General features: G+C 71.1%; 63 protein-coding genes and 1 tRNA gene (1 of these 64 running past the window's edge). 26 read left to right on the forward strand and 38 right to left on the reverse strand.

The genetic code is table 11. The annotated features are described in order from the left end of the window. Positions 1-6: 6 nt before the first annotated feature. From recR to pyk, 10 genes are all read right to left on the reverse strand, one after another. The gene (recR, locus tag OG2516_RS09095) at positions 7-600 is read right to left on the reverse strand and encodes a recombination mediator RecR (RefSeq protein ID WP_007255361.1); all 594 of its coding nucleotides are present in this window, start codon (positions 598-600) and stop codon (positions 7-9) included. Between the two features lie 13 nt (positions 601-613). Beyond that, positions 614-958 carry a YbaB/EbfC family nucleoid-associated protein gene (locus OG2516_RS09100; RefSeq protein ID WP_007255362.1) on the reverse strand — a complete coding sequence of 115 codons (345 nt, stop codon included), beginning with the start codon at positions 956-958 and terminating at the stop codon, positions 614-616. A 59-nt stretch (positions 959-1,017) separates the two neighbouring features. Next, a complete protein-coding gene (locus OG2516_RS09105; RefSeq protein WP_007255363.1) occupies positions 1,018-2,769 on the reverse strand; it encodes a DNA polymerase III subunit gamma/tau in 1,752 nt (583 codons plus the stop codon). A gap of 125 nt (positions 2,770-2,894) precedes the next feature. Then, the gene (locus tag OG2516_RS09110; RefSeq protein WP_007255364.1) at positions 2,895-3,257 is read right to left on the reverse strand and encodes a YidH family protein; all 363 of its coding nucleotides are present in this window, start codon (positions 3,255-3,257) and stop codon (positions 2,895-2,897) included. Positions 3,258-3,275: 18 nt separating this feature from the next. Beyond that, positions 3,276-4,646, reverse strand: coding sequence for an aminotransferase (locus tag OG2516_RS09115; protein WP_007255365.1), 1,371 nt, complete (start codon positions 4,644-4,646; stop codon positions 3,276-3,278). Between the two features lie 90 nt (positions 4,647-4,736). Then, complete coding sequence (locus OG2516_RS09120) at positions 4,737-5,165, reverse strand: RbsD/FucU family protein (protein ID WP_007255366.1); 429 nt, start codon at positions 5,163-5,165, stop codon at positions 4,737-4,739. A 95-nt stretch (positions 5,166-5,260) separates the two neighbouring features. Then, positions 5,261-5,620 (reverse strand): 50S ribosomal protein L20, encoded by a 360-nt coding sequence (gene rplT, locus OG2516_RS09125; protein WP_007255367.1) that lies wholly within the window; start codon positions 5,618-5,620, stop codon positions 5,261-5,263. 12 nt (positions 5,621-5,632) lie between these two features. After that, positions 5,633-5,833 (reverse strand): 50S ribosomal protein L35, encoded by a 201-nt coding sequence (gene rpmI, locus OG2516_RS09130; RefSeq protein WP_007255368.1) that lies wholly within the window; start codon positions 5,831-5,833, stop codon positions 5,633-5,635. Positions 5,834-5,965: 132 nt separating this feature from the next. Continuing rightward, complete coding sequence (locus OG2516_RS09135) at positions 5,966-6,190, reverse strand: hypothetical protein (protein WP_007255369.1); 225 nt, start codon at positions 6,188-6,190, stop codon at positions 5,966-5,968. A gap of 34 nt (positions 6,191-6,224) precedes the next feature. After that, the gene (gene pyk, locus OG2516_RS09140; RefSeq protein WP_040615044.1) at positions 6,225-7,670 is read right to left on the reverse strand and encodes a pyruvate kinase; all 1,446 of its coding nucleotides are present in this window, start codon (positions 7,668-7,670) and stop codon (positions 6,225-6,227) included. Positions 7,671-7,803: 133 nt separating this feature from the next. On the opposite strand from pyk, the gene OG2516_RS09145 reads away from it, so the two are divergent. Both OG2516_RS09145 and OG2516_RS09150 read left to right on the forward strand, forming a co-directional pair. After that, a complete protein-coding gene (locus OG2516_RS09145; protein ID WP_007255371.1) occupies positions 7,804-8,544 on the forward strand; it encodes an N-formylglutamate amidohydrolase in 741 nt (246 codons plus the stop codon). Positions 8,545-8,644: 100 nt separating this feature from the next. After that, positions 8,645-8,956, forward strand: a complete 312-nt coding sequence (locus OG2516_RS09150) for a DUF1244 domain-containing protein (protein ID WP_007255372.1) — start codon at positions 8,645-8,647, stop codon at positions 8,954-8,956. 3 nt (positions 8,957-8,959) lie between these two features. Here OG2516_RS09150 and OG2516_RS09155 read toward each other — a convergent pair whose 3' ends face one another. Next, positions 8,960-9,817, reverse strand: coding sequence for an SDR family oxidoreductase (locus OG2516_RS09155; RefSeq protein WP_007255373.1), 858 nt, complete (start codon positions 9,815-9,817; stop codon positions 8,960-8,962). A gap of 342 nt (positions 9,818-10,159) precedes the next feature. Here OG2516_RS09155 and OG2516_RS09160 point away from each other — a divergent pair, with 342 nt between their 5' ends. Beyond that, positions 10,160-10,444, forward strand: a complete 285-nt coding sequence (locus OG2516_RS09160) for a hypothetical protein (RefSeq protein ID WP_007255374.1) — start codon at positions 10,160-10,162, stop codon at positions 10,442-10,444. Between the two features lie 202 nt (positions 10,445-10,646). Here the strand turns inward: OG2516_RS09160 and OG2516_RS09165 are convergent, their stop codons facing one another. From OG2516_RS09165 to dgcN, 4 genes are all read right to left on the reverse strand, one after another. Next, a complete protein-coding gene (locus OG2516_RS09165) occupies positions 10,647-11,504 on the reverse strand; it encodes a D-amino-acid transaminase (protein ID WP_007255375.1) in 858 nt (285 codons plus the stop codon). A gap of 69 nt (positions 11,505-11,573) precedes the next feature. Next, entirely contained in the window at positions 11,574-11,972 is a 399-nt protein-coding gene (locus OG2516_RS09170; RefSeq protein ID WP_007255376.1) for a rhodanese-like domain-containing protein, read from the reverse strand. Beyond that, on the reverse strand, positions 11,969-12,919 hold the full coding sequence (dgcA, locus tag OG2516_RS09175; RefSeq protein ID WP_007255377.1) for an N-acetyl-D-Glu racemase DgcA: 951 nt from the start codon (positions 12,917-12,919) through the stop codon (positions 11,969-11,971). The genes OG2516_RS09170 and dgcA overlap by 4 nt, the downstream gene beginning before the upstream one ends. Continuing rightward, positions 12,919-13,920 (reverse strand): N-acetyltransferase DgcN, encoded by a 1,002-nt coding sequence (gene dgcN, locus OG2516_RS09180; RefSeq protein WP_007255378.1) that lies wholly within the window; start codon positions 13,918-13,920, stop codon positions 12,919-12,921. The genes dgcA and dgcN overlap by 1 nt, the downstream gene beginning before the upstream one ends. Positions 13,921-14,160: 240 nt before the next feature. On the opposite strand from dgcN, the gene OG2516_RS09185 reads away from it, so the two are divergent. The 3 genes from OG2516_RS09185 (at position 14,161) to OG2516_RS09195 (ending at position 16,380) form a co-directional block, all read left to right on the forward strand. Further along, the gene (locus OG2516_RS09185) at positions 14,161-14,820 is read left to right on the forward strand and encodes a hypothetical protein (protein WP_007255379.1); all 660 of its coding nucleotides are present in this window, start codon (positions 14,161-14,163) and stop codon (positions 14,818-14,820) included. A gap of 85 nt (positions 14,821-14,905) precedes the next feature. Further along, complete coding sequence (locus OG2516_RS09190) at positions 14,906-15,865, forward strand: acetyl-CoA carboxylase carboxyltransferase subunit alpha (protein WP_007255380.1); 960 nt, start codon at positions 14,906-14,908, stop codon at positions 15,863-15,865. After that, positions 15,862-16,380 (forward strand): hypothetical protein, encoded by a 519-nt coding sequence (locus OG2516_RS09195; protein ID WP_007255381.1) that lies wholly within the window; start codon positions 15,862-15,864, stop codon positions 16,378-16,380. The genes OG2516_RS09190 and OG2516_RS09195 overlap by 4 nt, the downstream gene beginning before the upstream one ends. Positions 16,381-16,387: 7 nt before the next feature. On the opposite strand, the gene OG2516_RS09200 is transcribed toward OG2516_RS09195, so the two are convergent. Genes OG2516_RS09200 through OG2516_RS09215 form a run of 4 tightly spaced genes read right to left on the reverse strand, consistent with a single transcriptional unit; the run spans position 16,388 to position 19,303 of the window. Next, the gene (locus OG2516_RS09200) at positions 16,388-16,993 is read right to left on the reverse strand and encodes an MSMEG_1061 family FMN-dependent PPOX-type flavoprotein (RefSeq protein WP_007255382.1); all 606 of its coding nucleotides are present in this window, start codon (positions 16,991-16,993) and stop codon (positions 16,388-16,390) included. Then, positions 16,990-17,691, reverse strand: a complete 702-nt coding sequence (locus OG2516_RS09205) for a lysophospholipid acyltransferase family protein (protein WP_050769161.1) — start codon at positions 17,689-17,691, stop codon at positions 16,990-16,992. Before OG2516_RS09205 ends, OG2516_RS09200 begins: the two co-directional genes overlap by 4 nt. A 41-nt stretch (positions 17,692-17,732) precedes the next feature. Beyond that, on the reverse strand, positions 17,733-18,617 hold the full coding sequence (locus OG2516_RS09210) for a cell division protein FtsX (RefSeq protein ID WP_040615048.1): 885 nt from the start codon (positions 18,615-18,617) through the stop codon (positions 17,733-17,735). Positions 18,618-18,631: 14 nt separating this feature from the next. Continuing rightward, on the reverse strand, positions 18,632-19,303 hold the full coding sequence (locus tag OG2516_RS09215; protein WP_007255385.1) for a cell division ATP-binding protein FtsE: 672 nt from the start codon (positions 19,301-19,303) through the stop codon (positions 18,632-18,634). Positions 19,304-19,474: 171 nt separating this feature from the next. Here OG2516_RS09215 and OG2516_RS09220 point away from each other — a divergent pair, with 171 nt between their 5' ends. After that, positions 19,475-20,347, forward strand: coding sequence for a zinc-ribbon domain-containing protein (locus tag OG2516_RS09220; protein ID WP_007255386.1), 873 nt, complete (start codon positions 19,475-19,477; stop codon positions 20,345-20,347). 10 nt (positions 20,348-20,357) lie between these two features. Here OG2516_RS09220 and OG2516_RS09225 read toward each other — a convergent pair whose 3' ends face one another. The 4 genes from OG2516_RS09225 to argH form a co-directional block, all read right to left on the reverse strand. Further along, positions 20,358-22,958, reverse strand: a complete 2,601-nt coding sequence (locus tag OG2516_RS09225; RefSeq protein WP_007255387.1) for a TIGR02302 family protein — start codon at positions 22,956-22,958, stop codon at positions 20,358-20,360. Between the two features lie 61 nt (positions 22,959-23,019). Further along, positions 23,020-24,285, reverse strand: coding sequence for a diaminopimelate decarboxylase (gene lysA / locus OG2516_RS09230; RefSeq protein WP_007255388.1), 1,266 nt, complete (start codon positions 24,283-24,285; stop codon positions 23,020-23,022). Positions 24,286-24,337: 52 nt separating this feature from the next. Next, positions 24,338-24,652, reverse strand: a complete 315-nt coding sequence (locus OG2516_RS09235; RefSeq protein ID WP_040615050.1) for a DUF2834 domain-containing protein — start codon at positions 24,650-24,652, stop codon at positions 24,338-24,340. Between the two features lie 106 nt (positions 24,653-24,758). Beyond that, a complete protein-coding gene (gene argH / locus OG2516_RS09240; RefSeq protein ID WP_040615052.1) occupies positions 24,759-26,147 on the reverse strand; it encodes an argininosuccinate lyase in 1,389 nt (462 codons plus the stop codon). 18 nt (positions 26,148-26,165) lie between these two features. Here argH and OG2516_RS09245 point away from each other — a divergent pair, with 18 nt between their 5' ends. After that, positions 26,166-26,741, forward strand: a complete 576-nt coding sequence (locus OG2516_RS09245) for a TlpA disulfide reductase family protein (RefSeq protein ID WP_007255392.1) — start codon at positions 26,166-26,168, stop codon at positions 26,739-26,741. A 67-nt stretch (positions 26,742-26,808) separates the two neighbouring features. On the opposite strand, the gene OG2516_RS09250 is transcribed toward OG2516_RS09245, so the two are convergent. From OG2516_RS09250 to OG2516_RS09270, 5 genes are all read right to left on the reverse strand, one after another. Continuing rightward, positions 26,809-27,366, reverse strand: a complete 558-nt coding sequence (locus OG2516_RS09250) for a F0F1 ATP synthase subunit B (RefSeq protein WP_007255393.1) — start codon at positions 27,364-27,366, stop codon at positions 26,809-26,811. 4 nt (positions 27,367-27,370) lie between these two features. After that, positions 27,371-27,913, reverse strand: a complete 543-nt coding sequence (locus OG2516_RS09255; protein ID WP_040615732.1) for a F0F1 ATP synthase subunit B' — start codon at positions 27,911-27,913, stop codon at positions 27,371-27,373. 233 nt (positions 27,914-28,146) lie between these two features. Next, positions 28,147-28,383, reverse strand: a complete 237-nt coding sequence (locus OG2516_RS09260; RefSeq protein WP_007255395.1) for a F0F1 ATP synthase subunit C — start codon at positions 28,381-28,383, stop codon at positions 28,147-28,149. A gap of 70 nt (positions 28,384-28,453) precedes the next feature. After that, on the reverse strand, positions 28,454-29,209 hold the full coding sequence (locus tag OG2516_RS09265) for a F0F1 ATP synthase subunit A (protein ID WP_007255396.1): 756 nt from the start codon (positions 29,207-29,209) through the stop codon (positions 28,454-28,456). Further along, a complete protein-coding gene (locus OG2516_RS09270; RefSeq protein WP_007255397.1) occupies positions 29,199-29,540 on the reverse strand; it encodes an AtpZ/AtpI family protein in 342 nt (113 codons plus the stop codon). Before OG2516_RS09270 ends, OG2516_RS09265 begins: the two co-directional genes overlap by 11 nt. Positions 29,541-29,735: 195 nt before the next feature. Between OG2516_RS09270 and OG2516_RS09275 the strand changes: the two genes are divergently transcribed. Then, positions 29,736-30,068, forward strand: a complete 333-nt coding sequence (locus OG2516_RS09275; protein WP_007255398.1) for an ArsR/SmtB family transcription factor — start codon at positions 29,736-29,738, stop codon at positions 30,066-30,068. 110 nt (positions 30,069-30,178) lie between these two features. Here the strand turns inward: OG2516_RS09275 and OG2516_RS09280 are convergent, their stop codons facing one another. Continuing rightward, entirely contained in the window at positions 30,179-31,081 is a 903-nt protein-coding gene (locus OG2516_RS09280) for a DMT family transporter (protein ID WP_007255400.1), read from the reverse strand. Beyond that, positions 31,078-31,956 carry a LysR family transcriptional regulator gene (locus OG2516_RS09285; protein ID WP_007255401.1) on the reverse strand — a complete coding sequence of 293 codons (879 nt, stop codon included), beginning with the start codon at positions 31,954-31,956 and terminating at the stop codon, positions 31,078-31,080. The genes OG2516_RS09280 and OG2516_RS09285 overlap by 4 nt, the downstream gene beginning before the upstream one ends. 434 nt (positions 31,957-32,390) lie before the next feature. On the opposite strand from OG2516_RS09285, the gene ffh reads away from it, so the two are divergent. The 11 genes from ffh to OG2516_RS09340 all read left to right on the forward strand — a co-directional run bounded on the left by ffh (position 32,391) and on the right by OG2516_RS09340 (position 39,455). Beyond that, complete coding sequence (gene ffh / locus OG2516_RS09290) at positions 32,391-33,887, forward strand: signal recognition particle protein (protein ID WP_007255402.1); 1,497 nt, start codon at positions 32,391-32,393, stop codon at positions 33,885-33,887. Positions 33,888-34,017: 130 nt separating this feature from the next. Beyond that, positions 34,018-34,584 carry a GNAT family N-acetyltransferase gene (locus OG2516_RS18975; protein ID WP_007255403.1) on the forward strand — a complete coding sequence of 189 codons (567 nt, stop codon included), beginning with the start codon at positions 34,018-34,020 and terminating at the stop codon, positions 34,582-34,584. Further along, positions 34,581-35,171 (forward strand): GNAT family N-acetyltransferase, encoded by a 591-nt coding sequence (locus OG2516_RS09300; protein ID WP_007255404.1) that lies wholly within the window; start codon positions 34,581-34,583, stop codon positions 35,169-35,171. The genes OG2516_RS18975 and OG2516_RS09300 overlap by 4 nt, the downstream gene beginning before the upstream one ends. Beyond that, entirely contained in the window at positions 35,168-35,464 is a 297-nt protein-coding gene (locus OG2516_RS09305) for a chorismate mutase (protein WP_007255405.1), read from the forward strand. Before OG2516_RS09300 ends, OG2516_RS09305 begins: the two co-directional genes overlap by 4 nt. A gap of 45 nt (positions 35,465-35,509) precedes the next feature. After that, positions 35,510-35,902, forward strand: a complete 393-nt coding sequence (gene rpsP / locus OG2516_RS09310) for a 30S ribosomal protein S16 (protein WP_007255406.1) — start codon at positions 35,510-35,512, stop codon at positions 35,900-35,902. A 40-nt stretch (positions 35,903-35,942) separates the two neighbouring features. Beyond that, entirely contained in the window at positions 35,943-36,470 is a 528-nt protein-coding gene (rimM, locus tag OG2516_RS09315; RefSeq protein WP_007255407.1) for a ribosome maturation factor RimM, read from the forward strand. Positions 36,471-36,542: 72 nt separating this feature from the next. Further along, entirely contained in the window at positions 36,543-36,707 is a 165-nt protein-coding gene (locus OG2516_RS19525; RefSeq protein ID WP_007255408.1) for a DUF1328 domain-containing protein, read from the forward strand. A 44-nt stretch (positions 36,708-36,751) separates the two neighbouring features. Continuing rightward, on the forward strand, positions 36,752-37,579 hold the full coding sequence (gene trmD, locus OG2516_RS09325) for a tRNA (guanosine(37)-N1)-methyltransferase TrmD (protein WP_007255409.1): 828 nt from the start codon (positions 36,752-36,754) through the stop codon (positions 37,577-37,579). A 269-nt stretch (positions 37,580-37,848) separates the two neighbouring features. Continuing rightward, complete coding sequence (rplS, locus tag OG2516_RS09330; RefSeq protein ID WP_007255410.1) at positions 37,849-38,241, forward strand: 50S ribosomal protein L19; 393 nt, start codon at positions 37,849-37,851, stop codon at positions 38,239-38,241. 11 nt (positions 38,242-38,252) lie between these two features. Further along, positions 38,253-38,474, forward strand: coding sequence for a 50S ribosomal protein L31 (rpmE, locus tag OG2516_RS09335; RefSeq protein WP_007255411.1), 222 nt, complete (start codon positions 38,253-38,255; stop codon positions 38,472-38,474). Between the two features lie 171 nt (positions 38,475-38,645). Beyond that, positions 38,646-39,455: a division plane positioning ATPase MipZ gene (locus OG2516_RS09340; RefSeq protein ID WP_007255412.1), complete on the forward strand. Its 810-nt coding sequence runs from the start codon at positions 38,646-38,648 to the stop codon at positions 39,453-39,455. Here OG2516_RS09340 and OG2516_RS09345 read toward each other — a convergent pair. Both OG2516_RS09345 and OG2516_RS09350 read right to left on the reverse strand, forming a co-directional pair. Further along, positions 39,452-40,492 carry a hypothetical protein gene (locus tag OG2516_RS09345; RefSeq protein ID WP_007255413.1) on the reverse strand — a complete coding sequence of 347 codons (1,041 nt, stop codon included), beginning with the start codon at positions 40,490-40,492 and terminating at the stop codon, positions 39,452-39,454. The genes OG2516_RS09340 and OG2516_RS09345 overlap by 4 nt on opposite strands. Positions 40,493-40,648: 156 nt before the next feature. Further along, positions 40,649-40,725 (reverse strand) — tRNA-Met (locus OG2516_RS09350). Positions 40,726-40,829: 104 nt separating this feature from the next. On the opposite strand from OG2516_RS09350, the gene OG2516_RS09355 reads away from it, so the two are divergent. Continuing rightward, positions 40,830-42,233, forward strand: coding sequence for an FAD-binding oxidoreductase (locus tag OG2516_RS09355; protein WP_007255414.1), 1,404 nt, complete (start codon positions 40,830-40,832; stop codon positions 42,231-42,233). 68 nt (positions 42,234-42,301) lie between these two features. Beyond that, positions 42,302-43,519 (forward strand): MFS transporter, encoded by a 1,218-nt coding sequence (locus tag OG2516_RS09360; protein WP_007255415.1) that lies wholly within the window; start codon positions 42,302-42,304, stop codon positions 43,517-43,519. Here OG2516_RS09360 and hemC read toward each other — a convergent pair. Further along, complete coding sequence (hemC, locus tag OG2516_RS09365; RefSeq protein ID WP_007255416.1) at positions 43,489-44,430, reverse strand: hydroxymethylbilane synthase; 942 nt, start codon at positions 44,428-44,430, stop codon at positions 43,489-43,491. The genes OG2516_RS09360 and hemC overlap by 31 nt on opposite strands. 125 nt (positions 44,431-44,555) lie before the next feature. On the opposite strand from hemC, the gene hemE reads away from it, so the two are divergent. After that, positions 44,556-45,584: a uroporphyrinogen decarboxylase gene (hemE, locus tag OG2516_RS09370; protein WP_007255417.1), complete on the forward strand. Its 1,029-nt coding sequence runs from the start codon at positions 44,556-44,558 to the stop codon at positions 45,582-45,584. Positions 45,585-45,677: 93 nt separating this feature from the next. Here hemE and hemF read toward each other — a convergent pair whose 3' ends face one another. Continuing rightward, positions 45,678-46,568, reverse strand: a complete 891-nt coding sequence (gene hemF / locus OG2516_RS09375) for an oxygen-dependent coproporphyrinogen oxidase (RefSeq protein WP_007255418.1) — start codon at positions 46,566-46,568, stop codon at positions 45,678-45,680. A 73-nt stretch (positions 46,569-46,641) separates the two neighbouring features. On the opposite strand from hemF, the gene OG2516_RS09380 reads away from it, so the two are divergent. Continuing rightward, the gene (locus OG2516_RS09380) at positions 46,642-47,031 is read left to right on the forward strand and encodes a hypothetical protein (RefSeq protein ID WP_007255419.1); all 390 of its coding nucleotides are present in this window, start codon (positions 46,642-46,644) and stop codon (positions 47,029-47,031) included. On the opposite strand, the gene OG2516_RS09385 is transcribed toward OG2516_RS09380, so the two are convergent. From OG2516_RS09385 to clpS, 3 genes are read right to left on the reverse strand one after another with little or no spacing between them, the layout of a single operon-like run. Next, positions 47,028-47,834 (reverse strand): SDR family NAD(P)-dependent oxidoreductase, encoded by an 807-nt coding sequence (locus OG2516_RS09385; RefSeq protein WP_007255420.1) that lies wholly within the window; start codon positions 47,832-47,834, stop codon positions 47,028-47,030. The two genes, OG2516_RS09380 and OG2516_RS09385, sit on opposite strands and share 4 nt — an antisense overlap. Positions 47,835-47,871: 37 nt before the next feature. Next, positions 47,872-48,840, reverse strand: coding sequence for a class I SAM-dependent methyltransferase (locus tag OG2516_RS09390; RefSeq protein ID WP_007255421.1), 969 nt, complete (start codon positions 48,838-48,840; stop codon positions 47,872-47,874). A gap of 18 nt (positions 48,841-48,858) precedes the next feature. Then, entirely contained in the window at positions 48,859-49,200 is a 342-nt protein-coding gene (gene clpS, locus OG2516_RS09395; protein WP_007255422.1) for an ATP-dependent Clp protease adapter ClpS, read from the reverse strand. Between the two features lie 91 nt (positions 49,201-49,291). Between clpS and OG2516_RS09400 the strand changes: the two genes are divergently transcribed. Together OG2516_RS09400 and OG2516_RS09405 are read left to right on the forward strand one after the other, a co-directional pair. Continuing rightward, on the forward strand, positions 49,292-49,999 hold the full coding sequence (locus OG2516_RS09400) for an HAD family hydrolase (RefSeq protein ID WP_007255423.1): 708 nt from the start codon (positions 49,292-49,294) through the stop codon (positions 49,997-49,999). Positions 50,000-50,222: 223 nt separating this feature from the next. Continuing rightward, positions 50,223-51,623 carry a D-alanyl-D-alanine carboxypeptidase family protein gene (locus OG2516_RS09405; RefSeq protein ID WP_083788500.1) on the forward strand — a complete coding sequence of 467 codons (1,401 nt, stop codon included), beginning with the start codon at positions 50,223-50,225 and terminating at the stop codon, positions 51,621-51,623. Positions 51,624-51,629: 6 nt separating this feature from the next. On the opposite strand, the gene OG2516_RS09410 is transcribed toward OG2516_RS09405, so the two are convergent. After that, positions 51,630-53,204: the 3' portion of an ABC transporter ATP-binding protein gene (locus tag OG2516_RS09410; protein WP_007255425.1), read on the reverse strand. Its footprint extends 27 nt past the window's final position; the window shows 1,575 of its 1,602 coding nt (coding positions 28-1,602); the start codon falls outside the window, past its right edge; its stop codon occupies positions 51,630-51,632.

A 53,204-nucleotide genomic window follows, 5' to 3' on the forward strand; every position in this document is an offset into this window, starting at 1 on the left:
CGCCTCCTACAGGCTCTTGCGGGCGTTCAGCGCCGCGGTGATCGTGCCGTCGTCGAGATAGTCCAGCTCGCCGCCCACGGGCACGCCCTGCGCGAGCGATGTCACCGTCACCCCGTCGAGCGCGTCGGCGATGTAGTGCGCCGTCGTCTGCCCGTCGATGGTCGCGCCGAGGGCGAGGATCACCTCGGTCACGTGCTCGCTCGCGATCCGGTCCTTCAGCTTGGGCAGCCGCAGGTCGTCGGGCCCGACGCCGTCGAGCGCCGACAGCGTGCCGCCGAGCACGTGGTAGCGGCCGCCGAACACCGCCGCCCGCTCCATCGCCCAGAGATCTGCCACGTCCTCGACGACGCAGACCTGCCCCGTCGCGCGCTTGTTGCTGGTGCAGATGTCGCAGACGTCGCCGGTGCCGATGTTGCCGCAATTGAGGCACTCGCGCGCGTTGGCGCCGACGCGCGCCATCGCCTCGGCGAGCGGGGTCAGCAGCACGCCGCGCTTCTTGATCAGGTGCAGCACGGCCCGGCGCGCCGAGCGGGGCCCGAGCCCCGGCAGCTTCGCCATCAGGTCGATCAGCGCCTCGATGTCCTTCGCGCCCTCGGCCATGCCGCCGGACGTCCTAGAACGGCAGCTTCATGCCGGGCGGCAGACCCATGCCCTCGGCCATGCGCTCCATCTCCTTCTGCATCCGCTCCTGCGCGCGCGATTGCGCGTCCTTGATCGCGGCGAGGATGAGATCCTCGACGACCTCCTTCTCGTTCGGGTCGAAGATCGACGGATCGATGTCGAGCGACTTCAGCTCGCCCTTCACCGAGGCCACCGCCTTGACGAGCCCGGCCCCGCTCTCGCCGGTGACCTCCATCTGGTCCATCTGCTCCTGCAGCTCGGCCATCTTCGCCTGCATTTCCTGCGCGGACTTCATCATCTTGGCCATGTCGCCAAGGCCGCCGAGGCCCTTCAGCATATCAGTCGTCCTTCCATAAGGTTGTCCGGAATCTAGGGCCGCACCGGCGGCCCCTCAAGTCAATCGTCCTCGAACGGGTCCCACTCCTCGGAGACCTCGGGCAGCGCGTCGGCCCCCGCCTCCTCGGCCAGCGCCTCGGGGGTGCGCACCTCGGTGATGCGTGCCTTGGGAAACGCCTGCAGCACCGCCTGCACAAGCGGGTGCGCCGCGGCCTCGGCCTTGAGCGCGAGCTCGGCCGCGTCGCGCTCCTCGGCGATGGTCGGGCCGCCGCCGCCGCTGCTGACGCTCACCGCCCAACGCACCCCGGTCCAGGCCTGCAGACGGCTGCCGAGCTTGGCGGCGAGGTCGGGCGGCGCGGTTTCCGTCGGCTCCATCTCGATGCGGCCGGGGCTGTAGGAGACGAGCCGCAGGTTGGTCTCCACCTCCACCAGGAGCTTCACGTCGCGGTGGTGGCGGATCAGCTCGACCACGTGGGCGAAGCTCGGGTAATGCGCGAGCGCCGTCTCCGACTTCACCGCCAGCGCGCCGTGCGCGGTCGGCCCGGCGGGGGCGCTGTGAGTGGGCGCTGGGACACCGGCGGCGGGTGCATGGCTCGCCGCGGCCCCGGGCCGCGCCCCGCCGCCACCGCCGGGGCCCGGTGCGGGCGGCGGCGGCTGGTCGCCGAGGCGGCGGACCAGCTCCTCGGGGGTCGGCAGGTCGGCGACGTGGGTGAGGCGGATCACCGCCATCTCGGCGGCCATCATCGCGTTGGGCGCGCTCGCCACCTCCTCGAGCGTCTTGAGCAGCATCTGCCACATCCGCGACAGCACCCGCATCGGCAGCGCCTCGGCCATCTGCCGGCCCCGGTCGCGCTCCTCGGGGCTGACGGTCGGATCCTCGGCGGCCTCGGGGGTAATCTTGATGACGCTGACCCAGTGGCAGATCTCGGCGAGGTCGCGCAGCACCGCCATCGGGTCGGCGCCGTCGGCATATTGTCCGGCGAGCTCGGTGAGCGCGCCGGCGGCGTCGCCCTTCAGGATCAGGTCGAACAGGTCGAGCACGCGGCTGCGGTCGGCGAGGCCGAGCATCGCCCGCACCTGCTCGGCGGTGGTCTCGCCGGCGCCGTGGCTGATCGCCTGGTCGAGCAGCGAGGTGGCGTCGCGGGCCGAGCCCTCGGCGGCGCGGGTGATCAGCGCCAGCGCGTCGTCGGCGATCGCCGCGCCCTCGGCGTCGGCGATCCGGCGCAGCAGGGCGATCATCACCTCGGGCTCGATCCGGCGCAGGTCGAAGCGCTGGCAACGGCTCAGCACCGTCACCGGAACCTTGCGAATCTCGGTGGTGGCGAAGATGAACTTCACGTGCTCGGGCGGCTCCTCCAGCGTCTTGAGCAGCGCGTTGAACGCGCTGGTCGAGAGCATGTGGACCTCGTCGATGATGTAGATCTTGTAGCGCGCGCTGGCGGCCCGGTAGTGGACGCTGTCGATGATCTCGCGGATGTCGCCGACGCCGGTGCGGCTGGCGGCGTCCATCTCCATCACGTCGACATGCCGGCCTTCCATGATCGCGGTGCAGTGCTCGCAGCGCCCGCAGGGCTCCGTCGTCGGGCCACCCTGCCCGTCGGCGCCGACGCAGTTCATCCCCTTGGCGATGATGCGCGCGGTGGTGGTCTTCCCGGTGCCCCGGATACCGGTCATGATGAACGCCTGCGCGATGCGGTCGGCGGCGAAGGCGTTCTTCAGGGTGCGCACCATCGCGTCCTGTCCGACGAGGTCGGCGAAGGTCTCGGGGCGGTACTTGCGGGCGAGCACCTGGTAGGCGGGGGCGTCGGACATGCCACTCTCCGTTGGACCCGCCCAACCTATGTGGTGCGCCCCCCGACGTCCACCGCGCCCCCTGCCTCTGTCCTGCAAATATCCCGGGGGGAGCGCGAGGGGGCGGCGCCCCCTCGCTGGCGCCGTCAGAGGAGCCAGAGCACCGCGGCGACGCCGACCGAACCGATGGTCAGGACGGCGGCGACGAGGGTCATGCGGTTGCTCGACTGGGTCTTGACGATGTGGCTGTCGATGCGCTGCTGCGCGCGGCGCGATTGCTGGGCGGCGGAGACGAAGATGATGATGGCGACGACGACGAACACCGTCGCCACCGCCTTCGCCACCCAGGTCGGCTCGAACGCCCCGAACACCGCCTTGAGGCCGATGGCGACGGCGAGCCCCGCCATGCCGGTGCGCATCCAGCCGGCGAAGGTGCGCTCGTTGGCGAGGATGGTGCGATCCTCGGCCCAGTCGGTGCGCTCCTGCGCCATCTCCTGCTTGGGGTTCATCGCGAGGCCCCCGCAGCGTCAGCCGAGCACGGCCTTCACCGCCGCGGCGGTCTTGGCGACGATCTCGTCGGCCTCGTCGCGGGTGAGGCAGAAGGGCGGGGCGAAGCCGATGGTCTCGCTGTGCGGCATGGCGCGGCCGATGACGCCGTTCTCCATCAGGTGCGCGACGGCGTTGACCGTGACCTTGCGGGACGGGTCGAACCCTTCCTTGCTCTCCCGGTCCGACACCAGCTCCACCGCGCAGAGCATGCCCTCGCCGCGGATGTCGCCGACGTTGGGGTGCTCGCCCAGCGCGTCGCGCATGCCGGCGCGCAGGTGGGCGCCCACCTCGGCGGCGTTGTCGATCAGGCCGAGCTCGTCGATCAGCTTGAGGTTGGCCACGCCCGCCGCCGCGCCGATCGGGTGGGCGGAATAGGTCCAGCCGTGGCCGATCGCGCCCATCTCGTCGGTGCCCTGCTCGAGCACCTTCCAGACCTTCTCCGACAGCACCGAGCCCGAGAGCGGCGCGTAGGCGGAGGTCAGGCCCTTGGCGATGGTGATGACGTCGGGCTTCATGCCGTAGTGATCGGAGCCGAACATGGTGCCGAGGCGCCCGAAGCCGGTGATCACCTCGTCGGCGACGAGCAGGATGTCGTGGCGGTCGAGCACCTCCTGGATCGCGGCCCAGTAGCCCTCGGGCGGCGGCACGATGCCCCCGGTGCCGAGCACCGGCTCCGCCCAGAAGGCTGCGATGGTGTCGGGGCCCTCGCGCTGGATCATCGCCTCGAGTTCGCTCGCGCACCAGGCGGAGAACGCCTCTTCGCTCATGTCGGCGTTGGGGCGGCGGTAGTAGTAGGGTGCCTCGGTGTGCAGGATCGGCGCCAGCGGCAGGTCGAAGGCCTTGTGGAACAGCGGCAGCCCGGTCAGCGAGCCCGACATCAGCCCCGAGCCGTGGTAGCCGCGCCAGCGCGAGATGATCTTCTTCTTCCCGGGCCGGCCCAGGATGTTGTTCATGTACCAGATCAGCTTGATGTTGGTCTCGTTGGCGTCCGAGCCGCCGAGGCCGAAGAACACCTTCGACATGTTGGCGGGGGCGCGCTCGAGGATCATGTGCGCGAGCGTCACCGAGGCCTCGGTGCCGTGGCCGACGTAGGAGTGGTAGTAGGACAGCTCGCGCGCCTGCTTGGCGATGGCGTCGGCAATCTCGCGGCGGCCGTAGCCGACATTGACGCAGTAGAGCCCGGCGAAGCCGTCGAGCAGGCGGGTGCCGTTGCGATCGACGATGTGGCTGCCCTCGCCGCCGGAGACGATCCGGTGGGCCACGTTGCCCCGCGCGAACTCGGCGAGGTGGGTCGAGGGATGCAGGAAGTGGTCGCGGTCCCACTGCTCGAGGGGGTCGTTCTTCAGCATGGCGCTCTCCTCCGGGTCATGGGCACTCTGAAGGCCACCCCTACCCGATCGCGCCCGCCAGTGACAGGCCGTGCGGCGCCCGCGAGGGCGTCAGCCGATGACGCCCTTCTTGAGGATGATGTTGCCGTAGAGCCGGGTCTCGCCGGTCTGGATCACGGCGAACGCCTCCTTGGCGCGCTCGTAGAAGGCGAACCGCTCGAGCCGGGCGACCTTGGCCGGGTGGTCGGCCGTCGCGTCGATGATGGTCTGGAAGTCGGCGACGATCTCGGGGACGGCGTCGGGGTCGTCAACGACCTCCATCACCAGCGCCGGATCGGGGACGAAGCTGTCGAGCGGCAGCAGGCCGAGCACCGCCTCGAGCGTGTCGGTGGCGGAGATGCCGTCGAGGCGCAGCAGCCGCCGGCCCATGGAGGTGCCGGGGAAGTTGGCGTCGGCAATGACGATGTCGTCGCCGTGGCCCATGGCGGCCAGGGCGTGGAGGAGGTCGGGCGACAGGATCGGGGGAATGTTGCGCAGCATGGCGGCGACCCTATCGCCGCGCTGCCGGGGCGCAAGGGCAGAAACGACGAAGGCCGCCCCGGTGGAGCGGCCTTGCGATCTGGTCTCGGGTCGGCTCAGGCCAGCGCGGCGCGGGCCTTGTCGACGATGCCGTTGAACGCCTCGGGCTCGTTCACGGCGAGGTCGGCCAGCACCTTGCGGTCCACCTCGATGCCGGCGAGGCCGAGACCGTTGATGAACTTGGAGTAGGTGAGCGACTCGTCGTGGGCGCGGACGGCGGCGTTGATCCGCTGGATCCAGAGCGACCGGAAGTTGCGCTTCTTGTTGTGACGGTCACGAGTCGCGTACTGGTTGGCCTTGTCGACGGCCTGGCGCGCGACCTTGAAGGTGTTCTTGCGGCGGCCGTAGTAGCCTTTGGCCTGCTCGAGAACCTTCTTGTGACGACGATGGGTGACGGTTCCGCCTTTGACTCGCATATCTCGGTCTCCTTAGCGCGCGTAGGGCATCATCGGCTTGATGATCTGCTCATCAGCCTTCGACAGCACGGTGGTTCCGCGCGCATCGCGGATGAACTTGTTGGAGCGCTTGATCATGCCGTGGCGCTTGCCCGCCTGGCCGGCCTTGATCCGGCCATTGGCCGTCACCTTGAACCGCTTCTTGCAGCTCGACTTGGTCTTCATCTTGGGCATTTGGGTCTCCCTTGTTTGAGACGTGATCGCGCGACTCGGCATGCCACACCGGCCGGACGCGCGGGATTGGAGCGCGCCGTATAAGGCCGCGCGGGGGCGGTGGCAAGCCCCGAGGTTCGGTGCGGCGCGGCGCTAGTTGATCAGGCGGCCGACGACGCGGAGGAAGGCCTCGGGGATCTCGTCGATCGGGTAGCCGCCGGGGCGCTGGGTGACGGCGTAGGCGATCATGCCGCCGCCGATCATCACCATCAGCGCGGCCCCGCGGGGCGGGCGGCTTTCGGAGAAGGCGCTGAGGATCGCCGGGAGCGAGAAGGCCGCGATCAGCAGCCCGACCACCAAGATCAGATCGAAATCCAAGCGGCTGCCCGCACCTTTCTTCCCTCGCGGAAGGTTAGCCCGGCTCGGCCCGGAAGATCAACCGCTCCTCGCAGGGCGCGACCCGCAGGATGTTGGTCGAGCCGGGCGTGTTGAACGGCACGCCGGCGATGACGATGATGTTGTCGTCCTCCGTCGCGTTGAGCTCGGAGCGGGCGGCGCGGACGGCGTAGACGACGGCCGTCTTGAAGCGGTCGACGTCGCCCGTCATCACCGTCTGCACGCCCCAGCTGAGGCAGAGCGAGCGGGCGGTGGAGGTTTCGGTCGTCATCGTCAGGATCGGCGTCTCGGGCCGTTCACGCGCGGCGAGGAGCGCCGTGGTGCCGCTTTCGGAGAAGCAGCAGATGGCGAGGATGTCGGTCGATTCGGCGATCTCGCGGGCGGCGGCGACGATGCCGTCGGCGACGGTGGTGCGGCTGATCGAGCGCGACGCGATCATGATGTCGCGGTAGTTCGGGTCGGCCTCGACCTCGCGCGCGACGTTGTCCATCGTCGACACCGCCTCGACCGGGTAACTGCCGGCGGCGCTCTCGGCCGACAGCATGATCGCGTCGGAGCCCTCGTAGATCGCCGTCGCCACGTCCGACACCTCGGCGCGGGTGGGCATCGGGCTCTCGATCATGCTCTCGAGCATCTGCGTCGCCACGATGACGGGCTTGGCGGCGGCGCGCGACTTGCGCACCAGCTGCTTCTGGATCGGCGGCACGTTCTGCACCGGCAGCTCCACCCCGAGATCGCCGCGGGCCACCATGATGCCGTCGGAGGCGGCGAGGATCTCGTCGAACGCCTTGACCGCGGCGGGCTTCTCGATCTTCGACAGGATGCGGGCGCGATCCCTGGCGAGGGCGCGGGCCTCCTCCACGTCGGCGCGGCGCTGCACGAAGGACAGGGCCAGCCAGTCGACCCCGAGATCGCAGACGAACTCGAGATCCTTGCGGTCCTTCTCGGACAGGGCGGCGAGCGGGAGCACCACGTCGGGGACGTTGACGCCCTTGCGATTGGAGATGGTGCCGCCGACGATCACCTCGCAATCGGCGAAGTCTCCGCCGCAATCCTTGACCTTGAGGCGGATCTTGCCGTCGTTCACCAGCAGCGTGGCGCCGGGCTCGAGCGCGTCGAAGATCTCCTTGTGCGGCAGGCGCACGCGGGCGGAATCGCCCTCGGCCTCGTCGAGGTCGAGGCGGAACGACTGGCCGGGCTCGAGCTCTTCCTCGCCGTTGGCGAAGGTGCCGACGCGCAGCTTGGGGCCCTGCAGGTCGGCGAGGATGCCGATCGGGCTGTCGAGGTCCTTCTCGACCTGGCGGATGATCTCGTGGCGCGCCCGGATCTCGGCGTGATCGCCGTGGCTCATGTTGAGGCGGAACACGTCGGCCCCGGCCTCGTGCAGCTTGCGGATCATCTCGTAGCTGCTCGACGAGGGCCCGAGAGTGGCGACAATCTTCACATTGCGTTGGCGTTTCAAGGCCGGCCTCCTGTTCACAAGCGCCATCACCGCATCGGTCGATAACGCTAACGCAAAATTCGCCGCCTTATTGCGCAATTCACATCCGCCGACAACTGGCCTAGATCCCCGCCAACTTCGGATGACCCACACCATGACCGACACCGCTTACGAAATCGTCAACGGCGCGGCGGACAGCCCGTGGCTGCTCACCTGCGACCATGCCAGCAACCGCGTGCCCGAGGATGTCGCCGGCGGCGACCTCGGCCTGCCCGCCTCCGAAATGGAGCGCCACATCGCCTACGACGTCGGCGCGGCCGGCGTGACGCGTCACCTCGCCGAGCTGCTCGGCGCGCCCGCGGTGCTCGGCCGCTTCTCGCGGCTGGTGATCGACCCCAACCGCGGCGCGGACGACCCGACGCTGGTGATGAAGCTCTACGACGGCACGATCATCCCGGCCAACCGCCACGCCGACGCCGCCGAGGTCGCCCGCCGCAAGGCGACGCTCTACGATCCCTACCACGCCGCCGTCGCCGACCTCGCCGCGCGGCGCTCCGACACGCTCTACGTCGCCATCCACTCCTTCACCCCCCGCCTCGTCGGCCGCCGCCCGCGGCCATGGCACATCGGCATACTGCATGCCTGGGACAAGCGGCTCTCGGTGCCGGTGCTCGAGCGGCTGGCCGAGGAGCCGGACCTGATCGTCGGCGACAACGAGCCTTACGGCGGCCACCTGCCCGGCGACGCGGTCGACCGGCATGCGCTCCAGCACGGGCGGCCGAACGCGCTGATCGAGGTGCGCCACGACCTGATCGCCGACGCGGCCGGGCAGCGGGCCTGGGCCGAGCGGCTCGCGCCGGTGCTGGAGGACGCCCGCGCGCGCATGGGCGACTGACGGACCGGGGGCCAGCCCCCGGACCCCCGGGATACTTGAAGAACAGAGGGAGGGGGCTGCGCGCTTCCCTCCCGAGGGGGCGCGCGCTAGATTGCGGGGCATGGATGACCAGACCCGCACCGAGATCGAAGCCGCCGCCTTCCGCCGCCTCCGCCAGCACCTGATGGAGGACCGGCCGGACGTGCAGAACATCGACCTGATGAACCTCGCCGGCTTCTGCCGCAACTGCCTGTCGCGCTGGTACCAGGAGGCCGCGACCGCGCGCGGCATCGAGATGGACAAGGCGCAGGGCCGCGAGGCCTTCTACGGGATGCCCTACGAGGACTGGCGCGCCGCCCAGCCGGAGGCGGACGACGCGAAGAAGGCCGCGTTCGACAAGAGCTTCGCCGAGAACATAAGGCCGAAGGAGTAGGCGCTACATCATCGGTATGCCGCCGGTGACGGCGATGGTGGCGGCCGAGATGTAGCTGGCATTGGGCTCGGCGAGCATCACGTAGGCCGGCGCCAGCTCGACCGGCTGCGCCGGACGACCCATCGGGCTCTGCTCGCCGAAGTGCGAAACGGAGTCCTCGGGCAGGGTCGCCGGGATCAGCGGGGTCCAGACCGGGCCGGGGGCGACGCAGTTCACGCGGATGCCCTTGCCGGCCACCATCTGCGCGAGGCCGTTGGTGAAGTTCTGGATCGCCCCCTTCGTCGTGGCGTAGGCGAGCAGGCCCGGGTTGGGCTTGTCGGAATTGATCGAGGCGCTGTTGATGATGGCGCCGCCGTTCTTCATCTCGCCGATGGCGGCCTTCGACAGGTAGAACATCGAGTGGATGTTGGCGCGGAAGGTCTTGTCCCACTCCTCGTCCGGGATCTCCTCGACCGAATCGAAGTGCGCCTGGTGGGCGGCGTTGTTGACGAGGATGTCGAGCCGGCCGAACGCGCCGACGGCCTTCTTCACCACGTCGCGGCAGTGCGCGGCCTCGCCGAGATCGCCGGGCACCAGCACCGCCTTGCGGCCGGCCTCTTCCACGAGCCGCTTCGTCTCCTCGGCGTCGTCGTGCTCGTCGAGGTAGGAGATCAGCACATCGGCGCCCTCGCGGGCGTAGGCGAGCGCGACGGCGCGGCCGATGCCGCTGTCGCCGCCGGTGACGATCGCGGCGAGCCCCTCGAGCCGACCGGAGCCGCGGTAGCTGTCCTCGCCATGGTCGGGGCGGGGGTCCATCTTGTCGGTGCTGCCCGGCATGGGCTGCTTCTGCTTGGGAAACGGGGGGACGGGATAATCCTTCATGGCACGCACTCCTGGCTTGGCTGTCGGAGCCGAAACGCGCGGTGGCGGGATATGTTCAGCGCCCGCGCCGCCCGGCGCGGCCCGTCGCCACATTCTGCCGGAAGCCGGCTTCGATTCGGCGGCAAGATCGGGGCAGGGCGCCAGATTCTGCCGCGAAACCCGGCCGATTGCGGGGGTGCGGGGCGGCAATGGTGCGCGACGGCGGCGCCTGTCGCCGGGCCGGAAACGGGCGCCGCCGCAAGTTTGACAGGTTCCGCCACATTTCCGTACCACATTGCTCGTGGGGACGACGCTGGCGGCGATAAACGCAACACCGGCACCGGATGACAAAGGGACCTGACCATGATGAACATCGCGCTCCGCCCCAACTTCCTCGGGACCCTCGCCGCGCTGGCCGCCCGCGCCACCAGCCGCTCCGACGACGCGCCGACCCTCGTACGCAACTTCGACCCGGCCCGCGAGACGCTGACCCTCACCATCGCCGACGCCAGGGGCGGCGAGGAGATCCTGTTCCACGACGATGCCCGTGGCTGCCGGATCGAGATGCAGGGCCGCACCGTGGCGATCCTCGTCGACGTGCGCGCCGGCGACCTCGACGGCAACTCCATCCGCTTCCTCGCGGCCTGAGCGTCGCGTGACACTTCTTCCCGTCTTCGTGATGGCGAGCCTGTTGATCCTGGCCGCCGCAACGACCATCTCGGCCGCATCGGAGCGAGGCGCCGCCCTTCGGGCGGTACCGGTTCCGGCAAGCCCAAGCACCGGCCGGTGACGCGCATTTCCGGCTCCAGCGGGTGAGGGGCCGCGGCGATCGCGCCGTGGCCCCGTCGCGTCAGATGCCGGCCTTGCGGCTCTCTTCCAGGTAGATCTCGCGCAGACGCTTCGCCACGGGGCCGGGCGCGCCCGCGCCGATGGCGGTGCCGTCGATCTCGACGACCGGGAGCACGAAGGTGGAGGCGGAGGTGATGAACGCCTCGTCGGCCGCCTGCGCCTCCTCGATGGTGAAGGCGCGCTCCTCGACCTTCATCTGCGCCTCGCGGGCGAAGCGCAGCACGGCGGCGCGGGTGATGCCGTGCAGGATCTCGGTGCCGAGCTGGCGGGTGACGATGGTGCCGTCCTTGACGATGTAGGCGTTGTTGGAGGTGCCCTCGGTGACGGCACCGTCCTCGACCATCCAGGCGTCGTCGGCGCCGGCGGCCTTGGCCATCATCTTGCCCATCGAGGGGTAGAGCAGCTGCACCGTCTTGATGTCGCGCCGGCCCCAGCGGGCGTCGGGGATCGAGATCACCTTGATCCCGGCGCGGGCGGCGGGGCTGTCGGCGAGGCCGGGCTTGGACTGGGTGAACAGCACCAGCGTCGGCTCGACCTCCTCGCCGGGGTAGGCGAAATCGCGGTCGGCGGCGGCGCCGCGGGTGACCTGCAGGTAGACCATCCCCTCGTCGATCTCGTTGATCCGCACCAGCTCGCGGTGGATATCGAGCAGCTCGTCCTCCTCGACCGGCATCCGCATCTCCAGCTCGCCGAGCGAGCGGCGCAGCCGGGCGGCGTGGCCGGCGAAGTCGATCAGCTTGCCGCCGAGCACGCTGGTGACCTCGTAGACGCCGTCGGCGAACAGGAAGCCGCGGTCGAAGACCGACACCTTCGCCTCGCCCTCGGGGACGAACTGGCCGTTGACATAGACGGTGCGCATGGGCGGTCTCCTCGCATGTTCCGCCCTGTCCCTTGCCACAGTGCGACCCGGGGTCAAGGGGCGACGGGCTCAGCGGGGGGCGACGGGCTCGGTCGGGCCGCCGGCCTCGCGCCAGGCGGTGAAGCCGCCGCCGACATGGGCGACGCCGGGCAGGCCCATCTGCTGCGCGGTCTGCGCCGCGAGGGCGGAGCGCCAGCCGCTGGCGCAGTAGAACAGGAAGCGGCGCGGCTCGGCGAAGACGGGCTTGTGGTAGGGGCTGTCGGGGTCGATCCAGAATTCGAGCATTCCGCGCGGGCAGTGGAACGCGCCGGGGATGCGCCCCTCGCGCTCGAGCTCGCGGCGGTCGCGCAGGTCGACGAACAGCACCTCGGCATCGCCGTGCAGCGCCGCCGCCTCGGGGGCGGGAACGGTGACGATCTCGCGCTCGGCGGCCTCCAGCAGGGCCTTGTAGCCGCGCGCGAGGGTCATCCCCAGAGCTCCGCCCTGGGTGGCGAGACGACGCAGTCGGCGTAGTCCAGCGGCACCGCGCGATCCTCGGCGAGCAGCAGCGGCGCGTCGAGGTCGACGATCTCGGCCCCCTGCGCCACCAGCACGGCCGGCGCCATCGCGAGCGACGAGCCGACCATGCAGCCGACCATCACCTTGTAGCCCTCGGCCCGCGCCGCGTCGCGCAGGGCAAGCGCCTCGGTGAGGCCGCCGGTCTTGTCGAGCTTGATGTTGACCACGTCGTACTTGCCCTTGAGCCCCGCCAGCGAGGCAACGTCGTGGCAGCTCTCGTCGGCACAGACGGGCAGCGGGCGGGCGATCTCGCCGAGCATGTCGTCGTCGCCGGCGGGCAGCGGCTGCTCGACCAGCTCGACGCCGAGGCGGACGAGGTGGGGGGCGAGTTCGGAATAGACCTCGGCGCTCCAGCCCTCGTTGGCGTCGACGATGATGCGGCTGGCGGGAGCGCCGCGCCGCACCGCCTCGAGGCGGGCCATGTCATCCTCGGTACCGAGCTTGATCTTGAGGAGCGGCTTGGCGGCGTGGCGGCGGGCGCTCTCCTCCATCCGCTCGGGGGTATCGAGCGAGAGGGTGTAGGCCGTCGTCACCGGCCCCGGCGCCGGCAGGCCGCAGAGCTCCCAGACGCGGCGGCCGGCGGCCTTGGCCTCGGCGTCCCAGAGCGCGCAGTCGACGGCGTTGCGCGCCGCGCCCGGGTGCAACGCCTCGGCGAGGCGGGCGCGGTCGATGTCGGCGGGGAGCGCCTCGATCTCGGCGCGCACGCTGTCCAGCGTCTCATCGTAGCGGGCGTAGGGCACGCACTCGCCGCGCCCCTCGCCCGCGTACACGGTAATCACCTTCGCCTCGGTGCGCGAGCCGCGCGAGATGGTGAACGCTTCGGCGAGACGGAAGCTTTCGCTCTCGACGCGCAGCATCAGAGCCGGTCCAGCGCGTCCACGAGCCGCCCGGCGCCCTGCCGGAACGGATCGACGGCGGGCAGGCCCATCCGCTCCTCGATCTCACGCAGGCAGGTGACGGCGGCGTCCTCGTCGAGCCCGGCGGTGTTGACGGAGATGCCGACGACCTCGCAGGCCGGGTTGGCGATGCGCGCCAGCGGCAGGGCGGTGTCGCGCAGGGTCTCGAGGCTCGGCAGGTCGTAGTCGGGCAGGCCGCGCATGTGGGTCCGCGTCGGCTCGTGGCTCAGGATCAGCGCGTCGGGCTGGCCGCCGTGGATCAGCGCCATGGTGACGCCGGAATAGGAGACGTGGAACAGGCTGCCCTGCCCCTCGATGTGGTCCCAGTGCTCGGCCTCGTTGTCGGGCGTCAGCCACTCGACGGCGCCGGCCATGAAGTCGGCCACCACCGCGTCGAGCGGCACGCCCTCGCCGGTGACGAGGATGCCGGTCTGGCCGGTGGCGCGGAACGTGCTCTTCATGCCGCGCTTACGCATCTCGGCGTCCATCGCGAGCGCGGTGTACATCTTGCCGACCGAGCAGTCGGTGCCGACGGCGAGGCAGCGCTTGCCCGAGCGCTTGCGGCCGTCGGCGATCGGGTAGCGCACGGCCGGCAGGCGCACGTCGTGCAGCTCGCGCCCGTGCTCCCGGGCTGCCTCGACGAGCCGGGGCTGGTCGCGCAGCAGCGTGTGCAGGCCCGAGGCGATGTCGTAGCCCTCGGCGAGCGCCTCGACGAGCACGTCGAGCCAAGCGTCGGAGATCACCCCGCCCCGGTTGGCGACTCCGATCACGAGGGTCTGCGCCCCGGCCTGGCGGGCGTCGGCGAGGGTCATGTCGGGGATGCGCAGGTCGGCCTTGCAGCCCGGCAGGCGCAGCTGGCCGACCGCGTTCTCGGGGCGCCAGTCGCGGATGCCCTGCGCGACCTTCGCGGCGAGGGGGTCGGGGGCGTCGCCGAGGAACAGCAGGTAGGGCGTCTTGATCATGGGCGCAGGTCTCTCCGGTGTCAGCGCGGCCGTGCGGCCGCCGGGCGCATCCTTCGCGAACGTCGGCAGACGGTCAAGGAAGCTCCGCGCCATTCGTATGTTCATGCCCATCATGTCAACGGCTCCCGCACCTACGCCTGCAGGAGACCGACGCGCCGCCCTCCGCATCGGTTCCATGCGGCGGCGGCGCGGCGGCGGAATCGTGGTAGCATCGCGCGGGCAAACAGAAGGAGCCTCGTCATGACCCGCCGCCCGATCGCCCTGCTCGCCGCCCTGATCGCCCTGCCCCACGCTGCCCCCGCGCAGGTGGCCTGCACCGACAGGCCGGAGCCGGTACGCGTCGATCCCTGCATCGTGGGCAACTGGATCGGCACCAGCACCGCCGCCGAGGTCTTCTCCGACTTCATCCGCTCGATGGAGACGGCGGGCGTCACGATGTCGCCGTTGCCGGACTTCCCCGAGGTCTACGGCATGAAGATCTACGACGACGGCTTCTACACCACCCTGCCCTTCCACGCGAACGCGGCCGTCATCATCGAGGACCGGCACGGCAGCGCGACGCAGATCATGGACATGAGCGTGCCCACCCAGGCCGGCTACGTCGACGCCGCCGAGGGCATGCTCGAGATGTGCCAGATCCCCGGCGGCGCCCCGATGCTGCGGGTCGAGGTCCAGAGCGACGGCCGCTCGGCGAGCTCGATGATCCCGGTCGACGGCGGCGGCGGCGGCGGCTTCGTGCCGGAGATCAGCTACAGGTGCGGCCCCGACGGGTTCAGCTTCAGCGTCTTCCTGTCCGACCCGATCGGCGCGGTGGACTACTACCTGACGCGCTTCCCCGACGACGCCTTCGACGAGACCTTCGGCGCGATGGCCGACGAGCGCTTCGGCATCGACGAGTAGCCCCGCCCGGCCTCCGGGGTTTGTTGCAAGTGACGCCGGAGGCCGCCATATAGCGGCAGATGCCGAAGCCGTCACCGGAGCCCGCATGACTGTATATCTCGACTTCGAAAAGCCCCTCGCCGAGATCGAGGGCAAGGCGGCCGAACTGCGGGCGATGGCGCGCAACGGCGAGATGGACGTGGAAGACGAGGCCAAGGGCCTCGACAAGAAGGCCGAGGACCTGCTGCGCAGCCTCTACGCCGACCTCACGCCCTGGCGGAAGTGCCAGGTCGCCCGGCACCCGGAGCGGCCGCACTGCAAGGACTACATCGACGCGCTGTTCACCGAGTTCACCCCGCTCGCGGGCGACCGCAACTTCGCCGACGACCACGCGGTGATGGGCGGGCTGGCGCGTTTCGAGGGGCGGCCGGTGATGGTGATCGGGCACGAGAAGGGCCACGACACCAAGAGCCGGATCGAGCGCAACTTCGGCATGGCCCGCCCCGAGGGCTACCGCAAGGCGATCCGCCTGCTCGACCTCGCCGACCGCTTCGACCTGCCCGTCGTGACGCTGGTGGACACGACCGGCGCCTATCCCGGCAAGGGCGCCGAGGAGCGCGGCCAGTCGGAGGCCATCGCGCGCTCGACCCAGAAGTGCCTCGCGATCGGCGTGCCGCTGGTGTCGGTGATCATCGGCGAGGGCGGCTCGGGCGGCGCGGTGGCGTTCGCCGCCGCCGACCGGGTGGCGATGCTGGAGCACTCGATCTACTCGGTGATCTCGCCCGAGGGCTGCGCGTCGATCCTCTGGAAGGACGCCAACAAGATGCGCGAGGCCGCCGAGGCGCTGCGGCTGACGGCGCAGAACCTGCGCGAGCTCGGCGTCTGCGACCGGATCATCCCCGAGCCCGTCGGCGGCGCCCACCGCCACAAGCGGGAGACGCTCGACGCCGTGGCCAAGGCAATCGGCGCCATGCTCGGCGAATTGTCGGGCCAGTCGCCCGAGGCGCTGCGCGAGGCGCGGCGGCGCAAGTACCTCGACATCGGCACCAAGGGCCTCGCCGCGTGAGGCTGCGGGCGGCGCTTCTCGGCCTCCTGGCCGGGCTGCCCGCCCTCGCCGAGCCCGCCGCCGGCGGCCTGCTGGGCCGCAGCGTGACGTTCGGCGCGATGACCTGGAAGGACGGCCAGCGCGACCGGCCGCTGTTCGTCGGCGAGCGCCACGTCGCGGTGGTCGGCCCGGGCGCCGAGTACGGGCTGCGGCCCGAGGGCGGACAGAACGGTTGGGACATCATCCCCGCCATCATCGACATCACCGACGACGGCGTCACCGTCACCTATCCCGCCGACCTCCTGCCCGGCAGGTTCCCTGAGATGGGGTTCAACGGCTACGTGCTCGACTTCCTCGTCGACTGCGTCCTGTTCGCCGACGTGCGGGTCGACGAGGGTTCCACGACGGGCAGCCTGCGGGACGTGGACGCCTTCGTGGAGGAGGCGCGGCTCTACATCGACGTCGGCGGCCAGAAATACGGCCCGGCCACGCGCTTCGAGGTGGAGCTCGAGGTAATGGACTGCCCGCTGGGCTAGCGGCGGCTCACCACATGCGCTCGCGGGCGTCGGCCGGATAGGCCGCGTCGTAGGCCTCGGCGTCGAACGCGGCATCGCGCGCGCGGATCAGCTCGCCCGCCGTGGGCAGCCCGGCGCTTTCGTCGTCTCCCGACCACAGGCGCGAGCGCATCAGCGCCTTGGCGCACTGGAAGTAGACCTCCGCCACCGCGAGCACGATCACGCTGCGCGGGTGCTGGCCGGCCTGCTCGAAGCGGCCCGTCACCGCGATGTCGGCCGTCAGCCTGCCGGTGCCGTTGACGCGGACAACGTTGTCGCTGCCGGGCACCATGAACAGCAGGCTCGCGCGCCCGTCGCGGACGATGTTGCGCAGCGAATCGGCGCGGTTGTTGCCGCGCCAGTCGGGGAGCAGCAGCGTGTGCGGGTCGGCGAGCTGCACCACCGGGCCGTCGTCGCCGCGCGGGCTGGCGTCGGTGCCCTCGGGGCCGACGGTGGACAGGATGCAGAAGCGCGCCGCCTCGATCCAGCGGCGGTACTCGGGGGTGACGCGGTCGACGACCTTGTCGAGCGCCGCCTGCTTGGGCGGCCCGTAGAGCGCGTCGATCTCGGCGGTGTCGGTGATCCAGCCGGTCATTCCTCCGCCTCCCCGCGAATCGGCGCGAAGCCCGCCTCGGCCATCAGCATGTTGGAGCGCTGCTCCACCTCGACGCCGAGCCGCGCCATGAAGTCCTTCGCCGGCAGCCCCGGCGGGATCGGGTCGAGAAACTCGACGACCGCGAGGCCGGGCTTGCGGTAGATGCCCTTGCGTGGCCAGAACACCCCCACGTTGGTCGCCGCCGGGACGCAGGGCTGGCCGGACTGCTCGTAGAGCACGGCGGTCCCTATCTTGTAGGGCGCGTCGACGCCGGGCGCGATGCGGGTGCCCTGCGGGTAGATGATGAGCTGCCCCGGCGCGCGGTTGCCCGCGGCGACGTCGGCGCTCATCTTCCGGATCGCCTCGCCGCGCCGGCCCCGGTCGACGGGGATGCAGCCGATCCGCAGCGCGTAGAGGCCGAGCACCGGCGCGCGCACCAGCTCGCGCTTCATGATGAAGCGCGGGCGGCGCAGGGCGGCGTAGAGCAGGATGATGTCGAGGAAGCTCTGGTGCTTCGCGGCGACCAGCACCTCGCCCTCGGGCGGCGTGCCGCGCACCTCGGTGCGCAGCCCGACCATCCAGCGCGCGGTGAAGCGCACCCAGCGGCAGAAGGTCTTGCAGGCGAGCCGCGCGCCCCGGCGCGAGAGCATCGCCCAGGGCAGGAACAGGATCCCGATCACCGCCATCGCGAGGTACATCTGCCCCACGAACAGCAGCGAGCGGACCCACTGCACCGCGCTCACGACGCCGCCCTCAGCACCCGCAGCGCCGCCGAGCGCGTCGCCGCGAAGGCCACCAGCGCGGCGAGCGGCGGGATCAGCAGCGGCAACAGCCAGCCGGCGCCGCGAAAGCCCAGCCCGGTCAGGAAGCCGCCGGCCGCGTCGGCCTCGGGGAGCAGGAAGATGCCCAGCATCCCCGCCGCCGTCCCGGCCAGCGCGCCGGTCAGCGCGCGCAGGGTGAAGCGGCGCACGAAGGCGCGGGCGATGTAGCTGTCCTGCGCGCCCACGAGGCGCAGCACCCGGATCACCTGCTCGTTGGCGGCCAGCGCGGCCTGCGCGGCGAGGGTGATCATCGCGCCCGTCGAGCCGGCGATCAGCAACAGCGCGAACACCCCCAGCGCACGCAGCCGCCCGGCGGCGTCGACCAGCGGCTCGCGCCAGCGGGTGTGGTCGTCGAGCACCGCGCCGGGCACCTCCGCCTGCAGCCGCGCGCGCAGGCCGGTGGCGTCGTAGCCCTCGCCGGCCTCGACGATCTCGATGAGCTGCGGGATCGGCAGGGTCTCGACCGGCAGGTCGGGCCCGAACCACGGCTCGAGCAGCGCCCGCGTCTCCTCCTCGCTCAGCGCCCGCGCGGCGCTGATCCCGGGGGTCGTCTCGAGCACGCTCAGCGCGGCGCGGGTCTGCGCCTCCTGCTGGCCCTCGGGCGCGGAGATGCGCAGCGTCGAGGTCCGCGCAAGCTCCTCGGCCCAGCGGTCGGCCAGTCGGCCGGTGGCCAGCGACAGCGCCAGCGCGAAAACCGCGAGGAACGCCATCGCGGCGGCGGTGAAGACGGTGAGGCGCGCGGTGAAGCCGGTGGGCGGGACGGCGCGGTCGGCCATCTTGTCGCCCGCGAGCAGGGCCGCCATCCGGGTCAACGCGCTCACAGGTCCGCCCCCGCCGCGACGAGCCGGCGGTCCTTGAGCCGCAGCACCCGTGCCTGGACCTGCGCCTTGGCGGCGCGGATCAGGGTGAGGTCGTGGGTCGCGATCAGCACCGCCTTGCCCATCCGGTTGAGCTCCACCAGCAGCGCCAGCAGCCGCTGCGACATCTCCCAGTCGATGTTGCCCGTGGGCTCGTCGGCGATGATCACCTCGGGCGACATGATGACCGCCCGGGCCAGCGCCGCGCGCTGTCGCTCGCCGCCCGACAGCTCCGGCGGCAGCTGGTCGGCCTGCCGGGTCAGCCCGACCCAGGCCATCAGGTCGTCGATGTCGCTGCCCTCGCTGCTTCGCCCCGACACGGTGAGCGGCAGCGCAATGTTCTCCGCCACCGGCAGGTGGTCGAGGAAGCGGCAATCCTGGTGCACCACCCCGATCCGCCGCCGCGCCAGCGCGACCTTGTCGCGGTCCATCCCCCGCACGTCGTCGCCGAACAGCCGCACGTCGCCGGCGGTGGCGACGAGCTCGCCGTAGCAGAGCTTGAGCAGCGTGGTCTTGCCGGCGCCCGAGGGGCCGGTGAGGAAATGGAACGATCCCGGCTGCAGCGACAGGTCGAGGTCGGAGAAGAGCTCCCCCCCGCCGTAGCTGTAAGCGACGTTCTCCAGCTCGATCACCCGGGGCACCTCATGTTCGGCAATGCGCCCCTTCTGCCCAAAAGGCACATTGGATTCAATGACACGCCGCGCGGCGATGATTCGTCATTGTCTTTGCGAACGCCACGTCGGTTGCTAGACAGGTGCGCAAGAGGCAGGCGACAGGACCTGTTTGGGCAGCGAGGATATCCGATGCGGCTGATCTGCCCCAATTGCGGGGCGCAGTATGAGGTTCCCGACGACGCGATCCCCGAGGCGGGCCGCGACGTCCAGTGTTCCAACTGCGGCCATACCTGGTTCGAGACGCCGGGCGGCTCGCTCGCCGCCGAGGCGGGCTTGGACGCGCCCGACGAGGAGATGGCGCCGGAGCACGAGCCGGAACCGGAGCACGAGCCCGAGCCCGAGCCCGAGCCGGAATACGATCCAGAGCCGGAGTACGAGCGCGAGTTCGAGCCTGAGCCGGAGCCGGACCACGAGCCGGAGCCCGAACCGGAGTTGCAGGACGAGCCCGAGCCTGCCCCGCGCGAGGCGGACGGCGCACGGCGGCGGCGAATCGATCCGGAGGTGGCGTCGGTGCTGCGCGAGGAGCGCGAGCGTAGCGAACAGCTGCGCCGCAAGGGCCCTGAGCCGCTCGAGAGCCAGCCCGACCTCGCCCTCGACGACAGCCCCGACACCGCGCGCCAGACCCGCGTCGACCGCCTGCGGGGCCGCGACGATGCGCCGGCGGGCAGCGAGGGCTCGCGGCGCGAGATGCTGCCCGACGTCGAGGAGATCAACTCGAGCCTGCGCTCCACCGACGAGCGCGACGATCACACGCCGCCGCCGAAGACGCCCCAGCAACAGGAGACGCGCAAGAAGCGGCGCGGCTTCCGCACGGGCTTCCTGCTGGTGGTGACGCTCGCGGTGATCGGCGCGGCGCTCTACATCGCCGCCCCGCGCATCGCCGAGGAGCTGCCCGCCACGGCCGAGCCGCTCGCGGCCTACGTCGCGGCCGTCAACGACGCCCGCACCTGGCTCGATGCCGCGATGCAGGATCTGATAGCGCGGATGAACACCGAGGGCTGAGCCGCCGGGCTCAGAACCGGTCGAGCAGCCGCTTCAGGTAGTCGCGCTCTTCCTGCGGCCGCTGCTGGTCGGAGGAGCGGTCGCGCAGCTCCTGGAGCAGCTCCTCGGCGCGGCGGTAGACGTCCTCGCCCTGCAGCAGGTTCTCGTCGGTGCCGTAGCGACCGGTGTCGCCGAGCTGGCGGCCGAGCGGATCGCGGCGCGACGGCTCGACGCGGCCGGTGGCGTTCTCGCCGCTCTGCTGGCCCTGCCCCGGCTGGCTGTCCTGCTGGTTCTCCGCCAGCGCGTCGCCGAGATCGCGGATGCCCTCGCGCAGCGCGTCCATCGCCTCCGCCTGACGGTCGAGCGCGCCGGGCAGGTCGCCCTCGCGCAGCGCCTCCTCGGCGCCGTCCATCGCCTCGCCGGCCCGGTCGAGGTTGCGCCGTGCCTCCTCGGCGGCGCCGCCGCCGAGATTTGGCAGCTCCGACCGCTGGCGCTCGAGCTCGCGGCGCAGCGCCTGCTGGCGCTCGGCCAGCGACTCCTCGCTGCCCTGCCCGTCCTCGCCGGTCTGGCCCTCCTGCGCGTCGCCGCCCTGGCCCAGGCCCTCGCCCTGCTGCTGGCCCGGCTGCTGCTGCCCCGGCGCCTGCTGGCCGGGCTGGCCGCCCTGGTTCTGGCCCTGTTGCTGGTTGCGCCCGAACTGCTCCTGCAGGTCGCGGAACGCTTCGTCGGACAGGTCCTGCTGGTCGCGCAGCGTCTCCGACAGGTCCTCCATCGACTGCTGCCCCTGCCCCTGCTGGCCCGGCTCGCCCTGGGTGACCTGCATGTTCTCCATCAGCTGGTTGAGCTGCTCCATCAGCTCCGCCGCCTCGGCCATGCGACCCTCTTCCATCAGCTCCTGGATGCGGTCCATCAACGCCTGCAACTCGTCCTGGCTGAACTCGAAGCTGTCGCCGGCCTGCTGGTCAGGCTGATCGGTGCCGTCGCCCTGCTGCTGCTCCCGCGACTGCTCGGCGAGCATCCGGGTGTAGTCGTCCACCGCCTCGCGCAGCTCCTGCATCAGCTCGGCGATCTCCTCTTCCGAGGCCCCGTTGCGCATCGCCTCCTCGAGGCGGCGCTGCGCCCGCTCGAGCCGGGCGCGGGCGTCGGCGAGGGTGCCGTCCTCGAACTGCACCGCGAGATCGTAGAGCGCCTCGGCGATCTCCGCCTGCTCCGCGTCGTCGAGCCCGTAGGGCGCGAGCGCGTCGAGCCGGCGGATGATGTGGCGGAAGCGCAGGTAGGTGGTCTCCGAGCGGAACAGCCCGTCCTCGGGGCGGTGCGCGACCGCCTTCAGCAGGTCGGCCACCCGGCCCGCGTTGGCCTTCGACCAGAGCAGGTCGCGGCGCTGCTCGATCACCGCCTTCGCCACCGGCTCGAAGAAGCGCCGGCCGGGCAGGATCATCTCGACCGGCGCAGCGCTGCCGGTCTGCTCGCGCCCGTCGCTGACCTCGAGCGTCACCGTCACCGGCAGGTTGGCCCAGGGATGTTCGGAGAAGTCGTCGATCAGCGCCTCGTCGAAGGCGCTGCGGTCGCCGCTGAAGGGCATCGGCAGATCGAGCAGCAGCGGCTCGCGCGGGTCGGGCGCGCGGGCGAGGCCGTGGCGGCGGTCGATGGCGTCGAGGTCGAGCGCGACGCGGGCGTGACCGCCGACGACGGCGTAGTCGTCGCGCGCCGCGAACGGCAGCGCCATCTCGCCGAGCGCCTGCACCTCGACCTCGCCCGTGACCTCCACCTCGGGAGCGGCATCGGCGATGACCCGCACCTCCCAGGCCGCCGCGCCGTCGCCCTCGATGGCGATGCCGCCGTCCTGCAGCACGTCGAAGCCCTCGAGCACCGTGCCCGCCGCCGCCTCGGCGACGACCACGGCCTCGTCGTCGGGCGCGCGCCCCGACACGCTCTCCACCACCTCGAGCGCCCCCGGCTCGCCGTAGAGGCGCAGCGTCACGCGGGCGCCCTCGGGCACCGAGAGCGGGCCCGGAGGGATGTCGTTGAGGTAGAGCGCGGGCTTGCCGGTATAGGCGGGCGGCTCGATCCAGCCCTCCCAGACCGGCCCCGTCGCGAGCACCTGACCGCCCGCGCCCGGCGTCATGCCCGCGACCGAGCCGACGCGCAGCAGCGAGCCGAACAGCAGCGCCGCGACGAAGAGGATCAGCGCCATGTAGCGCAGCCCGTAGCGGTCACGCGAGGAAACCCGCAGGTCGGGCTCCACCGCGCGGGCCTGCCGCGAGCGAGCCGCCATCCGCGCCACGTGGGCGCGCCAGACCATCTGCGAGCCGACATCGCCCGCCCCGATCGCCTGGCTGTCGATCAGCGCCGAGATCGGCCGCCCCGGCATCGCCGCGTCGACCCGGGCCAGCGCCTCGGCCCGGCCCGGCCAGCGGAACCGCCGCGCGCCCTGCCACAGCGCCGCCGCCAGCGCCGCGACGGCGAGCAGCACCAGCGCCCAGAACAGCTCGAGCGGCAGCCGCTCGTGCCAGCCCATCATCAGCGGCGCGAGGGCGAGGAACAGGATCGTCCAGACCGGCCAGAAGGCGCGCGTCACCCGCTCCGTCACCATCCCCGCGCGGGTCAGGAACACCGGGCGGCGCAGGTGGCGCATTTGGCTGGTCGGATCGGTCAGAACGCTGCTCCCCGGGCTGCTCGCCCCGAAGATAGGGCGCTCAGAGCCACTCGGGAATGCTATCGCGCGCGATCAGCTCTTCATAGGTCGGCCGCTGGCGAATAACCGCGAAGTGATCGCCGCTGACCAGCACCTCGGGCACCAGCGGGCGCGAGTTGTACTCGCTCGCCATCACCGCCCCGTAGGCCCCCGCCGAGCGGAACGCGACGAGATCGCCCGCCGCCAGCTCGGGCAGCGGCCGGGCGCGCGCGAAGGTGTCGCCGCTCTCGCAGATCGGCCCGACCACGTCGAAGTCGCGCGTCGCCCCGCCCGCCGCGGGCTCGGCGACGGGCACGATGTCGTGCCAGGCGTCGTACATCGCCGGGCGCACGAGGTCGTTCATCGCGCCGTCGAGGATCAGGAAGTCGCGGCCCTCGCCCTCCTTGACGTAGATCACCCGGCTCAGCAGCACGCCCGAATTGCCCGCGATCAGCCGCCCCGGCTCGATCTGCACCTCGACGCCGAGATCGCCCACGGTGCGCTTGATGAGCGCGCCGTAATCGAGCGGCAGCGGCGGCACCTCGTTGGAGCGGGTGTAGGGGATGCCGAGCCCGCCGCCCAGGTCGAGGCGGCGGATGTCGTGGCCGTCGGCGCGCAGGGTGGCGGTGAGGTCGGCGACCTTGCGGTAGGCCTGCTCGAACGGGCCGAGCTCGATGAGCTGCGAGCCGATATGGACGTCGATCCCCACCACCTCGAGCCCGGGCAGCGCCGCCGCCTCCGCGTAGACCTCGCGGGCCTTGCGGATCGGGATGCCGAACTTGTTCTCGCTCTTGCCGGTGGAGATCTTGGCGTGGGTCCTGGCGTCGACGTCCGGGTTCACCCGCACCGTCACCGGCGCGACGACGCCCATGCCCGAGGCCACCTCGGAGAGCGCGCGCATCTCCGGCTCGCTCTCGAGGTTGAACTGCCGGATGCCGCCCTCGAGCGCCAGCCGCATCTCCTCGCGGGTCTTGCCGACGCCGGAGAAGACGATCCGCTCGCCCGGCACCCCGGCGGCACGCGCCCGCGCGTATTCGCCGCCCGATACCACGTCCATCCCCGCGCCCTCGCGGGCGAGCAGGGACAGGATCGCGAGGTTTGACAGCGACTTGACGGAGAAGCAGATCAGGTGGTCCAGCCCCTCGAGCGCCTGCGCGAACAGCCCGTAATGGCGCAGCAGGGTCTTGGCCGAGTAGACGTAGACCGGCGTGCCGACGGCGGCGGCGATGTCGTCGAGCGCGACGTCCTCGGCCATGAGCCGGCCGTCGCGGTAGAGAAAGTGATCCATGGCCCGCTCCTCAGGCGTTCTTCAGTTGGCCGAACCTACGCACACCCGCCGCTCAGACCGGGCGCGTGCGCAGGAACAGGTAGAGCGGCAGGGCGCAGCCCACGCCGACCGCCGCGGTCACCGGCAGCACGACAAGCGCCAGCCAGTTGCGCCGCACCGAGACCTCGGCCACCACCCAGACCGACAGCGCCAGCGCCGCGATCATCAGCTCCCAGCCCATCGCGTAGGCGAACGGATCGGCCCGCCACGCCGCGCCGAGCGCGTCGATCGACCAGCCCTCGGCGCGCAGCCACGGCAGCGAATGGTACAGGGGATGCACCGCGCCCCAGACGGCGAGCGCGAGGTAGACGAGCCGCAGCGGCGACATCACTCGGCCCCGATCCGCCCGACGACCGGGCCGGGCCCGCCCTCGGGCCGCTCGGGCGGGCCGTCTGCGCCGCAGGCGGCGAGCAGCAGGACGAGCAGCAGCGCCCTCACGCCAGCCGCTCCTGCCACGCCGCCACCTGCTCGCGCACGCGCGTGGGGGCGGTGCCGCCGTAGCTGGTGCGCGAGGCGACGGAATTGTCGACGCCGAGGACCGAGAAGACCTCGTCGGTGATCTCGCCGTGCTCGGCCTGCATCTCGGCGAGGCTCAGGTCGGGCAGGTCGCAGCCCTTGGCCTCGGCCTTGGCCACAAGCGCCCCGGTCACGTGGTGCGCCTCACGGAACGGCAGGCCGAGCGCGCGCACCAGCCAGTCGGCGAGGTCGGTCGCGGTGGAGAAGCCCGAGGCGGCGGCGGCGCGCAATGCGTCGCCGTTGGCTTCCATGTCGCCGACCATCCCGGCCATCGCGGCGAGCGACAGCATCCAGTTGTCGGCGGCGTCGAAGACCTGCTCCTTGTCCTCCTGCATGTCCTTGGAATAGGCCAGCGGCAGCCCCTTCATCACCGTCATCAGCGCCACCTGCGCCCCGAAGATGCGCCCGATCTTGGCGCGCAGCAGCTCGGCGGCGTCGGGGTTCTTCTTCTGCGGCATGATCGACGAGCCGGTGGTCCAGCGGTCCGACAGGCGCACGAAGCGGAACTGCGCCGACGACCAGATCACCAGCTCCTCGGCGAGCCGGCTCAGGTGCATCGCGCTGATCGAGGCGACGGACAGGAACTCGAGCGCGAAGTCGCGGTCGGAGACGGCGTCGAGCGAGTTGGCGCAGGGCCGCGCGAAGCCGAGCGCCTCGGCGGTCATCTCGCGGTCGATCCCGAAGGAGGTTCCGGCCAGCGCGGCGGCGCCGAGGGGGCATTCGTTCATCCGCGCCCGCGCGTCGCGCAGGCGGGAGAGGTCGCGCGAGAACATCTCGACGTAGGCGAGCATGTGGTGGCCCCAGGTCACCGGCTGCGCCGTCTGCAGGTGGGTGAAGCCCGGCATCACCCAGTCCGCCCCCGCCTCGGCCTGCGACAGCAGCGCCTTCATCAGCGCCTCGAGCGCGGCCCCGGCGGCGTCGTACTGGTCGCGCACCCAGAGGCGGAAGTCGGTCGCCACCTGGTCGTTGCGCGAGCGCGCGGTGTGCAGCCGCTTGGCCGGCTCGCCGACGAGCTCGGTCAGCCGCGCCTCCACGTTCATGTGGATGTCCTCGAGCGCGGTCGAGAACCGAAACGTCCCGTCCTCGATCTCTGACAAGACGGTGAGCAGCCCTTCCTTGATCGCCTCGGCATCTTTATCCGTCAGGATGCCCGTGGCGGCGAGCATCGCCGCGTGGGCTCTCGAGCCGGCGATATCCTGCGCCGCGAGCCGTTGGTCGAACCCGATCGAGGCGTTGATCGCCTCCATGATCGCGTCCGGGCCTTCGGCGAAGCGGCCGCCCCACATCCGGTTCGAGCTGTCAGACATGATGAGGAGACCCCGCCGATGAGGTTGAAAACAGCGCTGCTTTATATCGCCCTCGCCGGGGTTGCAAACACGGGCTGGGCCGACACCGCCGCGCTCGAGGCGCTGCGCGAGGGCGACATGAAGAAGCTCGCCTTCCACGGCGAGCCCATCGCCGCGCCGGACGACGTCACCTTCGAGGCCAACGGCGGCGGCGACGGGCAGCTTGCGGACTACGAGGGCAAGGTGCTGCTGCTCAACTTCTGGGCCACCTGGTGCCTGCCCTGCCGCGAGGAGATGCCCGAGCTGGCGGCGCTGCAGGAGGAGTTCGGCGGCGAGGACTTCGAGGTCGTCACCGTCGCCACGGGCCGCAACCCGCCCGACGCGATGGCGCGCTTCTTCGACGAGATCGGCGTCGACAACCTCCCCCTCCACCGCGACCCGCGGCAGGGCTTCGCGCGTTCGATGGGCGTGCTGGGCCTGCCGGTGACGGTGCTGATCGACGCCGAGGGCCGCGAGATCGGCCGCCTGCAGGGCGGCGCCGACTGGGGCTCCGACAGCGCCCGCGCCATCGTCGAGGCGCTGCTGGAAGACAGGGAGACGGCGGCGGCAGAGTAACCACCCCTCGGACGCGAAGAGGCCCGCCGAAGACGGCGGGCCTTATCTACTTTCGGTCCGCTGAGGCTCAGTGCAGCTTGGCCGCGGCCTCGGAGATGCCCTCGTCGATCAGCCGGTTGGCGTCGGCGGCGCTCATCTGCTTGGCGATGACCTCGCGCGCTGCGGCGACGGCCACGGTGACCGCCTGGTTGCGCACGTCGCGGACGGCGGCGTCCTGGGCGCTGGCGATCTGCTCCTCGGCGGCGGCGAGTCGGCGGGCGACGGAGGTCTGGATGTCCGTCTTGGCCTGCTCGGCGGCGCTGTTGGCCTCGGCGCGGGCGTTCTCGACGATGCGGTCGGCCTGCGCCTGCACGTCCTTCTGCTTGCGCTCGTACGAGGCGAGCAGGCTCTGGGCCTCCTCGCGCAGCGCCTTCGCCTCGTCGATTTCCTTGCGGATCGAGTCGGCGCGCTCGTCGAGCATCTTCGTCAGCATTCCCGGCACCTTGAAGTAGACCAGGACGCCGAGGAACAGGAGGAAGGCCAGCAGCACGACGAAATCGGTGTTGGCGAGCGAGAAGAACACGTCGCCGGCGGCGAGCGCGGGGCTGGCGGCGAGCGCGAAGGCGGCGGTCAGAAGGTATTTCATCACGTTACCCTTTCACCCGCTGGTCGACGGCCGCGGCGATGGCCGCGTCATCGGCGGTGGCGCCGAAGGCGGCGACGATGGCCTTGGCGGTGTCGGTGGCGACGTCGCGGACGCTGTCCATGGCGCCGGCGCGGATCTCGGCGATGGCCGCCTCGCTCTCGGCGGTCTTGGCGCCGATCTGCTCGTCGGCCCGGGCGAGCTCGGCGTCGAGGTCGGCCTGGATCGAGGCGCGGGTCTCGTCGGCGATGCGGTTGGCCTCGGCACGGGCGTCGGCGAGCGCCTTGTCGTAGGCGGCCTCGGCCTCCTGCGCGCGCAGCTTCAGCTCTTCGGCGCTGGCGAGGTCGTTGGTGACCGTGCCCTGGCGCTCGGCCAGCACGGCGCCGATGCGGGGCATCGCGATGCGGCTGACCACGAAGTAGATCGCGAACAGCGTGACGAGCAGCCAGAAGATCTGGTTGGGGAAGGTGGAGAAGTCGAGCTGCGGCATCCCCGCCGCCTCGGCTCCGCCATGGGCGTCGATGGCGTCGTACCCGACTTCGGCCGTCACCGGACCGTCGCCGTGGGCACCGGCCTCGACACCGAGATCGGCGGCGACCTCGCCGGTCGGCTCGATTTCCGCGTTGTTGCCCTCGACCTGAACCGGGATCGGCTGCAGGACCTGGGGCTCGATGCCCGCGCGGGCAGTAGTCTCTAGCGCCATGTCGTCCCCCTGGAACCTAAAGAGCCCGGGCGGACGCGCATGGCGCCCGGCCCGGTCGTAAGGATCGTCTCAGAGGTCGCTCAGACGGCGAACATCAGCAGCAGCGCGACGAGGAACGAGAAGATCCCGAGCGCTTCCGCGAAGGCGATGCCGATGAAGAGCGTGGCGGTCTGGCTGGCCGCCGCGGAGGGGTTGCGCAGGGCGCCGGCGAGGAAGTTGCCGGCGACGTGGCCGACGCCGATGGCGGCCGCGCCCGAACCGATGCCCGCGAGGCCGGCACCGATGAACTGACCCATGTTTGCGATATCGCCTTCCATGACATTGTCTCCTTACGATGGAAGTTTGCGTAGGGTGCGCCGTCGCGGCGCACCGTTACTCGGGATGGTGTTAGTGAGAGGGGTGCAGCGCGTCCTTGAGGTAGACGCACGTCAGGATCGTGAACACGTAGGCCTGGATGAAGGCCACCAGCACCTCGAGCCCGTAGATCGCGGCGATCGCGATGACGGAGAGCGGCGCGACGGTGGCGATCGCGGCGAAGCCGGCGAACACCTTGATCACCGCGTGGCCGGCCATGATGTTGCCGCCCAGACGAATGGAGTGGCTGACCGGGCGCACGAAGTACGAGATCAGCTCGATGATCGCGAGCACCGGGCGCAGCGCCAGCGGCGCCGAGCTGACCCAGAACAGGCCGAGGAACTTGGTGCCGTTGAGCACGAAGCCGAGGATCGTCACCGTCAGGAACACCGACAGCGCGAGCACGGCGGTGACCGCGATGTGCGAGGTGGTGGCGAAGCTCGTCGGGATCAGGCCGAGGAAGTTGGCGAACACGATGAACAGGAACAGGGTGAAGATGTAGGGGAAGTACTTGAGCCCTTCGCGGCCCGAGACGTCCTCGACCATCTTGTAGACGAAGCCGTAGGCGAGCTCGGCGACCGACTGCATCCGGCTCGGCACGATGGCACGGCCGCGGGTGCCGAGCGCGAACAGGCCGGCCACGCACAGGATCGTCAGCGCCATCCAGAAGGTGACGTTGGTGATCGTGTACCAGTGGATCTCGCCGTCGCCGAACAGCGGCTTCACGATGAACTGGTCCAGCGGGTGAAAGACCAGCCCGCCCTCTTCGGCTTCGGTTTCAACTGCCACGTGTCGCGTCCCCGTCTTCGCCGGCCTCGTCGGCCTGCTGCTGTCGTTGCACCTCCTGGGCCGACCGCATCATCGTCTTGATGCCGGCCGCGAGGCCCAGGAATATGAACAGCACCATCAACCACGGCTTCGTCCCCAGCAGGGAATCAAGCCCGTATCCGATGCCGAAGCCGATCCCCAGACCGGCCACGAGCTCGATCACCATGCGCCAGGCGAGCTGTGCCTGGCTGTGGTGGTCGGCCTCGCGGGGTTTCGGCGCCCGCTCGTCCTTCGCCTTGCGGATGCGCTCCTCGAGCGCTTTCATCCGGTCGGCGTCGGTCTGGTCGGGCAAGCCGATCTCCCTCAGAAGTCGAGAGGGTGAGTAGTGGGCAGGGACGGTTTCGTCAAGCAGCGGGGGCAGGCGGGAATGTTCCGAGGAAACAGCGGCTTATCCGGCGGCGACGCTTTCGGGACGCGATGCCGCACCGGCGATGATGTTCAACCGCGTGGTTGACTTTGCCGCCCGCGCACCGCTCAAGCTCGCCTCATGTCCAGCCAACTCGACATCGTCTTCTCGGCCCTCGCCGATCCGACCCGCAGGGCGATCCTCGCGATGCTGCTCGAGGACGACATGGCCGTCACCGATGTGGCCGAGCCGTTCGCGATGTCGCTCGCGGCGGTCTCGAAGCATCTTCGGGTGCTCACCGCGGCCGGGCTGATCCAGCAGGAACGCCGCGGCCGGGTGACGTGGTGCAAGCTCCAGCCCGAGTCGCTGCGCGACGCGAGTGTCTGGATGCAGTCGTTCGGACAGTTCGAAGCCGGCGACTTCGACGCCTTCGAACGGTTCCTCGCCGCCGAACTGGGCGACGAGGCGACCTAGCCGGTCAGAGTACGAAGCCGATGATGACGAGCACGACGACGACGAGGCCTACGATATAGATGATGCGGTTCACTGGAACTGTCCTCCTACAGGTGTGACAGGCCAACCGGTCAGACCCGCACCGGTTCCGCCCGCTCTTCGTCGCGCAGCAGCAACAGCAGCGCCACCGCCGACAGCACCACCCCCAGCGCCACCACCGGGCGCGGCACCGCCCCGCCGAGCGCGACCTCCCAGGCGATGACCGACGAGGGGGTGAGGTAGGTATAGGCCATGACCTTCGCCGACGGCAGCCGCAGCGTCGCCACCTGGAGCAGCACGAAGGTCGTCGCCGAGGCGAACACCGCCAGGTAGACCAGCGTGATCCAGACCAGCGGCGACAGCGCCGCCCAGTCGATCAGCACCAGCTCGCTCCAGCCCCACACCGTGAGCACGCCGCAGCCCGCCAGCATCATGCCGAAGGTGAAGACGATGGCCGGCTCGCCCCGGTTCAGCTTGCGCACCATCGGCGTGTAGGCGGCGTGCGCGGCGACGCCGACGAAGTAGATCGCCTCGCCCCGCCCCACGTCGAGCGCCAGCAGCGCCGACAGCTCGCCCCGGAAGATCACCCACAGCGCGCCGAGCGCGCCCAGCCCCAGCGCGACGGCCATCCGGGGCGTCAGCCGCTGGCGCAGCAGCAGCCAGCCGAAGCCGGCGGCGAGCAGCGGCGTCAGGGTGAAGACCGCCGCCGCGCTCACCGCGCTCGCCGTCTTGAGCCCCTCGAACATCAGCACGAAGTAGATCGCCAGCAGCCCGCCGAGCACGAGGTAGCGCCACGGCGCCGCCAGCGCGCTGCGCCTGATGCCGGTGGTGGCGAAGGCGAGCGCGCCGATGATCGCCGTCGCGATCAGGAAGCGCACCGCGTTGAGCGCGGCCGGGTCGATCTCGTTGGCGATGCGGGTGCCGAGCGCGAACGAGCCGCCCACCAGCAGCGCGAAGGTCAGCATGGCGAGGTGCCCGACGGCGCCGGGGCTCATGCGAAGGTCCAGCCCTTGGCCCGCTCCTTGAGGAACTTCAGGAACGCCTGCACCTTCGGCGTCCGGTGCAGGTCGACATGGGTGACGATCCAGAGCCGCGACTGCCACTCCTCCATCGCCGGCAGCACCTCGACCATGCGCTCGCGATCGATGTCCCACTCGCACAGGAAGCCGATCCCCGCCCCTGCCGCGATGGCGTCGACGACCGACTGGTTCTCCATCGTGCGGAACACCACCCGCTCGCGCGGCACCTGGGCGAGCAGCCAGCGCATGAAGGGCACCCGGCTGTCGAGCGGGTCGAGGCCGACGAAATCGTGCTGCTTGAGGTCCTCGACGCTCTCGGGCTTGCCGCGCCGGGCGATGTAGTCGCGCGAGGCGACCATGCGGATCGCCTGCGACAGGAACGGCTGCACCACGTTGTCGGGCTGCTCGGGCGCGGCCCCGGCGCGCAGCGCGACATGGGCCTCGCCGTATTCCAGCCGGAACAGCCGGCTCCCGGTGAGGTAGCGCACCTGCAGCCCCTCGTTCTCGCGCTGGAAGTCGACGAGCACCGGCGCGAGCAGCGCCGACAGCGTCGCCAGCGAGGTCACCACCAGCTCGCCCGACACCCCTTCGCCCCGGCCCCGGATGCGGCCAGCGAGCTGGGTAAACTGGTCGTCGGTGGTCTGGGCGACGGTGAGCAGGTCCTGCCCGGCCTCGGTGGCGGTGTAGCCGCGCGCGTGGCGCTGGAACAGCTTCACCCCGAGCCGGCTCTCGAGCGAATCGATGTGACGGATCACCGTGGCATGGTGCACGCCGAGCACCTCCGCCGCGCCGCTGACCGTCCCCTTGCGCGCCACCTGGTAAGCCGTGCGCACCTCGTCCCAGTTATCCATCGCGGCCTCGCTTCTTCGTGCGTCACATCACACAACAAGCAACATCAAGTGACGGCTGTTCACATTTGCAAGGAGGTGCCCGATGGCGCGCCCCGCGTCAACGCCGGCGATACCCGATAACAGCGCCGCGACGGTCGCCTGCTATCGCATATCCCGTGCCCGGCACCCATGTTGGCGTTGTTCCGGACACCCGAGATCGTCCCTCGTCTCTCCTGTCTCCCCAGACCGTGGGTGTCCGGAACCACCCCCACAATTGACAGGACCGCCCCGAGCCGCTAACGGGAACGCCACTCCGGAAGTGACGCAAGCTTCCGGTCCCGGCGCCCGTCGGGATCGCCCCCCGTCAGCGAGCGTTCGCCCACGGGGGCGTTTGCCGTTTGACCTGACGGCCCCCACATCGGGGCCAGCCGCAACAGCCAAAGGGGCCCGCGCCCATGTTCGAGAACCTGTCCGACCGCCTCTCCGGCGTCTTCGACCGCCTCACCAAGCAGGGCGCGCTCTCGGCGGAGGACGTCAAGACGGCGCTGCGCGAGGTCCGTGTCGCGCTGCTCGAGGCGGACGTGTCGCTGCCGGTCGCGCGCGAGTTCATCAAGGCGGTTGAGAAACAGGCGACGGGCGCGGCGGTCACGAAGTCGGTCACGCCCGGCCAGCAGGTCATCAAGATCGTCCACGACGAGCTGATCGGCGTGCTGCAGGGCGAGGGCGACCCGGGCAAGCTCAAGATCGACAACCCGCCGGCGCCGATCCTGATGGTCGGCCTGCAGGGCTCGGGCAAGACCACCACCACCGCCAAGCTCGCCAAGCGGCTCAAGGACCGCGAGGGCAAGCGGGTGCTGATGGCCTCGCTCGACGTCAACCGCCCCGCGGCGATGGAGCAGCTGGCGATCCTCGGCCAGCAGATCGGCGTCGACACCCTGCCCATCGTCAAGGGCGAGGACCCGGTGGCGATCGCCAGGCGGGCCAAGACCCAGGCGAGCCTCGGCGGCTACGACGTCTACATGCTCGACACCGCCGGCCGGCTGCACATCGACCACGAGCTGATCGCCCAGGCCGCCGCGGTGCGCGACGTCGCCAACCCGCGCGAGACGCTGCTGGTGGTCGACGGCCTCACCGGCCAGGACGCGGTCAACGTCGCCGAGGAGTTCGACGACAAGATCGGCGTTTCCGGCGTGGTGCTCACCCGGATGGACGGCGACGGCCGCGGCGGCGCGGCGCTGTCGATGCGCGCGGTGACCGGCAAGCCGATCCGCTTCGTCGGCCTCGGCGAGCGGATGGACGCGATCGAGGAGTTCCACGCCGAGCGCATCGCCGGCCGGATCCTCGGCATGGGCGACATCGTCAGCCTGGTGGAGAAGGCGCAGCAGACCCTCGAGGCCGAGCAGGCCGAGCGGATGATGAAGCGCTTCCAGAAGGGTCAGTTCAACATGAACGACCTGAAGATGCAGCTCGAGCAGATGCAGAAGATGGGCGGCATGGAGGGCATGATGCAGATGATGCCCGGCATGGGGAAGATGCAGAAGCAGATGGCCGAGGCGGGGATGGACGACTCGATCCTGCGCCGCCAGATCGCGCTGATCAACTCGATGACGAAGAAGGAGCGCGCCAACCCCGCCCTGCTCCAGGCCAGCCGCAAGAAGCGCGTCGCCGCCGGTGCCGGGCTCGAGGTCAGCGAGCTCAACAAGCTGATCAAGCAGCACCGGCAGATGTCGGATATGATGAAGAAGATCGGCAAGATGGGCAAAGGCGGCGCGCTCAAGCAGATGATGCGCGGGATGATGGGCAAGGGCGGCCCCTCGGCCGAGGACATGGCCGCCGCCCAGGCCGAGGTCGGCCGCATGGCGCAGATGCCGCCGGGCATGGGCAACCTGCCCGGGCTCGGCGGCGGCGGCGGCCTGCCCCCCGGCCTCTCGGGCTTCGGCAAGAAGAAGTGAGCGCGCGCCCGCACCATACGTTCGGCCGTGCATATTTCTGGCCAGATGAAGCGACACCCGCTCTTCATCTGGCCGGAAATATGCCCGCCGGAGGCGGTCCCGACGGGGCCGTCCGCGCCGTGGTGCGGGCATGAAGCAGGAGAGCATCTCCCTGCCGGGCGGCGTGCTGCCGCTGGGCGAGCTGGTGCTGCCGCTGCCGACGCGGCGGATGCGCTACGTGCGCCCAGGCCCCGAGCACGCGGCCGCGCAGGCGGCGTTCTACGCCTCGCCGCGCGCCGCCGCCCGCGGCTGGACCCCCGAGACCGGCGCCGGTCCGCACGGGCTCGAGGCGATGGCCGCGCAGCGCGCGCGGCGCGGCTTCGGTCCGTTCGTGGCCGAGCTCCACGACAGCGGCGCGCCGGTGGGCATCTTCGGGCCGTGGTGGCCGGAGGGGCAGCCCGAGCCGGAGATCAAGTGGATCGTATGGGACCCCGCCCACGAGGGCGCCGGCCTCGCCTTCGAGGGCGCGGTGGTGACGTTGTCCTTCGCCTACTGGGTCTACGGCTGGCGCACCGCGGTGAGCTACATCGACCCCGCCAACACCCGCTCGATCGCGCTGGCCAAGCGGCTCGGCGCGCTGCGCGACGGCGACTGGACCACGCCCGGCGGCCGCCGGGTCGAGGTCTGGCGGCACCCGGCGCCGGAGGACGTGGAATGACCCGCCCCTGGCTCACCCCGCCCGCCGGCGAAGCCGCCGGGCAGGTCGCGCGCCTCGCCGCCGCCCTGCCGGAGATCATCACCGAGCGGCTGGTGCTGCGCGCGCCGCGCCTTGCCGACTGGCCGCTGCTCGAGCCGATCTGGACCACCGCGCGCGGTGTGCATATCGGCGGGCCGATGTCGCCCGAGGACGCGTGGCTCGACTTCAACCAGATGGTCGCGAGCTGGCTGCTGCGCGGCCACGGCGCCTTCACCATCATCCGCCGCGCGGACGGCGCGGTGCTCGGCGTCGCGACGCTGGATCACGAGTGGGGCGACCCGGAGCCCGAGATCGGCTGGCTGCTCACCGAGGCCGCCGAGGGTCACGGCTACGCCCGCGAGGCCGGGCGCGCCCTGCGCGATCGCGCCGCCGCCCTGCTCGGCCCGGACGGCTTCGTCGCCTACGTGGCGCGCGGCCACACCCGCTCGGTCCGCGTCGCCGAGGCGCTCGGAGGCACGCCCGACGCCGCGCCCCACCCGCTCGATGCGGACGTGCTCGCCTACCGCTTCGGCCCCACCCCCAGCCCCCAGACGGAGACCGCCCGATGACGACGGACCACGAACGCGCCGCCGCGCTGCTCGCCGAGCACCGCGAGAGCATCGACCGGCTCGACGCGATCCTCGTCTACACGCTGGGCGAGCGCTTCAAGCACACCCAGGCCGTGGGCCGGCTCAAGGCCGACCACGACCTGCCGCCGTCCGATCCGGTTCGTGAGGACCAGCAGATCGCGCGGCTCACCGACCTTGCGCGCCGGGCCGATCTCGACCCGGAATTTGCCAAGAAATTCCTCGCCTTCATCATCGAGGAAGTCATCAAGCACCACGAGAAGATCAAGACGTAGGGGGCCCTGCCCCCTGCCGAAGCCATACCAAAGGAGAACACCACCATGGCCATGAAAATCCGTCTCGCCCGCGGCGGCTCCAAGAAGCGCCCGTTCTACTCGATCGTCGCCTCCGATTCGCGCATGCCGCGCGACGGCCGCTTCATCGAGAAGCTCGGCACCTACAGCCCGCTGCTGCCCAAGGACAGCGAGGACCGGGTGAAGATGGACACCGCCCGCGTGCAGCACTGGCTCGATGCGGGCGCCCAGCCCACCGACCGCGTCAGCCGCTTCCTCGAGGCCGCCGGCCTCGTCGCCAAGAAAGAGCGCAACAACCCCAAGAAGGCCGAGCCCGGCAAGGCCGCGCAGGAGCGCGCCTCGGCCCGCGCCGAGAAGGCCAAGGCCGCCGAGGAAGCCGCCAACCCGCCGGCCGAGACGGCCGACGACGCGGCCGAGTAAGGCTGCCGATGGCCCGGGCCATCCACCGGGAGGCCCGGCGATGAGCGGGGACGGCGACTCGCGCGTCGTCGTCGGCTCCATCGCCGGGGCCTTCGGCGTGCGCGGCGAGGTCCGGCTCAAGAGCTATTGCGCCGACCCCGCCGCCATCGCCGACTACACCCCGCTCCACACCGAGGACGGCCGCACCATCGCGCAGGTCGTCATCACCGGCGAGACCAAGGGCGCGCTGATCGCGCGGCTCGACGGCATCGCCACGAAGGAGCAGGCGGACGCCCTGCGCGGCACCGCGCTCCACGCGGCGCGCGACAGGCTGCCCTCGCTGCCCGACGACGAGTTCTACCATGCCGACCTGCTGGGCCTGCCCGTCTACGACGGCGGCGGCACCATGCTGGGCACCGTGAAGGCGGTGCACGATCATGGCGCGGGCGACCTGCTCGAGGTGCACGGACCGGGGCTGAAGTCGACGGTGCTGCTGCCCTTCACCCGCGAGATCGTCCCGACGGTCGACCTCGCCGCGGGGCGCATCGTGGCGGATCCGCCGGAGGGGTTGTTTCCGTCGGAGGCCTGACGGCGCACCGGAACGATCCGGCTGCAGGCGGCGTTCTCCTTTCACTACACGCAATCGTGAAAGGCCCAGATCATGATCGAATGGATCCTCATCCTCCTCGCCGTCGCCGCCGTCGCCTCGCTGCTCGGCTTCGGGCGGCTTTCCGGCGCCGCCCTGACCGGGGCGAAGATCCTGATCTTCGTGGCGCTCATCCTGTTCCTCCTCGTCCTGTTCGGCATCATCGCCATCGCCGCCTAGCGGCGCACATTCCCAAGCGGGCCGGCTTGGGCTAGAGGGCGGGCATGACGCACCCGCCCGAAAAGCCCGCCGCGCCCCCTGCCCGCTCGCATGGGCGCAAGACGATCCGCCCGACGCTGACGCCGCGCGACCTGATGGGCGACAACCCCGCCCTCGCCCGAGCCTGGCGGGCGCAGGTGCTGACGCTGTTCCCCGACGCCTTCCCCGGCCTGCTCGGCGAGAGCCTCACCGGGCGGGCGCTGAAGGACGGGCTGTGGCAGCTCGAGACGGTGGACCTGCGCCGCTTCGGCATCGGGCGGCATCGCAACGTCGACGACACCCCCGCCGGGGGCGGTGCGGGGATGGTGCTGCGCCCGGACGTGCTCGGCGCCGCCATCGAGTCGGCCCGCGCCGGCCTGCGCGGGGAGATGCCGCTGATCTACCTGTCGCCGCGCGGCCGCCGCTTCGATCAGCGGATGGCGCAGTCGCTGGCCGCGTGCGACGGGGTGACGCTGCTCTGCGGGCGGTTCGAGGGCGTCGACGAGCGGGTGATCGAGCATTACGGCATCGAGGAGGTCAGCCTCGGCGACTTCGTCCTCACCGGCGGCGAGATCGCGGCGCAGGCGCTGATCGACGCCGCCGTCCGGCTGCGGCCCGGCGTGCTCGGCAACGAGGCCTCGGCCGAGGAGGAGAGCTTCTCCGACGGCCTCCTCGAGCACCCCCACTACACGCGGCCCGCCGAATGGAACGGCCGCGCCATCCCCGAGGTGCTGCAATCGGGCCACCACGGCCGCATCGCCGCGTGGCGCCGCGCCCAGTCGGAGGCGCTGACCCGCGCCCGCCGCCCCGACCTCTGGGCCGCCTACGAGGCAAGACGCCGCGGCGAGCGCTGAGGGGCCTTGATCGGCGGGCGGTTTTGGTCTACGCGCGCCCGGTGCGGCGCCTCGTGGCCCGCGCATCCCGGCCAGGGCCGGGCGGGACGGTCCCGCGCAGATGCTTCTCTGCGCCGCAGCCCCCGCCAGCAAAGCCCGCACCGGCACAAGAAACGCGACCTGATCTCTTGCGGGCTGGCCGACGGGCCGGGACCCGGGTGAAGACCAAGAGCTCTCCGGACGGCATGAACCTTCACGGGCCAAACCGTGAGCAGCATTAGGAGGGTCTGATGGACCTGATCGCACAACTCGAGGCGGAACAGATCGCCTCGCTCGGGAAGGACATTCCCGACTTCAAGGCCGGCGACACGATCCGCGTCGGCTACAAGGTGACCGAAGGCACCCGCACCCGCGTGCAGAACTACGAAGGCGTCTGCATCAGCCGCAAGAACGGCGAGGGCATCGCCGGCTCGTTCACGGTGCGCAAGATCTCCTTCGGCGAGGGCGTGGAGCGCGTGTTCCCCCTCTATGCCACCAACATTGACAGCATCACCGTCGTGCGCCGCGGCAAGGTCCGTCGCGCCAAGCTGTACTACCTCCGCTCGCGTCGCGGCAAATCGGCCCGGATCGCGGAAGTTTCCAACTACAAGCCCAAGGCCGACAAGGCCGCGGCACAGGCCTGAGGAGCGCGGAGATGAAAAAGGACATTCACCCCGACTACCACGTCATCGACGTCAAGATGACCGACGGGACCGTCGTGCAGATGAAGTCGACCTGGGGCGCCGAAGGCGACCAGCTCTCGCTCGACATCGACCCCTCGGTGCACCCGGCCTGGACCGGCGGCACCTCGCGCCTGATGGACACCGGCGGGCGCGTCAGCAAGTTCAAGAAGAAGTACGAAGGCCTCGGGTTCTAAGACCCCTATCCTCCGACGCACGATCCGACGCCGCCCCCACCGGGGCGGCGTCTTGCGTTCCGGCGGGGCTGTGACGAAAGGGCCGACACGGCGGTTTTTTGCCCGACTGCGCTTTTCCGCCTCTGCTTGGCTAAATACAGTGTGCGCCAACAAGAAGCTGGGGGCCGGGCCGTGTCACATATCATCGTCGTGGGCAACGAGAAGGGCGGCGCCGGGAAGTCGACCGTGTCGATGCATGTCGCCACCGCGCTCGCGCGGCTGGGCGTCAAGGTCGCCACGATGGACCTCGACCTGCGCCAGAAGACGCTCGGCCGCTACATGGCCAACCGCGCCGCCTACCTCGAGAAGGAGGGGCTCGACCTGCCGAGCCCGAAGCACCACGAGCTGCCCGAGATCGACCAGTCGAGCCTCGGCCCCGGCGAGAACGTCAACGATCACCGCCTGTCCATGGCCGTCGCCGAGCTCGAGCCCGACGCCGACTTCATCCTGATCGACTGCCCCGGCTCGCACACCCGTCTGAGCCAGGTGGCGCACTCCCTCGCCGACACCCTGATCACGCCGCTCAACGACAGCTTCGTCGATTTCGACCTGCTCGCCCATGTCGACAGCGAGGGGCAGAACATCACCGGGCCGTCGGTCTATTCCGAGATGGTCTGGAACGCGCGCCAGCTGCGGGCGCAGGCGGGGCTGGAGCCGATCGACTGGGTCGTGGTGCGCAACCGGCTCGGCGCGCAGCAGATGGTGAACAAGCAGAAGATGGAGAAGGCGCTCGACAAGCTGGCGCGGCGGATCGGTTTCCGCGTCGCGCCGGGCTTCAACGAGCGGGTGATCTTCCGCGAGCTGTTCCCGCGCGGCCTGACCCTGCTCGACCTGCGCGACATCGGCGTCAAGAACCTCAACATCTCCAACATCGCCGCCCGCCAGGAGCTGCGCGACCTGATGAAGGCGCTGAACCTGCCGGGCGTCGAGGTGACCTTCTAGGACGTCGCCTCGTCGTCGTCGCGCCGGCGCAGCCCGGCGAGGCGCATCGTCACCAGCAGCACCGAGAGCGCGGCGCAGCCAAGCACCGCGAGCGCGGCGAGATCGCCCGCCAGCGCTTCGGTGAGGCGGGTTTCGCCCCAGGTGGCGAGGGTGCCGAGCCCGGCGCGGACGGTGTCGAGCGCGCGGATGTCCCACGCGGCGATGCCCGGCGTGAGCATCGGCAGCAGGTGCATCCCGGCCCCGGCGGCGACGACGAGCGCGAAGAAGGCGATCAGCGCGCCGCGCACCGGCGAGCGCCGCACCTGCGCCTCGGGCACCGGCACTTCCGCCTCGGCCAGCGGCGGCCGCGCCGCGGCCTGCGCGCGCGCGCCGCTCTGCGCCGCCAGCGCCGCGAGCGCCAGGGCGAGGAACCCGAGGCCGCCCGCGATCCTGGCGCAGAGGCCGAAGATCGTGCTCTCGCCCGACGCCGGCAGGTAGGCGGCGCGGCGGCCCTCGACGAACGGGTAGACCACCCGGCGCAGCATCGCCGCCGGCACCTCGGCGCCCGCCAGCGTTTCGGCCCACGCGCCCACCGCGCCGTAGCGGCCGTTGAGCGTGACCACCGGCCCGATCGGGCCCCGCGCCCGCGCCAGCGCCTCGAACCGCTCGGCGGTGAACCGTTCCGCGCTGAAGCCCGGCCCGGTGAACAGCGCGATGCCGAACGGCGCGTTGAGGTCGGACAGCGTCGCCTCCTCGCCGTAGAGCGGCACCATCAGCGCCGGCGCACCGGCCTCGTCGTCCGGCTCCAGCAGCCGCGCGCCTGCCACGTCGAGCTGCGCCGTCAGCACCACCTCCGACAGCGGCCCGAGATCGTTCGAGGGATGGAACGCGCTCACCGGCACCGCGGCGGGCGGCCCGGCGAGGTAGAGCTCCGCCATCTCGGCGCGCGCATCGTTCGCCTCGGCCTGCAGCCAGGCCCCGACCGCGACCACCCCCAGCGCAACGACGCCGACCAGCCAGGGCGCGATGCGCAGGACGACGGAGACCTTGGAACCCATGTGACACCCACTCGTAGAGACTGGGTGAAGATGCGCGGCAGATTGCGGCAACTCGTTGACCGGTTAACGACGATTTTCGGTGTCGGCAGCGACGTGCCGACGCCACGCGCCGACGGCCCCGCCGGGCCGCTGGTCGCCAGTGTCTCAAGGGGATTTTGGTAGCGTGGGGCGGACTTGAACCGCCGACCCCAGCATTATGAGTGCTGTGCTCTAACCAGCTGAGCTACCACGCCACACCCGGGTCGCACTAGAGAACGTCCGCGGGCGTGTCAACGGCAAATCGAGCCTCTTTTCGTCCCCCGCGCGATGCGCGAAGAAGGCGCGGGAGGAGACGCACATGATCGAACAATTCGCCGCCATCGTCGGCCCCGCCAACGTGCTGACGGGCGACGCCGCGGCACCCTGGGCGCGCGACTGGACGGGCAACTACGAGGGCCTGCCCGCGGCGGTGGTGCGCCCCGCCTCGACGGCGGAGGTGTCGCAGGTGCTGGCGGCGGCGAACGCGGCGGAGGTGCCGGTGGTGCCGGTCTCGGGCAACACCGGGCTCAACGGCGGCGCCTTCGCGCGCGACGCCGTCGTCGTCTCGCTCGACCGGATGCGCGCGATTCGCGAGGTGCGCGCGAGCGAGCGGGTCGCCGTGGTCGAGGCCGGGGTGATCCTGTCGGAGCTGCACGATGCCGCCGAGGCGGAGGGGCTGATCTTCCCGATGACCTTCGGCGCGCGCGGCTCGGCGCGGATCGGCGGCATCCTGTCGACCAACGCCGGCGGCTCCAACGTCCTGCGCTACGGCAACACCCGCCAGCTCGTCCTCGGGATCGAGGCGGTGCTCGCCGACGGCCGGGTGCTCGACCTGATGACGGCGCTGCACAAGGACAATACCGGCCCCGCGCTCGGCCAGCTGATGATCGGCGCCGAGGGGATGCTCGGCGTCATCACCGGCGCCGTCCTCAAGCTCGCGCCGCAGCCCCGCGCCTACGCCACCGCGATGGTCGCCGTGCGCGACCTCGACACCGCGCTGACGCTGCTCAACCGGCTGCAGGACGCCTCGGGCGGCGCGGTGGAAGCGTTCGAGTACATGCCGGCGAACTACATCGCGCGCCACCTGGAGGTGATCGCGGGGGCGCGCCCGCCGTTCGACGCGGCGCACGAGACTAACATCCTCGTCGAGCTCGGCGCCACCGCCGCCCGCGACGCCACGCCCGGCCCCGACGGCACCGTGCCGCTCGCCGCGCTGCTCGAGGAGACCCTCGCCGCCGCCTTCGAGGAAGGGCTCGTCGCCGACGCCGTCGTCGCCCAGACCGAGGCTCAGCGGCGCGAGATGTGGGCGCGGCGCGAGTCGGCAGCCGAGATCACCTTCCACCGCCGCCCCTTCGTCGACACCGACATCGCGGTGCCGCTGCACGCGGTGCAGGCGTTCCTCGACGGCATCCGCGCCCGCCTCGCCGCGCTCGACCCGGACGCCGACGATTTCGTCGTCGCCCATCTCGGCGACGGCAACATCCACTACACCGTCTATCCCGGCCGCGACGACCCGGCGCTGATGCGCGCGATCCGCGAGGCGATCGACGACACCGCCGTCGGCCTCGGCGGCACCTTCAGCGCCGAGCACGGCATCGGCCTGTCCAAGCTCGGCGCGATGGCGCGGCACAAGAACCCGGTCGCGCTCGACGCGCTGCGGGCGATCAAGGCGGCGCTCGACCCGAACGACATCCTCAACAGGGGCAAGACGATCCCGCGCTAGCGGGTGGTGCAGCCTTGCCTCCGGCCGCCGATGGGTGCAGGCCGGCGGCGGGGCGGAGGCGAGTGACCATGTTCAAACCGTTGATCCTGATCTGGCGCGATCCCGCGCTGCGCATGGCCGCGGCGGCGGTGATGCTGGTGGGCTGCCTCGCCGCGACGATGACGCCCTACCAGAGCCTGATCGCGATCCGCCTGTTCGGCCTCTCCGACAGCGCCTACGCCCTCGTCCTCGCCGTCGCGTCGGCGGTCGCCGTCGCCGGGTCGGTCGGCATCGGCATCCTCACCGACCAGACGGCGCAGCGGCGCGCCATCGCGGCCTGGTCGGCGGGGCTCGGCATCTTCGGCGCGCTGCTGGTGCTGGCCCTGCCCGGCAAGGTCAGCTTCGTGCTCGCGCACGCGCTCGTGCTGCCCCTCGCGAGCAGCGTCTTCGGCCAGATCTTCGCCCTCGCCCGCCTCGCCTCGCAGCGCTTCGCGGCGGCCGACCGCGACGGCATCATGGCGGCGGTCCGCGCGCTCTTCGCGCTGCCCTTCATCGTGGTCCTGCCGCTCTGGTCGGTCGCCTTCGACGCCGGCGCGGGGCTGCTGACGATCTACGCCGTCCTCGCCGCGCTCGGGTTGGTGCTGGTGCGGCTGCTGACGGCCCACTGGCCGCGCGCGGGTGCACTCGCGGCGGAGACCCGCTCGGGCCTGTCGCTGAGCGCGTCGCTGGCGGAGATGGGCCGGCCGGCGGTGCTGGTGCGGGTGGCGCTGACGGGGGCGATCGGCTCGGGCGTGTTCATGTACATGGTGATCCTCGGCCTCGCCTTCGACGCCGCGCCCGGCCGCGACATCGGCGACGTGGCGATCTTCGCCGGGCTGATCGCGGGCCTCGAGGTGCCGGTGATGCTCTCGATGGGCCTGCTGCTCGCGCGGATGGGCCGGCTGCAGGCGATCCTGCTCGGCGCGGCCTGCTACGCCGGCTTCCTGTTCGCCTTCCCGGCGCTGCTGCCGACGCCGTGGGTCTGGCTGCTGACGATCCCGGCGGCGGTGGGCGGCGGCATCGTGCTGTCGCTGCCGATCGCCTACGTGCAGGACCTCATGGGCACCCGCGCCGGCGCCGGCGGCGCGCTGCTCGCGGTCCAGAAGGTCGCGTCCGACACGCTCTGCGCGGCGCTGTTCGCGGTGGCGACGTGGGTGGCGGGCTACGGGCTGGCCGCGGTGCTGGCCGGCGTGGCGATGCTGGCGGCGGCCTTCGCGCTGATCCTGCTCGACCGGCCTCAGCTGTCGAAGAACCCCGGCCCCGCCTGAGCCAGCAGCCGCCGCGCCATGTCGGTGCCGAGCGCCGCACCGTCGGCGATCTGGGCCTCGGCCTCGTCGGCGAGGCAGCGGCTGCCGTCATGGGCGAGGATCTCGCCGCGCAGCCGCAGCCGGCCGTCGCCGATCAGCTCGGCCAGTCCCGCGATGGGCGTCTCGCAGGAGCCGTCGAGCGCCGCGAGGAACGCCCGCTCCGCCGCCAGCCGCTCGCCGGTGGCGCGGTCATGGATCGCGGCGAGCATCTCGCCCAGCCCCTCGTCCGACGCCCGCCGCTCGATGCCGATGGCGCCCTGCGCCACGGCCGGGAGCATGTCCTCGGGCGCGATGGGCGCCTGCGGCACGTCGTCGGCCCCGAGCCGGTTGAGCCCGGCGACGGCGAGGAAGGTCGCCACCGCGACGCCGCTCTCGAGCTTCCTCAGCCGGGTCTGCACGTTGCCGCGGAACTCGACGACGTGCAGGTCGGGCCGCCGGTGCAGCAGCTGCGCCTTGCGCCGCAGCGACGACGTCCCGACCGTCGCGCCGTCGGGCAGCGCCTTGATCCCGGCATGGAGCAGCGAGACGAACGCATCGCGCGGGTCTTCGCGCGGCAAATAGCAGTCGAGCACCAGCCCCTCGGGCTGCGCGACCGGCATGTCCTTCATCGAGTGCACCGCGATGTCGATCGCGCCCGACAGCATCGCCTCCTCGATCTCCTTCGTAAACAGCCCCTTGCCGCCGATCTCCTTGAGCGGCCGATCGACGACGCGGTCGCCGGTGGTGCGGATCACGACGACCTCGAAGGCTTCCCCGGGCAGGCCGTGCGCGGCGGCCAGCCTGTCGCGGGTCTCGTGCGCCTGCGCGAGGGCCAGCGGCGAGCCGCGGGTGCCGATCTTGAGCGGGCGGTCTGGAGTGGGCGTATCTGTCATGGCGGCGGTTCTAGTCGGGCGGGCCGGGCAAGCCAATGCTTGACGCTCCGCCGCGCCGGGCCAGCTCCGGTTGACAGGCCGCGGCCGGAGTGGGACCACCCTGCCGGATCAACGGGGAGCCCACCATGCCGAACAAGTTGCTGCTCAGGGCGCTCGCCGGAGAGACGCTGCCGACCCCGCCGATCTGGCTGATGCGCCAGGCCGGGCGCTACCTGCCCGAGTACCGCGCCACCCGCGCGCAGGCCGGCGATTTCCTGTCCCTGTGCTACAACCCCGAGCTCGCCGCCGAGGTGACGCTGCAGCCGATCCGCCGCTTCGGCTTCGATGCCGCGATCCTGTTCGCCGATATCCTGCTCGTGCCGCAGGCGCTGGGGCTCGACCTCTGGTTCGTCACCGGCGAGGGGCCGCGGCTGTCGACGGTCACGGGGCCGGACGACCTCGCCCGCCTGCGCGGCCCCGACGACATCCACGACCGCCTCGCGCCGGTCTACGAGACGGTGCGGCGGCTGACCGAGTCGCTGCCGCGCGAGGTCGCGCTGATCGGCTTCGCCGGCGCGCCCTGGACCGTCGCGACCTACATGATCGCCGGGCGCGGCACCCCCGACCAGGGCCCGGCGCACGCGCTGAAAAGCACCGACCGCGCCACGTTCGACGCGCTGATGGAGCGCATCACGCTGGCGACGATCGAGTACCTCTCGGCGCAGGTCGAGGCCGGGGCGGAGTGCGTGAAGCTGTTCGACAGCTGGGCCGGCTCGCTCGAGGGCGACGACTTCGAGACCTACGCCGTCGCCCCCGCCGCCCGCATCGTCGCCGCGCTCAAGGCGCGCCATCCGGGACTGCCGGTCATCGCCTTCCCGCGCGGCGCCGACAGCCGCTACGTGGGGCTGCACGAGCGCATCGGCGCGGAGTGCATGGCCATCGACAACGGGGTGTCGGCCCGCTGGGCCGCCGAGCATGTCCAGCCCGGCGGCTGCGTGCAGGGCAACCTCGCGCCGACCCACATGGTCACCGGCGGCGCGGCGCTGGTGGAGGAGACGCGCGCCATCGTCGAGGCCTTCTCGCGCGGACCGCACGTCTTCAACCTCGGCCACGGCATCACCCCCGACGCCGACCCCGACAATGTGCACCGGCTGATCGAGGCGGTGCGCGGCTAACGGTTTGTTCAGGCCTGGCGGCTAGGTTGGCGGCGACTCAGCTCGGTGGCTGCCATGGTCCGCCTGTTCCTCCTCGTCTGGCGCCGGTTGCGCTCAGGCCCACTTCGCCAGCGGCGGCAGGCTCATCAGCACGGCGTCCGGGTCGTGCCCGGTGGCGAGGCCGAATTTGGTGCCCCGGTCGTAGACGAGATTGTACTCCGCATAGAGCCCGCGGTGGATCAGCTGCGCCTCGCGGTCGGCGTCGGTAAAGGGCGTGGCCCGCCGCCGCTCCGCCAGCGGCAGGAACGCCGGCAGGAACGCCCGCCCGATATCCTGCACCAGCGCGAAGTCCGCCTCCCAGTCGCCGCTGTTGCGGTCGTCCATGAAGATGCCGCCGACGCCGCGCGCCCGGCCCCGGTGGGGGATGAAGAAATACTCGTCCGCCCAGGCCTTGAGCTCGGGGTAGAGCCCTTCGCCGTGGGGCGCGACGTGTCGCTCGAGCTCGGCATGGAAGTGCTCGGTATCGGCCTCCACCGGCAGCGCCGGGTTGAGGTCCGCGCCGCCGCCGAACCACCAGGCGCCGGGGGTCCAGAACATCCGGGTGTTCATGTGCACGGCGGGCGCATGCGGGTTCTGCATGTGCGCCACGAGGCTGATGCCGCTGGCCCAGAAGCTCGGATCGTCTTCGATCCCCGGCACCCCGCGCGCCGCCATCGCCCCCTGCGCCGCCGCGCCGAGGGTGCCGTGCACGGTGGAGACGTTTACGCCGACCTTCTCGAACACCCGCCCCTCGCGCAGCACGCTCATCAGCCCGCCGCCGGCCTCGCTGCCGTCATCGGCGCGCCGCACCGTCTCGCGCAGCTCGAAGCGGCCGGCGGCGCGCTCGGACAGGGGGCCGTCGGTGTGACTCTGCTCCAACGCTTCGAAGGCGGCGACGATCTCGTCGCGCAGGGTGCGGAACCACGCGGCCGCTCGCGCCTTCTCACTCTGCATCGCGCCGTTCATGCGGGGGCTCTCCCTGTTCCGTCCGGCGCTGCGTTAGCACCTCAACCGGCCCCCGACCACAGGGCGAGACGTCATGACCCACCTGCCCAAGCTCCTCCTGCTGCTCCCCCTCGCGCTCGCCGCCTGCGCCACGCCGCTGCAGCGCTGCGTGAGCAGCGCCAACAGCGAGTTGCGCACCCTCACCGCCCTCGCCAACGAGGCGCGCGGCAACCTCCAGCGTGGCTACGCGGTCGAGGAATACCAGGAGCTGCGCGAAAGCCGGCGGTTCTGCGAGGTGACGAACGCCGAGGGCGAGACGGTCCGCACCTTCTGCCGCCAGACGGAAGTGGTCGACCGCGAGCGCGCGCAGGCGATCGACCTCGATGCCGAGCGTGTCAAGCTGCGCCAGCTCGAGAGCCGCATCGCCCGGGAGCAGGACCGGGCGCGGCAGGCCGAGCAGGTGTGCCTCGCACGTTACCCCTAGTGCGCCGGCGCGGCGGTGACCGGATCGATCAGGGTCCGGCCGCCGTCGACCGTGATGATCTGCCCCGTGACGAACGACGAGGAATCCGACGCCAGGTACTGCACCGCGTCCGAGACTTCCGACGGCGCCGCGATCCGGTTGAGCGGGGTGTTGTCGAGGATTTCCGACCGGTAGTCGCTGTTGTCCTTCAGCGCCCCCTTCAGGCTCGCCGACATCACCGATCCGAACGCCACCGCGTTGACGCGGATGCGCCGCGGCGCGAGGGCGACGGCGAGGCTGCGGGTCATCTGGTCGAGCGCGGCGCTGGAGACGGAGTAGGCGAGCAGCTCCGGGTGCGTGCGCCGGGCGGCGATGGAGCTGAGGTTGATGATCGAGCCGATGGAATGGTCGCCGTCGTCGTCGGCCTGCTTGATCATCCGCTTCGCCGTCGCCTGGCTGAGCCGCAGCGAGGTCAGCAGGTTCTGCTGCAGCAGCGTCTCGACCTGGTCGTTCTCCGGGTCGAGCGGATCGCCCGGGATCATCTGGCGCGAGGCGTTGACGAGGATGTCGACCCGCTCGAACGCGTCGACCGTGAGCGACAGCAGGTTGGCGATCGTCAGCCGCTCGCGCAGGTCGCCCGCGAAGATCCGCGCGGCCTCCTCCTCGGCGGCGCGCTCGCCCATCTCCCGCTCGAGCGCCGCCTCGTCCATGTCGGCGAACACGACGTTGGCGCCCTCGCGCAGGAAGTGCCGCCCGATGGCGAGCCCGCAGCCGTTGGCGGCTCCGGTGACGATGGCGGTCTTGCCGGCGATGGAAAAGGACATGGCTGGCCTCCTTCGGTTCGGCGCTCTCTAGACCATCTCACCGCACGGGGCGAGTGGCATGAAACAGCTTGAAACCACCGTCACCGCCGATTTCCGCCACGTCGCCGAAGTGCTCGCGCAGGGTGGCCTCGTAGGGCAGGTGACGGTTCGCGACCATCCAGAGCGCCCCGCGCGGCCGCAGGATCCGTGCCGCCGCGGCGATGAAGGCGCGCCCGATCCCCGGATCGGCGGCACGTGACGTATGAAACGGCGGGTTGCACAGGACAGTGTCGTAGCTCTCGGAAGGGGACCACCGGGTCGCGTCTTCCCACAGGAAGCTGGCGCGCTCGTCGTCCACATTGCGCCGCGCGCATTCGAGCGACAGCGCCTCCGCCTCGACGAGGTCGATCGCCGTGACACCGTCGCGCGTGAGCGCCTGCGCCGAGAGGTAGCCCCAGCCGGCGCCGAGGTCGCAGACGCGCGCGCCCAGCTTGGGCGGCAGCGCCTCGGCCAGCAGGCGCGAGCCACGGTCCACGGCGCCGTCGGAGAACACGCCGGCGGCGGTCCAGTAGCCGGCCTCGCTCCGCACCGGGCCGGGCGCGGCCCAGCCCGTGAGGTCGCCCGCGTCGGCGTCAAACCAGAACAGCCGCCCATGGGCGCGCGTCACCACCGGGAGGTCGCCGAGCGCCTTGCGGCAGGCCTTGTAGAGGCTGTCGATCCCGTCGTGGCGCTGCCCGTCGACGAGCACCAGCGCCGCGTGCGCCGCCGCCCGCGCCACCAGGTCGCGCGCGAGCGCCTTCGCCCGCGGCACCACGACGAGCGCAGCCGCGGCCCCCCGCGGCCGCTGCACCACCTCGTAGCCGCGCGCCCGCCAGGCGTCGACGTCCGGCTTGAAGCCGTGGACGATGCGCGCGCGCTCCGGCGGCAGCGGCAGCTCGTAGTCGGCCGGCGGACGGTAGACCTCGACGTCGCCGTCAGGCAGCGTCAGCACGCCGTCGAGCGCGGTCTCCAGTCGGGTGTCGGACATGAGCGCGGGCGGGCCCGCCTACTCCTTTTCCATGGTGCATTGCAGCGGGTGCTGGTGGCGCTGCGCGAAATCCATCACCTGCGCGACCTTCGTCTCGGCAATTTCGAAGGAAAACACTCCGACCACCGCGAGGCCCTTCTTGTGAACCGTCAGCATCAGATCGAACGCCTGCGCGTGGGACAGCCCGAAGAACCGCTCGAGCACATGCACGACGAACTCCATCGGCGTGTAATCGTCGTTTAGGATCAACACCTTGTAGAGCGGCGGGCGCTTCGTCTTCGGGCGCGTCTCGACCTTGACGCCGGCGTCGGTACCGCCGTCGTCGTCGTTGTCCGCCATCATGTTGTGGTCCGCCAGCATACAGCCTCGGCTCCCGGGTCGTTGCGCTGCTTCGGCCACGTAATATAAGCGCTGCGGCCCTCATGAAAAGAGCGGGCGACGGGGGACGGCGATGCGACGCAGCCACGACTGGATGATCGGCTTCGATGCCGACGACACGCTCTGGCACAACGAGCGCTTCTTCCGCCTGACCCAGGAGCGCTTCGCCGCCCTGCTCGCCGACCACGTCGACGATGCCGCGCGGACCGGGCTGGACGACCGCCTGCTCGCCGCCGAGCGGCGCAACCTCGGGCGCTACGGCTACGGCATCAAGGGCTTCACCCTGTCGATGATCGAGACGGCCATCGAGGCGACGGAGGGCGCGGTGCCGGCGCGCGTGATCTCCGACATCCTCGACGCCGGCAAGGAGATGCTCGAGCACCCGATCGAGCTGCTCCCCCACGCCCGCGCCGCCGTGGAGGCGCTGGCCGGGCAGGCGGAGATCGTGCTCGTCACCAAGGGCGACCTGCTCGACCAGGAGCGCAAGCTGGCGCAGTCGGGGCTGGGCGAGCTGTTCGACGCGGTGGAGATCGTGTCGGAGAAGACGCCGCAGGTCTACGGGCGCATCTTCGGCCGCCACGGGCGGGCGCACTCGATGATGGTCGGCAACTCGCTGCGCTCCGACGTAATCCCCGCGCTCGAGGCCGGCGGCTGGGGCGTGCATGTGCCGCAGGGGACGGTCTGGCCGATCGAGCACGCGGAGCGGCCGGAGGGGCACCCGCGCTTCCGCGAGATCGCCCACCTGGGCGCGCTGGCCGGGCTGCTGGACACGCTGCCGTAGCGCCCGCCACATTTCCGCCTTCTTTGCCTTCGTTTCGACACATTGGAACATGTGGGGCGGCGCGCGCGACAAGCCGCTAGATCTTCGGCAGCTATGTCAAAAGAGGGTCGCAAGCCGTTGTAACAAAGGTCTTCTGCGAACCACCGGCTCGTGCTACGCTCGATGCAAATCAACAAGGCGACTCCGCGTCAGATGGAGCGCCAGAGGCAGATTGAGACAGGCAATGACGAGCAGACATGGGCACCCCGCCCGAACGGGGCTGATTCTCTTTGTCGTGATGATGCTGGCGGCCCTCGCTCCGCTGGCGAGCCGGGCCGCTCCCTATGCCGCGATGGTCATGGATGCGCGCACCGGGCAGGTGTTTCACGCCGAGAACGCGACGACGCGGCTGCACCCGGCCTCGCTAACCAAGATGATGACGCTCTACATCGCCTTCGAGGCGGTGGAGCGCGGCGAGATCAGCCTCGACACGGTCGTCACCATCCCGCGCCAGGCCGCCGCCGAGCCGCCGTCCGAGCTGGGGCTGGTGACGGGCCAGCAGATCCGCTTCCGCTACCTCATCCGCGCCGCGGCAGTGAAATCGGCCAACGACGCCGCCACCGCCATCGCCTTCGCCATCTCCGGCTCTCAGGAGGCCTTCGCCGCGCGGATGAACCGGACCGCCCGCGCGATGGGGATGAACAGCACCAACTTCATCAACGCCCACGGCCTCACCGCCAACGGGCACATGTCGACCGCCGCCGACATGACCATCCTCGGGCGGCACATGATCTACGACTGGCCGCAATACTATAACCTCTTCTCGCGCCGCACGACCGACGCCGGCCTGCGCGAGGTCTCCAACACCAACCGCCGCTTCCTCGACGCCTACGCCGGCGCCGACGGCATCAAGACCGGCTACACCAACGCCGCCGGCTCCAACCTCGTCGCCTCCGCCCAGCGCGGCTCGGAGCGGATCATCGTCACCGTCTTCGGCGCCCCCTCCAGCGCGGTGCGCAACCAGCGGGTGATGGAGCTGATGGACCTCGGCTTCTCGCGCGCGCCCTCGCAGGTGGCGGTCGCGGCGCTGCAGCGCCCGCCCTACCTCGGCAACCAGGGGCTGCCGATCGGGGGCGGGTCGCGCACGATCCGGGTCAGCGGGGCGGTGCAGGAGAGCATGCGCCCGCAGGTCCGCCCCATCGCCGCACCGCCGCCGGTGGACGCGACGCTGATCGCGGCCGCCGTGGCCGAGGCCGTCGAGGCCCCCTCCCCCGCCGTCGCGGCGGCGCTCGAGGCCGCCGCCGCCGCCGAGGGGCCGCCGATGCGTCCGGAGGAGATCGTCCTCGCGGCCGCGGAAGTTGCCGAAGAGCAGGAGGTGGTGACGCGGATGTCGACCAATTCCGGGCGGCACTGGGGCATCAACGTCGGGCGCTACAACTCGAACTACCAGGCCGAGCGGGTGCTGGTGCGGATCGCGCTCAACGAGATGGCGACGCTCGACGGCGGCCTGCGCCGCGTGGTGCGCAACCCGCGCGGCTTCGACGCCAACTTCATGGGCCTCAGCCGCGAGAACGCCGAACTGGCCTGCCGCCGCCTCCAGGCGCGCGGCACCCAGTGCTTCATGATCCAGCCGGCGGGCAGCTGACCCGGATCAGGCGTCGGCCTTGAGGAAGGCCGCCGCCATCAGCGCGCGGGTATAGTCGGACTTCGGCGCGTCGAAGATCGCGTCGACCGGCCCCGCCTCGACCACGTCGCCCTGCTTCATCACCATCACCTTGTGGCTCAGCGCGCGCACGACCTTCAGGTCGTGGCTGATGAAGATGTAGGCGAGCCGGTACTTCTGCTGCAGCTCGCGCAGGAGCTTCACGATCTGCACCTGCACCGTCATGTCGAGCGCGCTCGTCGGCTCGTCGAGCACCAGCAGCTTGGGCCGCAGGATCATCGCGCGCGCGATGGCGATGCGCTGGCGCTGGCCGCCGGAGAACTCGTGCGGGTAGCGGTCCATCAGCGCCGGATCGAGGCCCACCTCGCCCATGATTTCGGCCACCAGCAGGCGCTTGTCGGCCCCCTTGTCGATTCCGTGGACGCCGAGCCCTTCGGCGATGATCTCCGCCACGGTCATGCGCGGCGAGAGCGAGCCGTACGGGTCCTGGAAGACGATCTGCATGTCGCCCCTCAGCGGCCGCACCTGGCCCTGCGACAGGTTGCCAATCTGGCGGCCGAGGAAGACGATGCGCCCCTCCGAGCGGATCAGCTTCATGATCGCGAGCGCCAGCGTGGTCTTGCCGCTCCCCGATTCGCCGACGATCCCCACCGTCTCGCCCGCGCGGACGGTGAGGGAGGCGTCGTTGACGGCCTTGATGTGGCCGACGGTGCGGCGCAGCAGGCCGCGCTGGATCGGGAACCAGATGCGCAGGTTCTCGGTTTCGGCAATCACCTCGGCATCGCCGGGGACCGGCGCGGGCGTGCCGGTGCTCTCCGCGCTCAGCAGCATCTGCGTGTACGGGTGGCTCGGGCGCTCGAAGATCTCGGCGACAGGGCCGTGCTCGACGATCTCGCCGTCCTTCATCACGCAAACCCGGTCGGCGATCTGGCGCACGATGGCGAGGTCGTGGGTGATGAAGAGCAGGCTCAGCCCCTGCTTGCGCTTCAGCTCCGAGAGCAGCTCGAGGATCTGCGCCTGGATCGTCACGTCGAGCGCGGTGGTCGGCTCGTCGGCGATCAGCAGGTCGGGGTTGTTGGCGAGCGCGATGGCGATCATCACCCGCTGGCGCTGCCCGCCCGAGAGCTGGTGCGGGTAGGCCTTGAGCCGGGTCTCCGGGTCGCGGATGCCGACCTGGGTGAGCAGCTCGATGATCCGTTTCTCGACCGCCGGCCCGCGCAGGCCCTGGTGCAGCTCGATCGACTCGGCGAGCTGCTTGTCGAGGGTGTGGAGCGGGTTGAGCGAGGTCATCGGCTCCTGAAAGATGAAGCTGATGTCGTTGCCGCGCACCTTGCGCAGCCGCGCCTCGGGGGCGCCGACCATCTCCTGCCCCTCGTAGAGGATCGAGCCGGAGACGCGGGCGCTGTCGCCCAGCAGCTGCACCGTCGAGAGCGCGGTGACGGACTTGCCCGAGCCCGATTCGCCCACCAGCGCCACGGTCTCGCCGCGGCCGACGTCGAAGCTGACGCCGCGCACGGCGCGGGTCTCGGCGCCGTCCTGGTTGAAGCGGACGTCGAGCCCGCG

This window comes from Oceanicola granulosus HTCC2516 (genome assembly GCF_000153305.1).
GTDB lineage: Bacteria > Pseudomonadota > Alphaproteobacteria > Rhodobacterales > Rhodobacteraceae > Oceanicola > Oceanicola granulosus.

Bases quoted from the DNA above. Each gene is read 5' to 3' on its own strand.
- recR (WP_007255361.1), bottom strand. From the start codon at position 600: ATGGCCGAGGGCGCGAAGGACATCGAGGCGCTGATCGACCTGATGGCG.
- OG2516_RS09100 (WP_007255362.1), bottom strand. From the start codon at position 958: ATGCTGAAGGGCCTCGGCGGCCTTGGCGACATGGCCAAGATGATGAAG.
- OG2516_RS09105 (WP_007255363.1), bottom strand. From the start codon at position 2,769: ATGTCCGACGCCCCCGCCTACCAGGTGCTCGCCCGCAAGTACCGCCCC.
- OG2516_RS09110 (WP_007255364.1), bottom strand. From the start codon at position 3,257: ATGAACCCCAAGCAGGAGATGGCGCAGGAGCGCACCGACTGGGCCGAG.
- OG2516_RS09115 (WP_007255365.1), bottom strand. From the start codon at position 4,646: ATGCTGAAGAACGACCCCCTCGAGCAGTGGGACCGCGACCACTTCCTG.
- OG2516_RS09120 (WP_007255366.1), bottom strand. From the start codon at position 5,165: ATGCTGCGCAACATTCCCCCGATCCTGTCGCCCGACCTCCTCCACGCC.
- rplT (WP_007255367.1), bottom strand. From the start codon at position 5,620: ATGCGAGTCAAAGGCGGAACCGTCACCCATCGTCGTCACAAGAAGGTT.
- rpmI (WP_007255368.1), bottom strand. From the start codon at position 5,833: ATGCCCAAGATGAAGACCAAGTCGAGCTGCAAGAAGCGGTTCAAGGTG.
- OG2516_RS09145 (WP_007255371.1), top strand. From the start codon at position 7,804: ATGACCGACACCGCTTACGAAATCGTCAACGGCGCGGCGGACAGCCCG.
- OG2516_RS09150 (WP_007255372.1), top strand. From the start codon at position 8,645: ATGGATGACCAGACCCGCACCGAGATCGAAGCCGCCGCCTTCCGCCGC.
- OG2516_RS09155 (WP_007255373.1), bottom strand. From the start codon at position 9,817: ATGAAGGATTATCCCGTCCCCCCGTTTCCCAAGCAGAAGCAGCCCATG.
- OG2516_RS09160 (WP_007255374.1), top strand. From the start codon at position 10,160: ATGATGAACATCGCGCTCCGCCCCAACTTCCTCGGGACCCTCGCCGCG.
- OG2516_RS09165 (WP_007255375.1), bottom strand. From the start codon at position 11,504: ATGCGCACCGTCTATGTCAACGGCCAGTTCGTCCCCGAGGGCGAGGCG.
- OG2516_RS09170 (WP_007255376.1), bottom strand. From the start codon at position 11,972: ATGACCCTCGCGCGCGGCTACAAGGCCCTGCTGGAGGCCGCCGAGCGC.
- dgcA (WP_007255377.1), bottom strand. From the start codon at position 12,919: ATGCTGCGCGTCGAGAGCGAAAGCTTCCGTCTCGCCGAAGCGTTCACC.
- dgcN (WP_007255378.1), bottom strand. From the start codon at position 13,920: ATGATCAAGACGCCCTACCTGCTGTTCCTCGGCGACGCCCCCGACCCC.
- OG2516_RS09185 (WP_007255379.1), top strand. From the start codon at position 14,161: ATGACCCGCCGCCCGATCGCCCTGCTCGCCGCCCTGATCGCCCTGCCC.
- OG2516_RS09190 (WP_007255380.1), top strand. From the start codon at position 14,906: ATGACTGTATATCTCGACTTCGAAAAGCCCCTCGCCGAGATCGAGGGC.
- OG2516_RS09200 (WP_007255382.1), bottom strand. From the start codon at position 16,993: ATGACCGGCTGGATCACCGACACCGCCGAGATCGACGCGCTCTACGGG.
- OG2516_RS09205 (WP_050769161.1), bottom strand. From the start codon at position 17,691: ATGTACCTCGCGATGGCGGTGATCGGGATCCTGTTCCTGCCCTGGGCG.
- OG2516_RS09210 (WP_040615048.1), bottom strand. From the start codon at position 18,617: ATGGCGGCCCTGCTCGCGGGCGACAAGATGGCCGACCGCGCCGTCCCG.
- OG2516_RS09220 (WP_007255386.1), top strand. From the start codon at position 19,475: ATGCGGCTGATCTGCCCCAATTGCGGGGCGCAGTATGAGGTTCCCGAC.
- OG2516_RS09225 (WP_007255387.1), bottom strand. From the start codon at position 22,958: ATGCGCCACCTGCGCCGCCCGGTGTTCCTGACCCGCGCGGGGATGGTG.
- lysA (WP_007255388.1), bottom strand. From the start codon at position 24,285: ATGGATCACTTTCTCTACCGCGACGGCCGGCTCATGGCCGAGGACGTC.
- OG2516_RS09235 (WP_040615050.1), bottom strand. From the start codon at position 24,652: ATGTCGCCGCTGCGGCTCGTCTACCTCGCGCTCGCCGTCTGGGGCGCG.
- argH (WP_040615052.1), bottom strand. From the start codon at position 26,147: ATGTCTGACAGCTCGAACCGGATGTGGGGCGGCCGCTTCGCCGAAGGC.
- OG2516_RS09245 (WP_007255392.1), top strand. From the start codon at position 26,166: ATGAGGTTGAAAACAGCGCTGCTTTATATCGCCCTCGCCGGGGTTGCA.
- OG2516_RS09250 (WP_007255393.1), bottom strand. From the start codon at position 27,366: ATGAAATACCTTCTGACCGCCGCCTTCGCGCTCGCCGCCAGCCCCGCG.
- OG2516_RS09260 (WP_007255395.1), bottom strand. From the start codon at position 28,383: ATGGAAGGCGATATCGCAAACATGGGTCAGTTCATCGGTGCCGGCCTC.
- OG2516_RS09275 (WP_007255398.1), top strand. From the start codon at position 29,736: ATGTCCAGCCAACTCGACATCGTCTTCTCGGCCCTCGCCGATCCGACC.
- OG2516_RS09280 (WP_007255400.1), bottom strand. From the start codon at position 31,081: ATGAGCCCCGGCGCCGTCGGGCACCTCGCCATGCTGACCTTCGCGCTG.
- OG2516_RS09285 (WP_007255401.1), bottom strand. From the start codon at position 31,956: ATGGATAACTGGGACGAGGTGCGCACGGCTTACCAGGTGGCGCGCAAG.
- ffh (WP_007255402.1), top strand. From the start codon at position 32,391: ATGTTCGAGAACCTGTCCGACCGCCTCTCCGGCGTCTTCGACCGCCTC.
- OG2516_RS18975 (WP_007255403.1), top strand. From the start codon at position 34,018: ATGAAGCAGGAGAGCATCTCCCTGCCGGGCGGCGTGCTGCCGCTGGGC.
- OG2516_RS09300 (WP_007255404.1), top strand. From the start codon at position 34,581: ATGACCCGCCCCTGGCTCACCCCGCCCGCCGGCGAAGCCGCCGGGCAG.
- OG2516_RS09305 (WP_007255405.1), top strand. From the start codon at position 35,168: ATGACGACGGACCACGAACGCGCCGCCGCGCTGCTCGCCGAGCACCGC.
- rpsP (WP_007255406.1), top strand. From the start codon at position 35,510: ATGGCCATGAAAATCCGTCTCGCCCGCGGCGGCTCCAAGAAGCGCCCG.
- rimM (WP_007255407.1), top strand. From the start codon at position 35,943: ATGAGCGGGGACGGCGACTCGCGCGTCGTCGTCGGCTCCATCGCCGGG.
- OG2516_RS19525 (WP_007255408.1), top strand. From the start codon at position 36,543: ATGATCGAATGGATCCTCATCCTCCTCGCCGTCGCCGCCGTCGCCTCG.
- trmD (WP_007255409.1), top strand. From the start codon at position 36,752: ATGACGCACCCGCCCGAAAAGCCCGCCGCGCCCCCTGCCCGCTCGCAT.
- rplS (WP_007255410.1), top strand. From the start codon at position 37,849: ATGGACCTGATCGCACAACTCGAGGCGGAACAGATCGCCTCGCTCGGG.
- rpmE (WP_007255411.1), top strand. From the start codon at position 38,253: ATGAAAAAGGACATTCACCCCGACTACCACGTCATCGACGTCAAGATG.
- OG2516_RS09345 (WP_007255413.1), bottom strand. From the start codon at position 40,492: ATGGGTTCCAAGGTCTCCGTCGTCCTGCGCATCGCGCCCTGGCTGGTC.
- OG2516_RS09355 (WP_007255414.1), top strand. From the start codon at position 40,830: ATGATCGAACAATTCGCCGCCATCGTCGGCCCCGCCAACGTGCTGACG.
- OG2516_RS09360 (WP_007255415.1), top strand. From the start codon at position 42,302: ATGTTCAAACCGTTGATCCTGATCTGGCGCGATCCCGCGCTGCGCATG.
- hemC (WP_007255416.1), bottom strand. From the start codon at position 44,430: ATGACAGATACGCCCACTCCAGACCGCCCGCTCAAGATCGGCACCCGC.
- hemE (WP_007255417.1), top strand. From the start codon at position 44,556: ATGCCGAACAAGTTGCTGCTCAGGGCGCTCGCCGGAGAGACGCTGCCG.
- hemF (WP_007255418.1), bottom strand. From the start codon at position 46,568: ATGAACGGCGCGATGCAGAGTGAGAAGGCGCGAGCGGCCGCGTGGTTC.
- OG2516_RS09380 (WP_007255419.1), top strand. From the start codon at position 46,642: ATGACCCACCTGCCCAAGCTCCTCCTGCTGCTCCCCCTCGCGCTCGCC.
- OG2516_RS09385 (WP_007255420.1), bottom strand. From the start codon at position 47,834: ATGTCCTTTTCCATCGCCGGCAAGACCGCCATCGTCACCGGAGCCGCC.
- OG2516_RS09390 (WP_007255421.1), bottom strand. From the start codon at position 48,840: ATGTCCGACACCCGACTGGAGACCGCGCTCGACGGCGTGCTGACGCTG.
- clpS (WP_007255422.1), bottom strand. From the start codon at position 49,200: ATGCTGGCGGACCACAACATGATGGCGGACAACGACGACGACGGCGGT.
- OG2516_RS09400 (WP_007255423.1), top strand. From the start codon at position 49,292: ATGCGACGCAGCCACGACTGGATGATCGGCTTCGATGCCGACGACACG.
- OG2516_RS09405 (WP_083788500.1), top strand. From the start codon at position 50,223: ATGACGAGCAGACATGGGCACCCCGCCCGAACGGGGCTGATTCTCTTT.